The organism is Halomonas sp. AOP30-A1-24 (assembly GCF_052378165.1).
Taxonomy (GTDB): Bacteria; Pseudomonadota; Gammaproteobacteria; order Pseudomonadales; family Halomonadaceae; genus Vreelandella; species Vreelandella citrativorans.
The window spans coordinates 57,672-115,342 of record NZ_JBQSXL010000012.1 but is presented as its reverse complement, the minus strand read 5'-3'; the positions used below and the strand labels follow the sequence as shown (position 1 = coordinate 115,342).

45 protein-coding genes and 1 pseudogene (2 of these 46 cut by a window edge) are annotated in these 57,671 nt (G+C 51.8%); 45 read left to right on the top strand and 1 reads right to left on the bottom strand.

The annotated features are described in order from the left end of the window. Positions 1-970, top strand: partial view of a phosphoenolpyruvate--protein phosphotransferase gene (gene ptsP, locus ACT3TJ_RS08990; protein WP_193057429.1) — the end only. Its footprint begins 1,292 nt before the window's first position; 970 of the gene's 2,262 nt are visible here — the last part of the coding sequence; its start codon lies off the left edge, out of view; its stop codon occupies positions 968-970. A gap of 10 nt (positions 971-980) precedes the next feature. Here the strand turns inward: ptsP and ACT3TJ_RS08985 are convergent, their stop codons facing one another. Continuing rightward, positions 981-1,742 carry an NRDE family protein gene (locus ACT3TJ_RS08985; protein WP_193057426.1) on the bottom strand — a complete coding sequence of 254 codons (762 nt, stop codon included), beginning with the start codon at positions 1,740-1,742 and terminating at the stop codon, positions 981-983. Between the two features lie 181 nt (positions 1,743-1,923). Between ACT3TJ_RS08985 and ACT3TJ_RS08980 the strand changes: the two genes are divergently transcribed. The 44 genes and pseudogenes from ACT3TJ_RS08980 to ACT3TJ_RS08765 form a co-directional block, all read left to right on the top strand. Continuing rightward, on the top strand, positions 1,924-3,054 hold the full coding sequence (locus ACT3TJ_RS08980; protein WP_444665651.1) for a response regulator: 1,131 nt from the start codon (positions 1,924-1,926) through the stop codon (positions 3,052-3,054). Further along, a complete protein-coding gene (locus ACT3TJ_RS08975; protein WP_193057428.1) occupies positions 3,051-3,848 on the top strand; it encodes a sulfite exporter TauE/SafE family protein in 798 nt (265 codons plus the stop codon). Before ACT3TJ_RS08980 ends, ACT3TJ_RS08975 begins: the two co-directional genes overlap by 4 nt. Positions 3,849-4,081: 233 nt before the next feature. Beyond that, a complete protein-coding gene (gene lgt, locus ACT3TJ_RS08970; RefSeq protein ID WP_172116185.1) occupies positions 4,082-4,870 on the top strand; it encodes a prolipoprotein diacylglyceryl transferase in 789 nt (262 codons plus the stop codon). Between the two features lie 1,766 nt (positions 4,871-6,636). Next, complete coding sequence (locus tag ACT3TJ_RS08965) at positions 6,637-7,464, top strand: thymidylate synthase (RefSeq protein ID WP_444665653.1); 828 nt, start codon at positions 6,637-6,639, stop codon at positions 7,462-7,464. Then, on the top strand, positions 7,461-8,000 hold the full coding sequence (locus ACT3TJ_RS08960) for a dihydrofolate reductase (protein WP_444665649.1): 540 nt from the start codon (positions 7,461-7,463) through the stop codon (positions 7,998-8,000). Before ACT3TJ_RS08965 ends, ACT3TJ_RS08960 begins: the two co-directional genes overlap by 4 nt. A 20-nt stretch (positions 8,001-8,020) precedes the next feature. After that, positions 8,021-8,797: a ProQ/FINO family protein gene (locus ACT3TJ_RS08955; protein WP_444665647.1), complete on the top strand. Its 777-nt coding sequence runs from the start codon at positions 8,021-8,023 to the stop codon at positions 8,795-8,797. A gap of 264 nt (positions 8,798-9,061) precedes the next feature. Continuing rightward, positions 9,062-10,153: a porin gene (locus ACT3TJ_RS08950; RefSeq protein ID WP_444665645.1), complete on the top strand. Its 1,092-nt coding sequence runs from the start codon at positions 9,062-9,064 to the stop codon at positions 10,151-10,153. Positions 10,154-10,531: 378 nt separating this feature from the next. Then, complete coding sequence (locus tag ACT3TJ_RS08945; protein WP_193057432.1) at positions 10,532-11,848, top strand: polysaccharide biosynthesis C-terminal domain-containing protein; 1,317 nt, start codon at positions 10,532-10,534, stop codon at positions 11,846-11,848. 21 nt (positions 11,849-11,869) lie between these two features. Further along, positions 11,870-12,544, top strand: a complete 675-nt coding sequence (locus ACT3TJ_RS08940; RefSeq protein ID WP_193057433.1) for a WecB/TagA/CpsF family glycosyltransferase — start codon at positions 11,870-11,872, stop codon at positions 12,542-12,544. Between the two features lie 3 nt (positions 12,545-12,547). After that, positions 12,548-13,189: a glycosyltransferase family 32 protein gene (locus ACT3TJ_RS08935; protein ID WP_193053739.1), complete on the top strand. Its 642-nt coding sequence runs from the start codon at positions 12,548-12,550 to the stop codon at positions 13,187-13,189. A gap of 62 nt (positions 13,190-13,251) precedes the next feature. After that, on the top strand, positions 13,252-14,535 hold the full coding sequence (locus ACT3TJ_RS08930) for an O-antigen ligase family protein (protein WP_444665643.1): 1,284 nt from the start codon (positions 13,252-13,254) through the stop codon (positions 14,533-14,535). After that, positions 14,536-15,942 carry an undecaprenyl-phosphate glucose phosphotransferase gene (locus ACT3TJ_RS08925; RefSeq protein WP_193056202.1) on the top strand — a complete coding sequence of 469 codons (1,407 nt, stop codon included), beginning with the start codon at positions 14,536-14,538 and terminating at the stop codon, positions 15,940-15,942. A gap of 12 nt (positions 15,943-15,954) precedes the next feature. After that, a complete protein-coding gene (gene galE, locus ACT3TJ_RS08920) occupies positions 15,955-16,962 on the top strand; it encodes a UDP-glucose 4-epimerase GalE (protein WP_226911976.1) in 1,008 nt (335 codons plus the stop codon). Positions 16,963-17,154: 192 nt separating this feature from the next. Further along, positions 17,155-18,420 (top strand): O-antigen ligase family protein, encoded by a 1,266-nt coding sequence (locus tag ACT3TJ_RS08915; RefSeq protein ID WP_226911977.1) that lies wholly within the window; start codon positions 17,155-17,157, stop codon positions 18,418-18,420. Between the two features lie 168 nt (positions 18,421-18,588). After that, on the top strand, positions 18,589-19,656 hold the full coding sequence (rfbB, locus tag ACT3TJ_RS08910; protein WP_193056204.1) for a dTDP-glucose 4,6-dehydratase: 1,068 nt from the start codon (positions 18,589-18,591) through the stop codon (positions 19,654-19,656). A gap of 38 nt (positions 19,657-19,694) precedes the next feature. Then, a complete protein-coding gene (gene rfbD / locus ACT3TJ_RS08905) occupies positions 19,695-20,588 on the top strand; it encodes a dTDP-4-dehydrorhamnose reductase (RefSeq protein ID WP_193056205.1) in 894 nt (297 codons plus the stop codon). Between the two features lie 31 nt (positions 20,589-20,619). Continuing rightward, on the top strand, positions 20,620-21,504 hold the full coding sequence (gene rfbA / locus ACT3TJ_RS08900; RefSeq protein ID WP_193056206.1) for a glucose-1-phosphate thymidylyltransferase RfbA: 885 nt from the start codon (positions 20,620-20,622) through the stop codon (positions 21,502-21,504). Beyond that, on the top strand, positions 21,504-22,052 hold the full coding sequence (rfbC, locus tag ACT3TJ_RS08895) for a dTDP-4-dehydrorhamnose 3,5-epimerase (protein WP_193056207.1): 549 nt from the start codon (positions 21,504-21,506) through the stop codon (positions 22,050-22,052). The genes rfbA and rfbC overlap by 1 nt, the downstream gene beginning before the upstream one ends. Positions 22,053-22,359: 307 nt before the next feature. Further along, a complete protein-coding gene (locus ACT3TJ_RS08890) occupies positions 22,360-22,770 on the top strand; it encodes a DVU3141 family protein (protein ID WP_193056208.1) in 411 nt (136 codons plus the stop codon). After that, a complete protein-coding gene (locus ACT3TJ_RS08885; protein ID WP_193056209.1) occupies positions 22,770-24,527 on the top strand; it encodes a polysaccharide biosynthesis/export family protein in 1,758 nt (585 codons plus the stop codon). The genes ACT3TJ_RS08890 and ACT3TJ_RS08885 overlap by 1 nt, the downstream gene beginning before the upstream one ends. Positions 24,528-24,659: 132 nt before the next feature. After that, positions 24,660-25,469: an ABC transporter permease gene (locus ACT3TJ_RS08880; protein WP_444665641.1), complete on the top strand. Its 810-nt coding sequence runs from the start codon at positions 24,660-24,662 to the stop codon at positions 25,467-25,469. A 3-nt stretch (positions 25,470-25,472) separates the two neighbouring features. After that, a complete protein-coding gene (locus tag ACT3TJ_RS08875) occupies positions 25,473-26,573 on the top strand; it encodes a chain-length determining protein (RefSeq protein WP_193056211.1) in 1,101 nt (366 codons plus the stop codon). Between the two features lie 792 nt (positions 26,574-27,365). Beyond that, a complete protein-coding gene (locus ACT3TJ_RS08870; protein WP_193056212.1) occupies positions 27,366-28,094 on the top strand; it encodes a phosphoribosyltransferase in 729 nt (242 codons plus the stop codon). A 505-nt stretch (positions 28,095-28,599) separates the two neighbouring features. Then, complete coding sequence (locus ACT3TJ_RS08865) at positions 28,600-29,988, top strand: MBL fold metallo-hydrolase RNA specificity domain-containing protein (RefSeq protein ID WP_444665639.1); 1,389 nt, start codon at positions 28,600-28,602, stop codon at positions 29,986-29,988. Between the two features lie 185 nt (positions 29,989-30,173). Then, the gene (locus tag ACT3TJ_RS08860; protein WP_444665637.1) at positions 30,174-31,076 is read left to right on the top strand and encodes an ABC transporter ATP-binding protein; all 903 of its coding nucleotides are present in this window, start codon (positions 30,174-30,176) and stop codon (positions 31,074-31,076) included. Between the two features lie 53 nt (positions 31,077-31,129). Continuing rightward, positions 31,130-31,258, top strand: coding sequence for a hypothetical protein (locus ACT3TJ_RS08855; protein WP_444665635.1), 129 nt, complete (start codon positions 31,130-31,132; stop codon positions 31,256-31,258). Between the two features lie 377 nt (positions 31,259-31,635). After that, the gene (locus ACT3TJ_RS08850) at positions 31,636-32,094 is read left to right on the top strand and encodes a hypothetical protein (RefSeq protein WP_444665634.1); all 459 of its coding nucleotides are present in this window, start codon (positions 31,636-31,638) and stop codon (positions 32,092-32,094) included. 19 nt (positions 32,095-32,113) lie between these two features. Continuing rightward, positions 32,114-33,232, top strand: coding sequence for a non-hydrolyzing UDP-N-acetylglucosamine 2-epimerase (gene wecB, locus ACT3TJ_RS08845; protein WP_444665632.1), 1,119 nt, complete (start codon positions 32,114-32,116; stop codon positions 33,230-33,232). A gap of 70 nt (positions 33,233-33,302) precedes the next feature. Beyond that, positions 33,303-34,583, top strand: a complete 1,281-nt coding sequence (gene wecC, locus ACT3TJ_RS08840) for a UDP-N-acetyl-D-mannosamine dehydrogenase (protein WP_444665630.1) — start codon at positions 33,303-33,305, stop codon at positions 34,581-34,583. Between the two features lie 68 nt (positions 34,584-34,651). Then, positions 34,652-39,940 (top strand): glycosyltransferase, encoded by a 5,289-nt coding sequence (locus ACT3TJ_RS08835; RefSeq protein WP_444665628.1) that lies wholly within the window; start codon positions 34,652-34,654, stop codon positions 39,938-39,940. After that, positions 39,937-41,445, top strand: a complete 1,509-nt coding sequence (locus tag ACT3TJ_RS08830; protein ID WP_444665626.1) for a heparinase II/III domain-containing protein — start codon at positions 39,937-39,939, stop codon at positions 41,443-41,445. The genes ACT3TJ_RS08835 and ACT3TJ_RS08830 overlap by 4 nt, the downstream gene beginning before the upstream one ends. Next, positions 41,445-43,367: a hypothetical protein gene (locus ACT3TJ_RS08825; RefSeq protein ID WP_444665624.1), complete on the top strand. Its 1,923-nt coding sequence runs from the start codon at positions 41,445-41,447 to the stop codon at positions 43,365-43,367. Before ACT3TJ_RS08830 ends, ACT3TJ_RS08825 begins: the two co-directional genes overlap by 1 nt. An 18-nt stretch (positions 43,368-43,385) precedes the next feature. Continuing rightward, positions 43,386-44,648 (top strand): hypothetical protein, encoded by a 1,263-nt coding sequence (locus ACT3TJ_RS08820; RefSeq protein ID WP_444665622.1) that lies wholly within the window; start codon positions 43,386-43,388, stop codon positions 44,646-44,648. 42 nt (positions 44,649-44,690) lie between these two features. Then, complete coding sequence (locus ACT3TJ_RS08815; RefSeq protein ID WP_444665621.1) at positions 44,691-45,635, top strand: aldolase catalytic domain-containing protein; 945 nt, start codon at positions 44,691-44,693, stop codon at positions 45,633-45,635. A gap of 66 nt (positions 45,636-45,701) precedes the next feature. Then, positions 45,702-46,430 carry an inositol monophosphatase family protein gene (locus ACT3TJ_RS08810; RefSeq protein ID WP_444665619.1) on the top strand — a complete coding sequence of 243 codons (729 nt, stop codon included), beginning with the start codon at positions 45,702-45,704 and terminating at the stop codon, positions 46,428-46,430. Then, positions 46,357-47,895: an N-acetylneuraminate synthase family protein gene (locus ACT3TJ_RS08805; protein ID WP_442347471.1), complete on the top strand. Its 1,539-nt coding sequence runs from the start codon at positions 46,357-46,359 to the stop codon at positions 47,893-47,895. The genes ACT3TJ_RS08810 and ACT3TJ_RS08805 overlap by 74 nt, the downstream gene beginning before the upstream one ends. 2 nt (positions 47,896-47,897) lie before the next feature. Further along, on the top strand, positions 47,898-48,611 hold the full coding sequence (locus tag ACT3TJ_RS08800; protein WP_444665616.1) for an acylneuraminate cytidylyltransferase family protein: 714 nt from the start codon (positions 47,898-47,900) through the stop codon (positions 48,609-48,611). A gap of 360 nt (positions 48,612-48,971) precedes the next feature. Beyond that, positions 48,972-51,245, top strand: coding sequence for a heparinase II/III family protein (locus tag ACT3TJ_RS08795; protein ID WP_444665614.1), 2,274 nt, complete (start codon positions 48,972-48,974; stop codon positions 51,243-51,245). Further along, complete coding sequence (locus ACT3TJ_RS08790) at positions 51,238-51,588, top strand: hypothetical protein (protein WP_444665612.1); 351 nt, start codon at positions 51,238-51,240, stop codon at positions 51,586-51,588. Before ACT3TJ_RS08795 ends, ACT3TJ_RS08790 begins: the two co-directional genes overlap by 8 nt. Positions 51,589-51,741: 153 nt before the next feature. Next, a pseudogene (locus ACT3TJ_RS08785) lies at positions 51,742-51,912 on the top strand (IS630-like element ISHsp2 family transposase); the annotation flags it as partial. Positions 51,913-51,925: 13 nt separating this feature from the next. Further along, positions 51,926-52,465, top strand: a complete 540-nt coding sequence (locus tag ACT3TJ_RS08780) for a class I SAM-dependent methyltransferase (protein ID WP_444665610.1) — start codon at positions 51,926-51,928, stop codon at positions 52,463-52,465. A gap of 169 nt (positions 52,466-52,634) precedes the next feature. After that, complete coding sequence (gene glmS, locus ACT3TJ_RS08775) at positions 52,635-54,482, top strand: glutamine--fructose-6-phosphate transaminase (isomerizing) (protein WP_444665609.1); 1,848 nt, start codon at positions 52,635-52,637, stop codon at positions 54,480-54,482. A 212-nt stretch (positions 54,483-54,694) separates the two neighbouring features. Further along, positions 54,695-56,032: a phosphoglucosamine mutase gene (gene glmM / locus ACT3TJ_RS08770; protein WP_444665607.1), complete on the top strand. Its 1,338-nt coding sequence runs from the start codon at positions 54,695-54,697 to the stop codon at positions 56,030-56,032. A 38-nt stretch (positions 56,033-56,070) separates the two neighbouring features. Then, positions 56,071-57,671, top strand: partial view of a glycosyltransferase gene (locus ACT3TJ_RS08765; RefSeq protein WP_444665605.1) — the 5' portion only. 52 nt of this gene lie beyond the right edge of the window; only the first 1,601 of its 1,653 coding nucleotides appear in the window; the start codon lies at positions 56,071-56,073; its stop codon lies beyond the right edge, outside the window.

The window sequence follows — 57,671 nt, the reverse complement described above, 5'->3', positions numbered from 1 at the left end:
GCCCAGTACGACCCCGGATGGCCATGAAATGCCGCTGATGGTCAATACGGGGCTGGCGGTAGATGCCACCACACTGCTCAAAAGCCGTATTGCGGGTGTTGGGCTTTATCGTACGGAAGTGCCGTTTATGATTACGGAGCGCTTCCCTGGCGAACAAGAGCAGATGCGCATGTATCGCGAGCAGCTGGAAGGGTTTGCGCCCTTGCCCGTGGTGATGCGTACGCTGGATATTGGGGGCGATAAAGACCTGCCTTACTTCCCCATTGAAGAGGCCAATCCTTTTCTAGGCTGGCGCGGGATGCGGGTAACGCTGGATCATCCAGAAGTGCTCATGGTGCAGCTGCGTGCCATGCTGAAGGCTTCTCATGGGTTAAACAACCTCTCTGTGCTTTTCCCGATGATTACCAATGTCGAGGAAGTGGATGAGGCGCTGCGACTATTGGACCGCGCGATTATTGAACTGGGGGAAGAGGACATCATCATAAAGCGTCCCAAAGTGGGCGTGATGATTGAGGTGCCAGCGACTATTTATCAAATGGATGCGCTGGCAAAGCGGGTCGACTTTTTCTCTGTGGGCAGTAACGATCTCACCCAGTATTTGCTGGCGGTTGACCGTAACAATGCACGGGTTTCCAGTCTTTATGATGCAATGCATCCGGCACTTTTAGGCGCCCTGCAGGAACTTTCCCAGGATGCCAAGCGGCTTAATAAACCCATTTCGTTATGCGGCGAATTAGCCGGTGACCCCGCGGGTGCGCTGTTATTAATGGCCATGGGGTTTAACACGCTTTCAATGAACGCCCCCAGTTTACCCAAAGTGCGTGCGGCCATTCGGCGCGTGACACTTCATGATGCCAAAGCACTGCTGGCTGAGATCATGGGCCTGGACACGCCTTTCCAGGTACACGAGCATCTCAATAAGCGCATGGACGAGTGGCAGCTTTCGCACCTGTTACCTCCACGCGATTAACGCTGCTGCCTCACGATATGGCCAGGGTCGTTTCGCCTTTGAAACGACCCATGGGCCCAAAGCGTTGCTCGGTGATGTTTATATGGCCTTGGTGATCAAGCGTTAACCAGCTTGTGGCGCGAGTGCCGTAAGTCTCGCCCAGAATAAACGCGGCAGAAAGCCTTCGCTCTAGCGCAAGCTCAACCCCTGTCTTGGGTAGCTGGGCGTCCGGCGCTCGTTGAGTGTTATGCAGCGCTTGGCCCAACGGAGAGCGCCAGTTATCCGGCGAGCTTTGCGCTAGTGCTTCTCGCACGCTTTGCACTTTTGGCCAAGGAGTGTTCAATTCCGCATTGGAAAGGCCATGCACGCCGGGCGGCACATCGCTGAGCGTAATGCCGTGCTGGCCATGATGGAGATACCAAAGCCGGTCTGTGGTGGCGACTAACAAATTAAACCCTGCGTAGCGGTGAGCTTTATGGTGAGCAAGGTCGGTTAGCCACTGCTCAATATTGCTGCACTGGAGCGCATTGGCGACAAGTTCGCCCCGGCTGGGTGCATCGAGAGGTGTCGTCACCGCAAGGTCGCGTACATTGGTAAGCGCCGCGACTCTACCGCCTCGTGTGGCAGCAAGCCATGAGCCGCCTGCTTCAAGGTCACGCCCGCCTAAAAGGGAGGGGGCGTCATCCCAATAGCCTAAAGGCGCCGTTGGCCGGACATGAAGTTCATCACGATTACCTGCCAAGCGTAAGGGCAGCGCTGTGCCAGGTTGCCAGGCGAATGCCATCAAGCACATAGAGAGTCCTCAGCATTGGTCATTATCGACAAGCTCAGCATGACAGCTTAAGGGCATAGTCGTACACTTGTGCGATTAACGTAACACTCATCACCTCATCGGGGTGAATTGTCTCTAGCCAATCAGGAAGGCGCGAACGCATGCAACGCAATCGCGAAGAGCATTTCTGGAACATCATCGTTTGGCCTACTCTCTGGCCAATGTTACTTATTCAGGCCGCGCTAGTCGTGCTGTGCATGCTGGTTGGGCTCGCCGTTTGGTGGATGTCGCCTACGCGCCATGGAGTATCACCTTGTGGGTGGCGCTTGCACTGCTATTGGGCAGCTCCATGAATGTATCCGCCTTTCTGATGCTGGTTAAAGTACGTACAAAACAGAAAGAAGCCTATTTTATGCAGGAGCTGGACGAGCTTGAACGGCATAGTGAGTCGCTTCGGTATAGTGTCTTGCAAATGTTGCCTGACAAAAAGCACACCGTACCTGAACTCAACAGGGCGCCTGTTCGACCGCTGAGACGCCTGGCCCAAATGAATGAAATGTTTTCAGGGCTTGGGCGCTATATTGAAAGCGCTCAGCGATCACGCCACCCCACCGAGCAAGTAAAAGAAGACCAGGCACTGTTGGATGATATTCATCATCAACAACAGCAGCTAAAGCGGCTTGTTGCCGGACGTGACCGGGCGCGAGAAGAGTCACGTTTAAAATCAGGTTATTTAACACTGCTTCAGCGTGAAACTGATGACTTGGATGAGCAGTTAGGACGCATCCTGGAGAGTGACGAGTGTTCGCAGTGTCGCCGTCAGGTCGTGGATATCCGCGAGCACTTGGCTGATGTGCGCACGTTGCTGACCAATCTGGTTTATCAACGTGTTAATGAGAACGACGTGACACCTGCCAATACAGTACCAAACCACGTTTTACGCGTTCTTGTGGTTGATGATGGTCCGGTTAACCTGATGCTGGCGCGGCAAATGCTGGAAGTTCACGAGTTAGAGGTCGAGGGCGTAAGCAGTGGCGAGCAAGCGCTTGAGCGCCAACAATCTACCTCGTTTGATTTAGTCTTTATGGATATTTTTATGCCTACTCTTGATGGCTTGGAAACCACCCGGCGCTGGCGGGCTTATGAACAGGCAAGCGGAAAGCGCCCTAGCATCCTGATTGCGCTAACGGCCAATGCGGACAACGCAGGCATTGCCGAATGCAAAAAAGCAGGCATGAATGACTTGCTCACCAAGCCTTATCAACCTGAAAAATTACTGGGAATGATTTCCAAATGGCTGCCCGATAGCCCACACAAGGCACCTGGCCAATGAGTGTGATGACTATCTTGTTGGGTTACTTAGCCTTGGGCGCGGCGGCAGGTACGATGGCGGGGCTTTTTGGTGTCGGTGGCGGGCTTATTATCGTTCCGGTACTGGTTTTTGCATTTGGCCTGCAAAACATACCGCCTGAGATCACCATGCATCTTGCCGTAGGCACGTCGTTGGCCACTATTGTCATCACCGGGGCCTCCTCTGCGTTGGGGCATTTTCGTCAAGGAAGTGTTTATCGCCCCTGGTTTTTAGCGCTACTCCCGGGTTTGATGGTGGGCGCCATTGGCGGCGTGTTTATTGCGGGGAGTCTCTCGGGCGGCGTATTGGGCACGCTCTTTGGCATCTTTGTTCTGCTGTTAGCAACCAAGATGGTTTTTGGTCTATCGCCCAAGCCTGGCTCTATTGCCCCAGGCAAATTTGCGATGGTCGTGGCCGGCGGTATAGTAGGCGCCATATCCGCTTTATTTGGCATCGGCGGCGGCGCAATGACGGTACCATGGTTGTCTCGGTGTGGAGCTACCATGACACAAGCCGTAGGTACCTCTGCTGCATGCGGGCTGCCTATCGCATTAGTGGGTGCCATTACCTTTATGGTAATGGGGTGGGGGCATCCGCTGTTGCCTAACTGGGCTACCGGGTTTGTGATGTGGCCTGCTTTTTTCGGCATTGTCGTCACCAGCGTACCGTTTGCGCGTGTTGGCGTTCGCCTGGCCCATGTGTTACCTGCGCATGTATTAAGGTTGTGTTTTGCGCTGCTGTTGGCTGTGGTCGGTCTACGCTTCGTTTTGGCTTAATTAGGGTTTGTACGAAAAGTCGCTGAGCGAAGGCCAGGCAAGGCAAAAATCAGCGAAAAAACGGACCGAGCTCGCGTACGAGTTTACATGTGTAAATGAGTATTTTGATCGGACTCGCGCACGAGCTGATTTTTAACGCCGCATGGCCGAGCGCAAGCAGTTTTCGTGCAAAGCCTAGTGTAGTAATGGTCTAAGTGACTTTCTTCCTCTTCCTCCGTAATTAGAGTATTTCAATGATGAATTACCCAGCAATTGACCCTGTGGTGTTCTCCCTTGGGCCGCTTCAAGTGCATTGGTACGGCCTTATGTATGTCGTGGGGTTTATCGCCGCGTGGTGGTTGGGCTGTCGGCGAGCTTCTCGGATAGGGCTTACTAAAGACGATATTGGTGACCTGATCTTCTACTGTGCAATAGGTGTGGTCGCTGGTGGACGGCTGGGGTATGCACTTTTTTACGGCTTAGGACAGTGGTCGGCTGACCCTCTATGGATCTTCCGTGTGTGGGACGGCGGCATGAGCTTTCATGGCGGATTGCTCGGTGTGCTGTTGGCAGCCTGGTGGTTTGCACGCCGCAAGCAGCTTGCCTTTTTTACCCTGACGGATTTTATTGCCCCACTGGTACCCATTGGCTTGGGCGCTGGTCGAGTAGGCAACTTTATTAACCATGAGCTTCCCGGACGAGTAACATCGTTGCCGTGGGGAATGCCGTTCCCCGGGATGGGGCCAGAGCCACGCCATCCCTCAGCGCTTTACGAAGCCCTGCTTGAGGGGTTGGTGCTGTTTGTGATTTTGTGGTGGGTATCTGCCAAGCCCCGCGCGCGAGGGTTCATTTCAGGGCTGTTTTTACTCGGCTACGGCGCATTCCGCTTCCTGGTGGAATTTGTCCGCATGCCCGACGCGCATATTGGCTATCTTGCATTCGGATGGGTCACCATGGGAATGTTGCTGACGGTGCCCATGATCGCACTAGGATTAGTCCTTATGGCATGGTCACGCTCGCAACCGGTGGATGCCAAGGTTTAAACGTTAGTAGTGAAGTAAGTGCCAAAGCAACGACGCGTTACACCCGAAGAATCAAAAGGTTAGATGGATTTGTAGCGCGTGGTAAGCGCAGCGCACCCGCGAGAGCGCCGCGCAGCGGTGCAGGGGTAAGGGTGCAAGGGTAAAGGAGGTGCCAAGGCGAATGAGGTGCCCATGGGCGTCGTTCCGCCGCCTCCCGCGGGTGCCTTGCCGTTCGTTCCTCACGGCGCGTTACCACGCGCTACATCTGAATAATCAAAGCGTTAGGTGAAATTGTAGCGCGTGGTAAGCGCAGCGCACCCGCGGAAGCACCGCGCAGCGGTGCCAAGTGCAGAAAGGTGCCAAGATGCAAAGAGGTACCCATGGGCGTCGTTCCGCCGCCTCCCGCGGGTGCCTTGCCGTTCGTTCCTCACGGCGCGTTACCACGCGCTACATTTGAATAATCAAAACGTTAGATGAATTTGTAGCGCGTGGTAAGCGCAGCGCACCCGCGGGAGCACCGCGCAGCGGTGCCAAGTGCAGAGAGGTGCCAAGATGCAGAGAGGTACCCATGGGCGTCGTTCCGCCGCCTCCCGCGGGTGCCTTGCCGTTTGTTCCTCACGACGCGTTACCACGCGCTACAGTCGCATAATCAAAGCGTTAGATGAATTTGTAGCGCGTGGTAAGCGCAGCGCACCCGCGAGAGCACCGCGCAGCGGTGCCAAGGCGAACGAGGTGCCCAGCGGGCGTCGTTCCGCCGCCTCCCGCGGGTGCCCTCACGGCGCGTTACCACGCGCTACATTTAAATAATCAAAGCGTTAGATGAATTTGTAGCGTGTGGTAAGCGCAGCGCACCCGCGAGAGCACCGCGTAGCGGTGCCAAGTGCAGTAAAGGTGCCAAGATGCAGAGAGGTGCCAAAGCGAACGAGGTGTCCAACGGGCGTCGTTCCGCCGCCTCCCGCGGGTGCCTTGCCGTTCGTTCCTCACGGCGCGTTACCACGCGCTACAGTTGCATAATCAAAGCGTTAGAGGAATTTGTAGCGCGTGGTAAGCGCAGCGCACCCGCGGAAGCACCGCGCAGCGGTGCCAAGTGCAGAAAGGTGCCAAGATGCAGTGAGGTACCAACGGGCGTCGTCCCGCCGCCTCCCGCGGGTGCCTTGCCGTTCGTTCCTCACGACGCGTTACCACGCGTTACATCTAAATAATCAAAGCATTAGATGAATTTGTAGCGCGTGGTAAGCGCAGCGCACCCGCGAGAGCACCGCGCAGCGGTGCCAAGTGCAGAAAGGTGCCAAGATGCAGTGAGGTACCAATGGGCGTCGTTCCGCCGCCTCCCGCGGGTGCCTTGCCGTTCGTCCCTCACGGCGCGTTACCACGCGCTACATTTGAATAATCAAAACGTTAGCTAATTTGTAGCGCGTGGTAAGCGCAGCGCACCCGCGAGAGCACCGCGTAGCGGTGCCAAGTGCAGAAAGGTGCCAAGATGCAGTGAGGTACCAATGGGCGTCGTTCCGCCGCCTCCCGCGGGTGCCTTGCCGTTCGTCCCTCACGGCGCGTTACCACGCGCTACATCTAAATAATCAAAGCGTTAGGTGAATTTGTGGCGCGTGGTAAGCGCAGCGATGCAGGGATGAAGAGATGCCAGAGGGCGTTATTCCACAAGGCTTGCGAATGCTTCATCAGCCATTAACCCCTCGCGCTAGACCCTCGCAGCCAAGCGGCCTAGAATACGCCTCTATATAGCCTGCAATTTTGGAAACTCTGTGACTGTTACCACGCCTACATCAAATATGACGATGAATGCCAGCGCTCAACCTGCGCTTGAACAGCCGTATTTGGATCTAATGCGCACTGTGTTGGAACATGGCGTTGACCGCAACGACCGTACCGGGGTGGGCACACGCTCGGTGTTTGGCCATCAAATGCGGTTTGATTTATCACGCGGCTTTCCACTGATAACGACGAAAAAACTGCATTTGCGCTCTATTATCCATGAGCTCTTGTGGTTTCTGAAAGGCGATACCAATATTGCCTATTTACAGCAAAACGGTGTACGCATTTGGGACGAGTGGGCTGATGAACACGGCAATCTTGGCCCTGTTTATGGCTATCAATGGCGCAGCTGGCCCGACCCTAAAGGAGGCAGCGTCGACCAAATTGCCAACGTATTGAAGCAAATTCGTACCACACCACAGTCGCGCCGGTTGATAGTCTCCGCCTGGAATCCTGCTCAGGTTGATGAAATGAAACTGCCGCCTTGCCACTGTCTGTTTCAGTTCTATGTAGCAAATGGGCGCCTTTCCTGCCAACTTTACCAGCGCAGTGCCGATATTTTTCTTGGCGTACCGTTCAATATTGCAAGCTACGCGCTACTGTTGGCGATGGTGGCACAGGTAACGGGGCTTGAGCCGGGAGAGTTTATTCATACGCTGGGGGATGCACATCTCTATAGCAACCATTTTGAGCAAGCGGAAGAGCAGCTCACGCGTGAGCCGAAAGTACCGCCACGGTTGGTGCTGAATCCTGAGGTGAGTGACCTATTTGCATTTACCTTTGATGATATCCACATCGAAGCGTATGACGCCCATCCCCATATAAAAGCCAAGGTAGCGGTATGAGCCTTACCAGCAATGAATTTGAACCTTTAGTCCCTGTTGCCATGATTGTAGCAATGTCCAAAAACCGTGTTATTGGTGTGGATGGTAAGCTGCCTTGGCATCTTCCGGAAGATCTTAAATTCTTCAAACGTATGACTCAGGCGAAACCGTTGGTGATGGGACGCAAAACGTATGCCTCCATTGGCAAGCCGCTGCCGAATCGCCTTAATATAGTCGTAACGCATAATAAAGAGTTCGCACCCGATGGTGTTCGAGTCTGCCACGACTTGCCCGCTGCTTTGGCTCTGGCAGACCAGCAGGCAACGATTGATGCGGCTGAAGAAATTATGGTGATGGGGGGAGGAGAGATTTACCGCCAAGCGCTACCATTCGCACAGCGGCTTTACATCACAGAAGTGGATGTTGAAGTGGAAGGTGATGCTGCGTTCCCCGAATTGGCAGCAGATGAGTGGCGGGAAGTACAGCGTGTGGCTGGAATGCCTTCTGATGGCAAGCCGGCGTACGATTTTGTAGTTTATGAGCGCACTGCTGACTAAAAAAGGTCAAAGGAGAAGGTATGGCCGCCAGCGTAATGCAGTTATTAGACAGCCTGGAGTCGCGCCTTGAGCAGGCTCAAAGGGAGTTGCAAGCCCTGCGGTGGGAGAACGCGCAGTTAAAAGAGCAGCTCGCAGCGCAAGCAGTTACGCTGCAACAAACGCTCGCCGATCCCAGTGCGTTGAGTCAAAAAGCAAACACGGATGGCGTGCATGAAGTCACAGGACAAGTGGCGCTGGCTCAGCCTGCGGTTGAACCAAATCCCGAGGCCGATGAGGCTGAAGCCCTGGCTACTCATGAAACGCAGCCACCGTCGCCTCATGCCCTTCTAAAAGAGTGGTATCAGCGTTATCCGAATACCTTTTTCAAAGGCCACACGAAGCCCTTAAAAGTCGGTATTCATCAAGACCTAGCAGCGCGTGAGCCCTGGTCAGGAAAGCTGATTCGCCGCGCCTTGGCTAATTACGTGAATTTACCGCGTTATTTGAAATCGGTACGGGAAGGGGGGGAGCGTATTGACCTGGATGGCCAGTTGGCCGGAAAGGTAGATAAAGAGGCAGCTTTGCACGCCGCGGAGAAACGTAAGGCGAAACAAAAAGGAGTAGAGACAACAGAGCGTGTACAGCGCACGCCACAAAGAAAGCCTTTAGAAAAAAAGAGTGCCCACCTGTCAACACCGGCGATAACGACGCACACCCTCCAGGCCAAGGGTGAAGAGGCGGATAAGGTTAGGCAAGAGAAGCCGTTAAGCATGGAAGATAAATTAAAAGACCTGCAACAAAGGTTCAAAGCGCGCTGAGACCTGATTACGCTGGTGGGGTTCCTTGAAATTGCTTATTTCATAAAAAAACACTGTTTTTTTTATTGCGTTAAGTGAAATCCCGGTATAGAGTTTGACGTGCGAGCATTGGACTATAACAAGGTTTGTTCGAGGACGTGCCACATACCACTGGGAAAAACCAGAGGATGAGAAAACGAGCACGGCCCGCAAGCCAACTGCTGAAGGCCTATATAAGCCCGGCAGCTACGATCGAAACAGTAAGCTAGTTAAGGAACCTATATCATGAAAAAGACACTTTTAGCGACTGCTATCATCGGTGCCCTGAGCGCCACGGCTGCCGCTCAAGCAGCTACCGTATATGACCAGGACGGCACCAAGCTGGACATCTATGGCCGTATCGGTCTGGGCGTTGAAGGCGGCGGTGTTAAGTACAACAGCAGCGGTGAGCGCATTAACCGCAGCGGTGACTTCGTAAACGTTGGTTCACGTCTTGGTCTGCGCATGAGCCAAGCGATCACTAGCGACATGACTGCATTTGGTCGTCTTGAGTGGCGCTTCAAAGCCAACAGCAAAGAAGACGCTGGCACCGGCTTTGACGAGCTTCGCCAGAGCTACCTGGGTATTCAGAGCCAGCAGTACGGTACCTTCCAAGCGGGTAACTTTGACAGCTTCTACCTGCAGTTCGTTTCCAGCCCGTTCGATGTTTACATCAACAATGGCCTTCACTTCGCTGGTCACGCTAAACAGTCACGTGGCGACTCCATTGGTTACTACACGCCTGACTTAGAAGGTTTCACTGCCTTCCTGCAGCTGAAAAACTACAGCGAGCGTGGTTTGGTTGAAGGTGTATCGCCAGCCGAAGGTGGTACTTCTGAGCAAGGCAATGTTATAGCACCGCAAGGTGGTGTTCGTTATGAGCAAGGCCCTGTTACTGTAGGTCTGGGTTTTGTTGAAGACGTACGCCGTGGCGGTGGTAACGGTAAAATGATGTACGGCCTGATCGGTCAGTACCAGTTCACCGACCAGTTCTCTGCACGCTTAGGCTATGAGAACCGTCAGAATAATAGCGACCAAGGCTACAAAGATAGCATGGGCGTGAATGACGAAAATGGTTATAACACGGTTGGTCTGGGTGCTACCTTCGCTACCGGTCCTTGGGCATTCACGGGTGATTTCTACAACATCAATCGTGACGGCCAGGACAGCAGCAAAGCATGGTCTCTGGGTGGTTACTACAAAGTTTCCAGCGCTATGGATGTATTCCTGGAAGTTAACGATAACGATGCCAAAGCTGGCAACGACAGCACACGTCAGCAGTTTGATAACCTGACTGACGATGCATACTGGCTGACAGGCGTTCGTTACTTCTTCTAAGCCCGGTTTTTAATAACCTTGCTTTTTAAGGGTAACCTGCCTAGCAGACCTAATAGAACCGGCCTCTTTGGAGGCCGGTTTTTTTATACTTTTTAAAAGAGCTCTTATTGGAATATCTCATCTAGTTAAGAAAAGTTTGCACCGTAAGCTTTAGTCCGTTGGAGAGTGAAGAGGTTATCAATAAAGCGGAAATGCAAGTGTCGAACCTTGCTAGCTCGTGGATACGTACTAAAAAAGATACTTGTTCTTAATCTTTGTTAGCATAAGAAAGGTAGATTATGATATTTGTCTCAAACTCGTGAACATAATGCTCGAAAAAAATATGCTATATAAAATATAGTGTTTAATTGCCTGTCGATAACTTTATAAAGAGTACCTATGAGTTTGGTTAAAAATCAGTTGTTAACGACATTTGCTGCGAGGGGGGTAGCTGCGGGCGGCACTTTTTTACTCTCCTATGTACTCGCTACACAAGTAAGCGTTCAGGATTTCGGTTCTTTCATGATATGTTTTTCTATTATGATTGGCTTGCAGGTGTTTGCCAGTATAGGTACTGATAGAGCAACACTGAAATTTATGGGCGTTGCACTTTCAAATAATAGCAGAAACGAAGTGCGTTGGATTTATAAGCAAGCTTTTATTATAAACCTAATAGTTAGTGCTTTATTGGCTATCTTGTTATGGTTCTTAGCACCTATCTTATCCACGTGGTTTTTTTCTAGCCATGATTTGGGTGTGGCAAGTTTAAGAATAACTGCGTTTGTTTCACCTTTGTATACCATTATTTATCTATGTAACTTTATTCTAAAGGGGTGGGGGAGAGCCAATGTTTCATGCTTGTTTGAAATAGGCTGCATCTCAATTGTGCTTAGCCTCATGATTGCCATTTTTACAATGCGATTAGGGGTTGTGCTAAACGTTGTTCATTTAATGTCGATGTTGTCAGTCGTGCTGGCAATATATCTATCAATTGCGGTTGGATTAGTAATAGGCGTTTATAAGAGAAGTGGTCTTCTTTCTACAAATGAAATAACGTTTAATAAAAAATTTTATGGTAGTTTGCCTGATTTTTTATTGGTAGGTGTTATATTTTTTTATACTCAATGGGGGGTAAGCATTGTTCTAGGCCTTTTTGAAACCGAGCGTCAAGTAGCGATATTTAGCCTTGGCTTAAGAGTAGCAATGGTCGTTGGGTTTATTCTAACGGTGTACGACAGTATTTTGGGGCCTCGGTTTTCACGCTTGCATCATGAAAATGACCTACAAGCCCTAAAGTTGCTGGGGCAAAAAAGTGCTCTGCAGATGTTTTGCTTTTCACTTGTACCTTCAATTGTTTTTTTGGTGTGGCCCGAATGGATACTATCCTTTTTTGGTCCTGAATATACTTCAGGTGAAGGTGTATTACGTATTATGGTTGTCGCTCAGTTAGTCAATGTAATGACAGGCTCGGTTGTTTTGTTTCTATTAATGACCGACAATCAGAAAGCAGCAAGAAACATTCTCGTCTATTCAGCGCTGACGGCGGGCGCCGCTTCTGTTATTTTAATTCCAAGGCTAGGTGCGGAGGGTGCCGCATACTCACTTCTCTTATGTTTGGTAATACAAAACTTTTTAGCTGTGTATATTGTTCATAAAAGATTTGGTTTTATTATTATCGATTGGCGTGATGTTTTGAACTTCCGTAGGAAGTGTTAATTATTAACCAGGGATGCGGTGATGATCAAAATAGAAAAGAAATTCCTTTTTAAGCCAGGAGAAAATTACAGCTTTATAAATCCATACTCGCTTGGCGTGGTATGCCAGTCGTTGACAACATCAGAATGTCAGAAGATAAAGTTTCTGGCTGATGGTATTGCAATTGTTATCTATGCTCGATTGTTCAAAAAAAGAGTTATTAAGCGCACTAGTTTTGATGACACATCCTTAGCTCCCATTGTTTTTCAGTATGCTTGTCATAATAATTTATCTATCGCTCTGATCGGAGGAACACAAGAAAATATTCGACAGGCAAAAAGTTTGCTGGAGAATAAATATCCTGGCCTAAGAATACTGTTTTCTGAGTCGGGCTATTTTGCTAATCAGGACGCCTATCAAAGCTGCCTTGATAAGGTCGTATCTGCTGATATCTTGATTGTAGGCATGGGAGCAGGAAAACAAGAACACGTGTTGCTGGATGCTCGTGCAAAGGGATGGCAGGGGACTGGCTTTACCTGTGGTGGTTATCTGGACCAGATCGTGCAAGCACGTGGCGATGAATACTATCCAAGGGTTCTAAATATACTTCATCTTCGTTGGCTTTACCGTCTATTAAAAGAGCCGCGCCGCCTGTCAAAGCGTTACTTTAAAGACTATCCTTATTTTTTAATCAAATTTGGTAATAAAATAGAGTAATTTATGATACCCAAGAAAATTCATTATTGCTGGTTTGGTGGGCGTGAAATGTCCTCATTGTATAAACAATGTGTTGAGACATGGCGCCAAGCTATGCCTGATTTTGAAATCATGGAGTGGAATGAAAGCTCTATCGATAGTACTCACCCCTTTATCGCTTCTTGCTTGAAAAAAAAACAGTGGGCGTTCCTTTCAGACTATATGCGGATGGTAGCGCTGCGTGACCATGGCGGGGTATACCTCGACGTAGATATTGAAGCCGTTAAAAGTGTAGCGCCTCTATTAAAGCATGACTGTTTCCTAGGTTATGAAGATGAGGGTCGGCTCAATACTGCTGTATTGGGAGGTATAGCGGGCCACCATTTTTTCCGTAATGCTATTGAGCTTATTGAAAGCCGGCATCGCAGGAACAAACCTTTCCTTATAGCACCAGAAGTGGCCAATATGTGTGTGGAGAAAGATGCGTCAGGTATTGAGCTGTTACCCTGGCCTTGCTTTTATCCTTATAATCCCTATGCCAAGGCACATGATAGAAAGCAGCTTATGTATAGCTATATAGAAAACAATACTTATTTAATACACCATTGGGGAAAAGGCTGGAAGATGAGCTTTGCAGAAAGACTTAAAAGAAAAATATTTAAGTAGTTGAGCGACTGTGCAAAAGGGTCTGTTTTCAGAAAACTAACTACTCAGGGAATGAGAGTTGAATGAAAAAAATCAATGTAACATTAATGTTTCTGGGAGGCTGGTTTTTTTTAAGCGGCGGAAATATTGATGACAGAATTTTATCATTTTGGCACCAGTATAGTTTGATGCTTATTATATTGGCATACTTTGGCGCTCTAATTTTCGTCAGAGGCATCGTTTTAAGCCCTTGGGTTTTTCTTTTTCCTGCCCTATTTGTCTATATGTTGGTGACTGGTTTTTTTGTTGGCGACGTGGGAACGGAAGTAATCAAGGTCATTGCTTATAGTTTTGTTGTTGTGATGGCTGCTTTTGCTGCTAATAAATTAACATTGCTGGCGTTTCTTGAAACGCTGGTTGTGTCACTTTTTTTATTACTAATAGTCAACATCGCTGTGTCCGCATTTTTACCCCATATTGGGTTAGAGGCTGGAAAGTTTGAAGGTGATTGGAAGGGCATTTACGATCAGAAAAATGCGCTGGGAAGAGTAGGCGCATTGTTGATGGTATCCTCTATGCTACTAATGTTTTATAGCAGGGATCGAGCTATGCAACTGTATTCTCTTTTTGCCTTGGTATCTGCTGTCATTGTCACCTTAAATACTGGGTCACGCACTGGCCTTGCTACAGGAGTGTTAGTTGCTTTAATTACGTTTGCGTTCGGCTTGATATATTATGTGCTTAAAAGCAACTATTTATATAAAAAGGCATTTATAACGATCCTGGCTGCAGAGTTCCTAATAGCTTCTTTACTTGTCGCTATGAATATAGAAGTGATTGATTTGTTTTCAGGGCATGATGGGGTTAGCATTTATGGTAATTTTTTGTCTCTAACGGGACGTCTTACTATTTGGGACTTTGCGCTCACGCATATAAATGGCGTGCATTTTTGGTTTGGTTATGGATTGGATGGCTTTTGGACAAAGGAAAATTTTTACTTGTTTGGCCCGATTCAGGGGATGGGCAATTTTTTTCCAGAAGATGCTCATAACGGCTATATTGATATCGTTGTTCAGGGTGGCTTTTTGGGGGTGGTTTTATATGGGATTATATTTTATTTAGTTATGAAGAAATTCGTAAAGAATGATAGTTTTGGATTTAAAGAAGTGATCGTTTGCTTCGCGTTTTTAATGCTTTTTTTGATCTCAAATATAACTGAATCCTACACAACAAAATCCACTAACATAATTGGTTTTCTAGTTGTGTATATATCAGCCTTTATTTTTTTCAACGATAGCGATGGCAAGAAAATTCACGTTTTCCCTTTTGGGTATGTTAAAAAATATCTTAAATGGAATGGTGAATAAATGGGTGGCGCAACTAATCGGCAAAAAACAGGTATAGCCTTCTCAGGGCGCTTCCCATCACAAGTTATATTTCCAGTGCTTGATATACTGATTATTTTTCTCTGTGGGGTAGGCGTCTATCTTGCGAGATTTGGCACTATCGCTTTGCATGAACGATATGCTCTCGCATTAACATGCATATCGTTAATAGTCTTAATGGTTAATAGCTCAACAGGTAGCTACAAGCGTTGGCGCGTATTTTCCACCATAGATTTACTTAGTAAGCTACTTTTCGTATGGCTAGGAGTAGGTATTTTTGTCACGTCGATTATCTATTTTGCCGATGCATCAGAACGTTACTCTCGGTTATGGGTGGGGTTCACGCTACTGAGCTCCTTTATTCTGGCCGCATGCGCCAGAGTGCTTGTACAACAGGGCTTGCGCAGGCTTCCTCTTCGTGGAGGAAGTCGGCGACCCATATTTTTAGTGGGGCCGGGCCAAAATGTACTTAAAGTCGCTAAGGGAATGCGGGCAGCCGCTTGGGAAGGACACTCTATCGTGGGTGTAGAGCGTTTTCATACAACGTTAACCCCTAGTGACGATCAGCTGAAAAACATATCGGCCAGGATAGGCCGCTCTGGCGCCGCTGAAATATGGATTTGTGCTCCGTTGGAGATGGGCGAAACAGTACATGCTCTGTTTTATGCGCTAAGGAACCATACCGAAGATATTCGACTAATTCCTGACTTTAAAGATATGCGTTTGCTGAATCATCGTACTAGCGAAATGGCTGGGCACTTGGTGATTGACCTGAGTGTATCGCCCATAAACGGCATGGCACGTTTTTCTAAACGTGCTGAGGACATTGTGTTGGGCACACTCATTACGCTTCTGATTTTGCCGGTATGCGCCGTCATCGCCGTGATCATTAAAATGACATCGCCAGGGCCTGTCTTGTTTAAGCAGTACAGAACTGGCTCAAGCGGTAAAGTTTTTAAAGTATATAAATTTCGCTCAATGAAGGTTCATAAAGAGAAGCAGGGGGCCGTGACCCAAGCGACCAAGGGAGACAGCCGCCTTACGCCGATAGGTGCTTTTCTACGCAAAACCTCATTGGATGAATTACCGCAATTTTATAACGTATTACAAGGAAGAATGTCGATAGTTGGGCCACGACCACATGCACTCGCCCATAATGAGTATTACAAAGAGCTTGTCGAATCCTATATGCGGCGCCATAAGGTAAAACCCGGTATTACGGGCTGGGCGCAGGTCAATGGATTAAGAGGGGAAACCGATACATTGGAAAAAATGCAAAGACGCGTCGAGCACGACTTATGGTATATCGATAACTGGTCCATCTGGCTGGATTTAAAAATTATCTGTATGACGATTTTTAAGGGATTCAAGCATAAAAATGCGTATTAATGAGATGTTGTGATGATGTTGTTAACGGGCGGTACAGGTTATATCGGCTCTCATATCGCAGTAGAACTGCTTCATGCTGGCATTGATGTGATTATTGTCGATAACCTTTGTAACAGTAAACACAGTGTTATCGAGCGTATAGAGACGATTACACGGCGCTCGGTTTCATTTTACGAGGGCGATATCCGCGATACTGCTTTTTTGGCTTCTGTCTTTGCTGAAAATTCGATTGATGCGGTGATTCATTGTGCAGGCTTAAAGGCAGTGGGAGAAAGTGTCCGCACGCCTTTGGCTTATTATGAAGTCAACGTTTATGGCACGATATGTTTGTGCCAGGCCATGCAACAAGCCAACGTCAAGAAGCTGATTTTTAGCTCATCAGCAACCGTATATGGAACCGAGTCAGAGGTTCCTTACCTGGAGAGTATGCCAAGAGGTGTCGCGGCAAGCCCATACGGCGTTTCCAAGGGAATGGTTGAAACAGTGCTTGAAGATTTGCACACAAGCGACCCAGATTGGTCTGTCGTTCTGCTGCGCTATTTTAATCCTATTGGAGCACACCCTACAGGGCTTATTGGTGAGTCTCCCCAAGGGGCGCCTAATAATTTGATGCCCTATATCAGCCAAGTAGCAGCGGGAGCGCTTCCACACGTCATGATTTTTGGCAATGACTACCCAACCCCGGACGGCACCTGCATGCGTGACTATCTGCACGTTGTCGACCTCGCCAAGGGGCATCGTGCTGCATTATGCGTATTGGAGGCGCCAGGAGTGAATTACTACAATTTGGGTACTGGGTGTGGAACCTCGGTACTCAATATGGTGCAGAGCTTTATAGAGGTAACGGGGGTCAATATTCCTTATCAATTTGCGCCACGACGCCAAGGCGATCTTGCTGCTTTTTGGGCCAATGCTGCTAAAGCCGAGAAGGAGTTATCCTGGCACGCCGAAAAATCACTCGATGAGATGTTGTTAGATACATGGCGCTGGCAGCAATACGCGATGGTTAACCATGCCTGAACCTAAATGAGCAGATTCTCTCCCGTGAAAGTCCGTGGGCATATTGTAAGACTGCTAGCCTAAAAGTGGCACAGGGTGCTTGGGAAGCACGCATGCTTTTCTTGGACAGGTTTTAACTGTGGTAGCATTCACGCTCTTTCTGCTGCCGTTTATAGCAGCGCTTATCGAAGGGTACTTGTCTTGAAGCCTGCAATGAATATGCACGACCCCGATACGCCTCGCTCGTTTTCTGTGATGCTAACGGATGCCGCTGTTTTCCTACTGGTCAGTATTGCACTCATTATTCCCAGCGGTTACTCACTAGGTGCCGCTGTTTTAATGCTAGCGGGTCTTTACTTATTGTTGCGTTGGCGCCTCCCAACGCTTGCTCGAGAAGACTGGCTGATTGTGGCGGTGTTATGCGCTTATGCACTAGTAGGTATGGCCGAAGCGTTATGGGATGGACAAGGCAGTAGCGGAATCGATAAGCCTGTACGCTTTATATTGGCTGTGCCTGCACTATGGTGGGTGCTACGCTACCCGCCCCATTTAAGTGTTGTGTGGGCCGGTATTGCGTTGGGAGGAATAAGCGCAGGAAGCTGGGCAAGTTGGCAAAAACTGGCCGAAGGTATTGATAGAGCGCAAGGATTCACGCACGTTATTCAGTTCGGTAATTTAAGTATGCTGTTAGGCGTGCTCTGCCTGGCGGGGCTGGGGTGGGCGCATGTCCAGCGCCAGCACCGTATGCTATGGATAACGCTGCTCTTTGCTGGTTTTTTAGGCGGTGTGCTTGGGTCGCTTTTTTCTGGTAGCCGTGGCGGCTGGGTAGGTTTTCCCATTGTTTTACTTATACTCTATCGCGCTTACGGAAGTTTCTTTGCTACCAGCATGAAGCTTGCCATCGTTGGCGCTGTTATAGCAGCGGGCCTGGTTGTTTACTTGATTCCTCAAACAGGTGTTCAGGATAGGGTGCACTACACCTTTTACGATCTCAATAATTATATAAGTGGTGAGAACCGTACTAATTCGTTAGGTGCTCGCTTTGAAATGTGGCGGGGCGCCAGTCATTTAATAATGGAAAAACCACTCACAGGGTGGGGCACGCAAGGCTACGTACAGGCAATGCAGGCACTGGGCGAACAAGGGGTTATTGACCAGCAGGTCACCCAGTATGGGCACGCGCATAATGAGTTTATAGACGCGTTTGCAAAGCGAGGCGTACTTGGTTTGGCCGTGCTGTTAGCGCTTTATCTAGTACCCATGCGCTTATTCGCCAAACAAATAAATGCAAAAAATTTAGCGACGCGTGCGGTTGCAACGGCGGGCGTGCTGCTACCGGTTACCTTTATGGACTTTGGATTATCGCAAGCATTTTTAACGCACAACAGCGGCGTAATGATGTACGCGTTCTTGCTGGCTGTGCTCTGGGGGATCTACGCTAATCAAACGAAAATGGCCCGTCAGGCACCAGTATCGTAACCGGGGTTCTTGCCACTATTACAAAGTGTGCTGGGTACAAGCCTGCGCCTAGCCTCCCAGTTTTATCTATGTGTCGTTGCTAAAGAGCCTACATGCCAAAATATTTGGCTTAAAGCGCAGACTCATGCATAACGGTGAATCATTAAATTGGCCTTTTGTGAAGAAACTATGTCTACGAAAACTTTTTTAATAACAGGCGGCGCGGGCTTTATTGGCTCGGCGGTTGTGCGAGCACTTATCAAAAAGACCGAACACACGGTCGTCAATATCGATGCGTTAACCTATGCCGGTAATTTAGAGTCGCTTGCTGATGTTGAAGGCAGCGAGCGCTACGCTTTTGAGCAGGCCGATATTGGTGATGCATCGCGTATGGCGGCTATTGTTGAGCGCTACCAGCCGGATGTGGTGATGCACTTGGCGGCAGAGTCGCACGTAGACCGCTCTATAGATGGCCCTGCGGCGTTTATTCAAACCAACATTGTGGGCACTTACACGCTGTTGGAAGCGGCTCGCCATTACTGGAAAGGCTTGCAAACAAGCGCGCCAGAAAAAGCCTCGGCGTTTCGCTTTCATCATATCTCGACCGATGAAGTGTATGGCGATTTGGAAGGCCCGGAAGACCTCTTCAGCGAAGAAACCCCGTATGCACCCAGCTCACCCTATTCCGCCAGCAAGGCAAGCTCGGACCACTTGGTGCGTGCTTGGCACCGTACCTACGGCCTGCCGGTACTGGTAACCAACTGCTCCAATAACTACGGGCCGTACCACTTCCCTGAAAAACTGATCCCGTTGATGATTTTAAACGCCCTGGCGGGCAAGCCGTTGCCGGTATATGGCAATGGCCAGCAGGTGCGTGATTGGCTGTACGTAGAAGACCACGCCCGTGCGTTGGTAAAGGTCGCGACCGAGGGCGTGGTAGGCGAAACCTACAACATCGGTGGCCATAACGAAAAGGCGAATCTTGAGGTGGTCGAAACCTTGTGTGATTTACTGCAGGAACTGGTGCCCGCTGAGCGTAGCTACCGCGATTTAATCACCTTCGTACAAGACCGCCCAGGCCACGACCTGCGCTACGCGATTGATGCCAGCAAAATCGAACGCGAACTTGGCTGGCGCCCGGAAGAAACCTTTGAAACCGGGCTGCGGAAAACCGTGCAGTGGTACCTTGATAACCGCGCATGGTGGCAGCGCGTGCAGGACGGCAGCTATCAAGGCGAGCGGTTGGGGAGTTTGTAACCCCGCTCACGGATCACTGTGACCTATAGGGTTTGGGTATGAATATTTTCGTTACCGGCGGCAATGGCCAAGTCGGGTTTGAACTCCAGCGCCAGTTGGCAACGTTGGGTAATGTGTTGGCACCCGGCAGAGCGGCGCTGGACCTTTCCGATGCCAATGCAGTTGCGGCGTACTTGGCAACGCATCAGCCCGATGTAGTGATCAATGCGGCGGCTTATACGGCGGTGGATAACGCTGAATCTGACCAGGCAATGGCTGGGCGCCTGAATGCGGCGCTGCCCGCTCAGTTGGCTGAATACTGCCAGCAGCAATCCAAATGGCTGATCCATTACTCTTCTGATTACGTATACACCGGCCAAGGCAGTGCGCCCTGGCAAGAGAGTGACACCACCGGGCCGTGCAACGTCTATGGCGCGACCAAGCTTGCCGGTGATGAAGCGGTGATGAATAGTAGCTGCCAGCACCTGATCTTTCGTACCAGTTGGGTCTACAGTGCCTTTGGCAAAAGCTTTTTAGCCACCATGCTGCGCTTGGGAGCAGAGCGTTCGGCGTTAAGCATTATTAATGACCAGGTGGGCGCGCCGACGCCAGCGCGTTTGATCGCGCTGATAACGCAGCAGGCGCTAACGAGATTGCTAAGCGAAGGTGCCACCTTGGCCAGCGGGGTGTATCATTTGGCACCACGTGGCGAGACCAGTTGGCATGGCTTTGCCTGTGAGATTTTTAAGGCGGCAAAGCAGTGCGATTTACCGTTGGTCATTACGCCGGACGGCGTTTCGGCTATTCCAACCACGGATTACCCGACGCCCGCTGCGCGCCCGCTGAACTCGCGGCTATCCGTTGATAAACTTGAAAAAGCGCTATCAGTACAGCTGCCGGATTGGCAAAGCCAATTGGCACTGACAGTGGAAGAAATAGCCCGCTCGCGTTAACCGCGCAGCCATAAGCAAGGAGCAAAAAGCGATGCAACGTAAAGGTATTATTTTGGCAGGAGGCAGCGGTACGCGCTTGCATCCCATTACACGCGGTGTTTCAAAGCAGCTACTGCCTATTTATGACAAGCCAATGATTTACTATCCCATTTCGGTGCTTATGTTGGCCGGGATCCGGGAAATTCTGATTATCTCTACACCTGAGGATCTTTCTCAGTACGAAAACCTGCTGGGCGATGGCAGCGCGTTCGGCGTACGTTTTGAGTACGCGGTGCAGCCAAGCCCGGATGGCCTGGCGCAAGCGTTTTTGATCGGTGAAGATTTTATTGGTGATGCGCCGGTCTGTTTGGTGCTGGGCGATAATATCTTTCATGGACAGCACTTTTCGGACCAGTTGAAACGAGCTTCTGAGCAGCAAAGCGGCGCCACGGTGTTTGGCTATTTAGTGAAAGACCCCGAGCGCTTTGGCGTGGTCGAGTTTAACGATGATGGCAAGGCGGTTTCCATTGAGGAAAAGCCTGCTACGCCGAAGTCTCCCTATGCCGTTACCGGCCTCTACTTCTACGACAACGATGTGGTGGACATTGCCCGCCAGGTGAAGCCTTCAGAGCGTGGCGAACTGGAAATTACCAGCATCAATAACGCGTATCTTGAGCGTGGTGATCTGCGTGTTGAACGCCTGGGGCGCGGCTTTGCATGGTTGGATACCGGCACCCACGATAGCCTGCTGGAAGCTAGCCAGTACGTGCAAACCATCGAGCATCGCCAAGGCCTGAAAGTAGCTTGCCTGGAAGAGATCGCTTGGCAGCAAGGCTGGTTGAGTGATGCTCAACTGCGAGAGAGCGCGAATGCACTGTCTAAAACCGGCTATGGTCAATACCTGTTGACGCGGCTGGATGCCAAAGGGGGCCTGTAATGCAGATTGAAGAGACCTCGCTACCCGGCGTGGTAGCGTTAACGCCCAAGGTGTTTGGTGACGAACGCGGCTTCTTTATGGAAAGCTTTAATCAGAAGGCGTTTGAAGAGGCCACAGGCTGCACACGTGAATTTGTGCAGGATAACCACTCGCGCTCCCGTCAGGGTGTACTGCGTGGCATCCATTACCAGTTAGAGCAGCCACAGGGCAAGTTGGTACGCGTGGTGCAAGGCTCTGTGTGGGATGTAGCGGTCGATTTGCGTAAACACTCGGCTCACTTCGGCCAATGGGTGGGGGTTGAACTTTCGGCTGAAAACAGCCGACAGCTGTGGGTGCCAGAAGGCTTTGGTCATGCGTTTGTAGTGCTTTCCGAAACGGCTGATTTTTTGTACAAGACCACGGACTATTACCACCCGGCGTCAGAGCGCTGTATCCGCTTTGATGATCCGGAATTGGCGATCCAGTGGCCAGCCTTGCCGGTGGAGTTTGCACTGTCAGAGAAAGATCAGGCAGGCAGCGCGTTTAAAACGGCCGAGGTATATGGGTAGTTGCATTAAAGTGGCTGGGCATCGCATAACGTCGCCCTGGTAGTCAGTGCGGCGTTTATATGTCGTGTGTTGTGCTTGGCATTACAGGGCGTTATTTGCTGAAATGTTGATGAACCCTGGTATTGGCGGGCCAGCATAAATGCCCAGCTAGCAAATACTCTCAAGTGTAGAGACAAACCCACTAATCCCTTACAATGCTGGTGCGTTTGGGTAGTACAAGCTATCAAATTTTATCCGCACAGCGTTGGGCAAGGGAATGCGCCCGTTACAATCCCCGGGCGGTAGCGTGCCTTTTCTGGAAATTATTATGCCAAAGACCTCATTTTTAGTAGTTCGACCGGCTCGCATGCTGCTAGCCGTGTTAAGTATGGCCGTAATAAGTGGGTGCGCTACGAGCTACCCCTCTGGCAGCGCCTCCCAGCAGCAGCGCTATGTCCTTAATGATGACTCCGCAAAGCCCATTCTTGATGAACGTGTGAACGGTTTTCTGGACCAAACACCGGCTGGTGGCGTTATCAGCGTGGCTAACAGCCCGTGGGGCGACAATGTTGAAATTGTCGCCGACGAATCCTACCTGGCAGCCAGTGGGCGTGAATGCCGTCGCTTACAAGTGATTGGCATGAGTGGCGAAGCTCGCCGCGCACTGGTATGCAAAGCATCGTCAGAAGAGTGGGTAAACCAGCGAGTCATAACGCAAACGGCAGAAGGGCGCCTTTAATGAATCTCTTTGAAGCATGCAAGCGCGCTTGCCTATCGAAAGCGCTGACTACCGTTTCACTCGCCTGTTTGGTTGTGTTCAGTGCGTCTGCCTCCGCCCAGATTCTCAGTCTGCCGGACGACACCCTTTCAGGCCAACGCAGCAGCAATCAGGCATCATCGTCTCAAGGGCAGCAAGGGGTAGAGCAGCAAGGCCAGGTAGATGATATGCCCCGCGCCGATTGGCGCAGTGGCACTTATGGCCCCATTGCCACACCGCCCCGCGACCCGGATGCACTGCCCCCCTTTGGATATAACCTCTTCACTGGTGGCTTTCGCGGCGCCATGGGCGATGGCCTGAACGCTGATTACCGCATTAAGCCAGGCGACCAGGTCACCGTGCGCGCCTGGGGTGCGTTCGAGTTGGACCGTGTGCTGCCGGTTGACGCCCAAGGCAACATCTTCATCCCCGGTTCCGGCCCCTTAAATGTAGAAGGTCAGAGTAGCCAGCAGGTCGATAACAGCGTTCGCCAAGCGATTACCTCGGTATACCCTGACAACGTTGAGGTTTACACCAACCTGCAAGGCGTCCAGCCCGTTGCTGTTTATGTAACAGGTTATGTGCAAAACCCCGGACGTTATGCCGGTACGCCCGATGACTCGCTGCTCTACTTTCTTGACCAGGCAGGCGGGATCGAACAAGACCTCGGCAGCTATCGCCAAGTGCGCGTAATGCGCAACGATCGCCTGGTTGCAACGGTGGACCTCTACGACTTTTTGCTTAACGGCACCATTGCACGCCCGCAATTCCAGGACGGTGACACTATCGTTGTAGAAGAGCGCGGCCCGGCGATTGCGGTTACTGGAGACGTGCACCGCGAGATGCGCTATGAGCTGACCAGTAACACGCTTAGCGGTGCCGAGCTTTTAAACCTGGCGCGATTGCGAAGCGGCGTATCCAACGTACTGCTGCGTGGTCATCGTACCGATGGTCCTATCGCCCACTATTTCCCCGTCGCCCTGTTTGCTGGCCAAACCATTCGCAGTGGCGATGAAGTCACCTTCACCGCCGACCAGCGCAGTGAAACTATCGTGGTTGAAATAGAAGGCAGCTACTTCGGGCCTTCGCTCTACGCCTTGCCGCGCAATGCTCGCCTAAGTGAACTGCTTGATGCCATTGCCGTGCCACAAGGGCTGACCGCCGTTGAAAGCGTTTCCCTGCGCCGTGAAAGCGTCAAGGAGCAGCAGGAACAGGCGCTGGAAGACAGCCTACGCCGCCTGGAAACCACCTACCTGGGCGCCACCTCACGCACCGACGAAGAAGCCCAAATTCGCCTGCGTGAAGCCGAACTGATTGAACGCTTTATTGAACGCGCAAGCGACCTGGAACCCAGTGGCCGCCTGGTAGTCGCGCAAGGCGGCAAGATTTCAGATATCCGCCTGCAAGACGGCGATGTCATTACCATTCCTGAAATCAGCGATTCGGTTCTGATCAGCGGTGAAATCGTGGTGCCCCAGGCCGTGGTGTATCGCCCCGGTCTAAGCGTGATCGACTACGTCAACGGCGCCGGTGGCTTTACCGAGCGTGCCGATGAGAGCCAGATTCTACTAGTGCGCCAAAACGGTGCTGTGGAACACGCGCGTAATTCACCGCTACGCCCGGGTGATGAAATCCTCGTAATGCCCAAGGCGCCGGTACACAACTTGCAGCTGGCTTCTACGCTAACGCAGATCCTCTTCCAGATCGCCGTGACCACTCGCGTAGCGCTGGACCTGTAATGAGCGGTTGGTGAGTCGCTAAGGGGCCTCGTAGCGTGCGGTAACGAGCGCAGCGAGGCACCCGCGAAAGGCAGCGCCCGCACATGCAGAAATTCATGACAAGCAACATGCACTTAAAGGCGGCAACCCGTCATGGCTGATACACAAGCAACACGCCGAAGCGCCCGCACGCCCTGGCAAGTGACCCGCAGCGTGTGGTACGCCATGTTCATGCGTGAAGCTATTTCACGCACCATGGCCGACCGCATGGGCTGGTTCTGGATGCTCTTTGAACCGGTTGCCATGGTAGGGATCATGGTGGCCATTCGCAGCTTTATCCGTGGTGATAGCCTAGTCGTTAACGCACCATTTATCCCTTGGCTGATTACCGGCTTAATGGGTTTTTTTTTAGTGCGTGAAGGCATGATACGAGGCATGGGTGCCATTAATGCAAATAAGGCGCTGTTTGCCTACCGTCAAGTGCAGCCTGTGGACCCGGTACTTTCGCGTAATTTTCTTGAAGGGATGCTACGCACCTTTATCTTCCTGATTTTTATGGTAGGCGGGCTAATGCTCGACCAGGAAATGTACCCGGATAATGCTGTTCGCGCGATGGCCGCCTGGTTCTCGCTCTGGTGTTTAGGCTTGGGGCTGGGGTTAGTTACTTCTGTTTCCGCAACGTTAGTGCCTGAGGTAGGGCGCGTCATCAGCATGATTTCTTTGCCGCTGCTGATTATTTCCGGCGTCATTCTACCGTTGAATAGCTTGCCGCACTGGCTGCTTGAATACCTGATGCTAAATCCTATACCTCACGGGTTAGAGACACTGCGATTGGGCTTTTTTGAGCACTACCATGTGGTGCCTGGCACCAGCATGCTCTATTTCTGGCTATTTACGTTTTCGCTTATTGCGCTAGGGCTTCTTATGCACCTGCGCTTTATTGACCGTTTAAAGGCAAGCTAATTCATGCAATCGTCTCTTCGTCGCTTTGGCACGCAATACCCCCAGTGGGCTATCGCCCTCATCGCAATCGTTTTGGTCTCCTTCTACTGGTTTATTTGGGCACAAGCCCGCTATGTATCCAATGCAACCGTGGTGCTTGAAAGCCCCCAAGTAGCAACGCCTGAAATAAGCTTTGCCTCGTTAATGGGCGGAGGCGGTGGTGGCAATACGCACGACCTACTGCTACTGCGCGAATATCTGCTTTCAACCGATATGTTGCGTCAGATGGACACAGCGCTAGGCTTTCGTGAACACTACAGCGAACACGGGGATATTTTTGCCCGGTTGCGCGACCCCGATGCGCCCATTGAAGAGCTACATAAGTATTACCTGCGCCGTGTCAATGTTGAACTTGATGAATACGCAGGCGTGCTCAATATCAGCTCACAAGCATTTACCCCCGAATTTGCGCACGATATGACCGAACTGCTTCTAAAAGCGGGTGAGGACCACATGAACGCCATGGGGCATCGCTTGGCAGACGAGCAGGTATTATTCCTGGAACAGCAACTGGTTCGCTTGGAAGAGCGTTTTCGAGCAACCCGCGCGGAGCTACTGGACTTTCAAAACGAGTATGGCCTCGTTTCACCCACAGCCACCGTTGAAGGCCTGAACCAGGTAGTCGCCACGCTGGAAGGTGACCTTGCCCGCCTACAAGCCCAGCGCGATGCCCTGGCCAGTTTCCAAAGCTCGCAATCTGCTGAACTACGCCAGGTAGAGCGCAATATTACGGCACTAAGAGACCAGATCAGCGAACAGAGCGAACGCCTCGCCCAAGCCGCAGGTGGCGCACTCAACCGCGTTTCCGCCGAGTACGAAACACTCGAACTCCAGGCCCAGTTTGCCCAGGAAACCTACTCAAGCGCGCTAGCCGCCCTGGAAAACACCCGCTTGGAAGCCGCCCGCCAGCTCAAACAGGTAAGCGTACTGCAAAGCCCGCTATACCCCGAGTACCCAACCGAACCCAGGCGGCTATACAACAGCACCGTATTCGCCATCATCACCATTTTCCTCGCCTTCATCCTCAGCATGATCATCATGATCGTAAAAGATCACCGAGACTGATAACGGTGAACGGTGAACGGTGAACGGTGCAAGGGTGAAAACCAACCCTGTAGCGCGCGGTAACGCCTTGCGAGGAACGAGCAAAAGGCACCCGCGAAAGGCGGCGGAACGACGCCCCGGATGTGCCCCAATGCCCAACCCCGGCACCGCTTCGCGGTGCTCCCGCGGGTGCGCTTCGCTTACCACGCGCTACACGTTATCTAACGCTTTGATTATTCAAACGTAGCGCGCGGTAACGCTTTGCGAGGAACGAGCAAAAAGGCACCCGCGAATGGCGGCGGAACGACGCCCCGGATGCGCCCCAATGCCCAACCCCGGCACCGCTTCGCGCTGCTCTCGCGCCGGGCCGCCGCTGCGGGTGCGCTGCGCTTACCACGCGCTACAAGTTATCTAACGCCTTGATTATTCAAATGTAGCGCGCGGTAACGCTTTGCGAGGCACGAGCAAAAGGCACCCGCGAAAGGCGGCGGAACGACGCCCCGGATGCGCCTCAAGGCCCAACCCCGGCACCGCTTCGCGGCGCTCCCGCGGGTGCGCTGCGCTTACCACGCGCTACGAAATATCTATCCGGTTGTGTAGCGCGCGGTAACGCTTTGCGAGGAACGAGCAAAAGGCACCCGCGAAAGGCGGCGGAACGACGCCCCGGATGCGCCACGAATGCCCAACCCGGGCATTACCGAAAATACACGCATCGTGGCACGGGCCAAAATATACACGCTGACTTGGACCGACTAACGCAAATCTCCAAGTAGTACATTGTGTACATAAGGCAACGAACTGTGGGTAAAGACAATGGATAGGGTATACGCCTTCCCGGAAGGGGCTAAGCACTTTCATTGTTTTAACGATGATAATGATATAAAGCAGCATCCGGACTACATAACTGCGAAAGCTGGTAACCCTGATGCTGCGTTACAGCTTGTAGAGGAGTTGGCTCTTGAGTTTCTAGCGTCGCTCAATGGTGAGTTTCCTGAGGATGCTATTTTTGTTTCTCCTTATGCCAAGGAAGCCGCTGGTGATAATGCGATACCACTAATGCTTTCACTTTTATGTGCTGAAGTGTGTGGGGGTACCAGTGAGACAGACATTGTCCAGCTGCAAAGAGTGTTTCATACCGGCGCAGACCCTATGGAAAGGCTAATCTCAAGGCCCTCATTTGAAGGAACTGTGGAGCAGGGTGGAAAATATGTGCTTGTCGATGACGTGACCAGCATGGGGAGCACATTGGCAGAGTTGGCTAATTACCTGTTAATGAACGGCGGAAACGCAATTGGGTCTATACTGCTGGTAAATGCTGGTCGATCAACAAATTTTCGCGCAGTAAAAAAGCATATCCAATTATTGGAGGAGCGCTTTGGTGATGACATCAAAAATATCTTCGGAATACAAACCTCAGCCCTCACCGCCAACGAAGCAAGTTATCTCGTCGGCTTTAGAACCGCTGACGAGATCCGAAATCGATGCGTTAAGGCAGAAAAAGAAACAACTAAGCGGTTATTATCAAAAAATTATTCAAGCTAGGGTCGCTAGTGGGCGCTAAGCGCGCTAGTAGATGTTAGGCACACCTTCGAGTAGCGCGCGGTAACGTTTGCGAGGCACGAGCAAAATGCACCCGCGAAAGGCGGCGGAACGACGCCCCGAATGTGCACCCATGCCCAATCCGGCACCGCTTCGCGCTGCTCCTGCGGGTGCGCTGCGCTTACCACGCGCTACGAAATATCTACCCGGTTGTGTAGCGCGCGGTAACGCTTTGCGAGGCACGAGCAAAAAGGCACCCGCGAATGGCGGCGGAGACGCCCCGGATGCGCCTCCATGCCCAACCCCGGCACCGCTTCGCGCTGCTCCCGCGGGTGCGCTTCGCTTACCACGCGCTACGAAATATCTACCCGGTTGTGTAGCGCGTGGTAACGCTTTGCGAGGCACGAGCAAAAGGCACCCGCGAAAGGCGGCGGAACGACGCCCGGATGCGCCACCAATCACTACCTGGCTTCGGTGAAGCCTCTAAGAACACCTAAAAAGGCGCCTCATGCTCGATATTATTCATCACGGTGGCGCAACCGGCGTTACCGGCAGTTGCCACCAGCTCATACTGAATAGCGAACACTCACTACTCATCGACTGCGGCCTCTTTCAAGGCGAAGACGCGGAAGAAGACAGCTTCGAACAGCTACAAATCGAATTCGACATCAGCACCGTTCAGGCATTAATCATCACCCACGTACATATTGACCACGTAGGGCGGCTACCGTACCTACTGGCCGCCGGGTTTAAAGGCCCCATCATCTGCTCAGAGCCTTCTGCCAAACTACTCCCGCTGGTGATTGAAGATGCGCTTAAAATCGGCTTCACCCGCAACGCCCAACTGATCAACCGCTTTCAGGAACAGTTAAAACAGCAGATTGTAAGCGTGCCCTATGGCAAGTGGCACCGCGTTGCTCACAATACTATCGGCACCGCACGCATAAAACTTAAGCGGGCAGGGCATATTCTCGGTTCCTGCTACGTGGAAGTAGCCTATCAAGCCGTTGAAGCTAATGAAAAAGAGCGCATCGTTTTCTCCGGCGACCTGGGCGCACCTCACGCGCCGCTGCTGCCCGCGCCTACATCACCCCACGGCTGCGACCAGTTAGTGCTGGAAAGCACCTACGGCAACCGCACCCACCCGGACCGCCGTCAGCGCCGCGCCGTTTTAAGAAAAGCGATAGAACAAGCGCTATCTAACGGCGGCACGGTCATGGTGCCCGCCTTCAGCATTGGCCGCACGCAAGAACTGCTTTACGAACTGGAAGGCATTATTCATGAAGCCAAAAACAGCCAGTGGAGCAAGCTCGAAATTATCGTCGATTCACCGCTGGCCGCCCGCTTTACCAAGGTATACCGCGAGCTAAAACCCTACTGGGATGATGAAGCCCAAAAGCGGCTAAAAGGGGGCCGCCATCCACTCAACTTTGCCAGCCTCTACACCGTAGAAAGCCACACCGAACACGAGCAAACGGTTGAATATTTAGCAAAAACCGGCAGGCCCGCCGTGGTGATAGCCGCCAGCGGCATGTGTGCCGGTGGGCGCATTATGAACTACCTAAAAGCCATGCTAGGCGATGCCCGCCACCAAGTGCTGTTTGTAGGCTACCAGGGCGCAGGCACTCCTGGCCGCACCATACAGCAATACGGCCAAGGCGGCTGGGTAGAAATCGACGGCCAGCGTATCGACATTAACGCAGGCGTTACCTCCATCAGCGGCTACTCCGCCCACGCCGACCAAAACGACCTGCTAAACTTTGTAAAGCGCATGCGCCGCTGGCCCCACACCATCCGTTTGGTACACGGTGACCAAAACGCCCGCGCAGTGTTGAAAAGCAAGCTAGAAGCAATGTACGAACGAAAGGGCAGGGAAGTGAGAGTTACCAGTTCTTAGTAGCGCGTGGTAACGAATCTCGCGAGGAACGAGCGAATGAGGCACCCGCGGAAGGCGTCGGCACGACGCCCTGATTTCGCCATCGTGCTCATCTTCAGCACTACTTCAGATGCTCTTAGGATGTCTTCTCCCCCCAACACAATCATTGCACTCTGTTTTGAATTACCATCGGTTACCAACACCAAATGATTGAAATCAAAAACCTCTACAAGCGCTACCACAACCACCACGGCAGCGATTGGGTATTAAAAGATATAAACTTGACGATCCCTACCGGGGTAAGCGTAGGGCTAATTGGCGCCAACGGCGCGGGCAAGTCAACGCTATTGCGCCTAATCGCCGGTATGGACACGCCCGAACGCGGTGAAGTTATTCGCCGCAGCCGCGTTTCCTGGCCGGTTGGGCTTTCAGGCGGTATGCAAAGCAATATGACAGGCCGCCAAAACGCCAAGTTTGTGGCCCGCGTGCAGGGCAGCAGCCCAAAAGAAGTACAGCGCGTCATTCAGTTTGTCGAAGACTTTGCCGAGATTGGCCCCGCGTTCGATGAACCGATCCGCACCTACTCATCCGGCATGAAATCCCGCATCTCGTTTGGGTTATCATTTGCGTTCGATTTTGATGTGTATATTTCCGATGAAGCCACCGCCGTTGGCGACCGCGCCTTTAAAGACAAAGCCAAAAAGCTCTTTCAATCGAAAGTGGGTCAGGCCTCACTCATTATGGTGTCCCACTCGGAAGGCATCCTGAAAGACCTGTGCCAGGCAGGCCTATACCTTAAAAACGGCAGCGCCTACTGGTACGAAGATATCAACGAAGCGATTGCCGTGTACCACGCCGATGCTGATGCCAAGAAAAAGGCGGGCGAAAGCGTATTACCTAACGATGTGATTGGCGCAAGGCATCACCTGGCGGAGTGCCATCAAATTTTAAAAGGCGCGCAAGAAACGCTAAAAGAGCTGCAAGAAGAGAGCGCACCCGCCGAACAAATCAAGGCCGCAAGGCAAGAAGTTAATACGGCAGGGGCTGTAGCCAAAGAGGCACGGATACATCTGGACACGCTTATCGAAACGCAGAGCCAAACTAAATAAGCGGTTTACATAAGTAGTCATTGAGTAGTTGCTGGTCAGATACAGAGAGAAATATGGCAGGTTTCGATCAGTCAGCCCTGTCAGATGTGTCCAGTAGTGTTAGCCACTATTTCCAGCCCTTGTTTACCAGGCTGCAAAAATCGCTTAACGAGGAACTGAACGGCAAAACGATTGCCGTATAGGGCTAGCCTTCAAGCCGAATAGAGGATACGCGCGAAGCCCACAGCCGCGTATTAATAGGCGCGCTGTGGAAAGCCGATGCCAAGGTAAGCGCATTGTGACCCTATGGCAATGAAAGCAGCGTCGCGATTTTATGGCGATCGTGAAAATTGAAGGTTGTGTGATCGAATGGAAGGCACACTTCTTGGTGTAGGTACATTAGTAATATGTACCAGTGGAAACAGTTGAGAACCATAGCCTTAAAGTGGGTTTCCGCTTACCTAAAAGACGGTGAGGTTGTCGATGGGTGTAACCTGTATCACCCGGAAGACGCAAAAGCAGTTAATTTGCGCTATATCTCGGTAGGTCGTATTTAAATGGATGATGTTGGAGGGGTGCAGTGACAGCACATGAAGCAGTGCAAGTTATTGAGCGGTCAGCGCTATTTAATGCCGAGTGGTATACAGAGCGTTACCCAGATGTAAAAGCCGCCAATATGAACCCGGCCGAACACTTTTATAAGTACGGGTGGAAAATGATGCGCGATCCGTCCAATCAGTTTTCTACAGCTTCCTATTTAGCTGAATATGGAGATATCAAAAAGGATGGAATGAATCCTCTCCTGCATTATCTCCGTTTTGGTGAAAAAGAAGGCCGTGCTATTTTCTCTAGTAAAGAGGTAGCGGGCAACCATGGTCTAGCAGTACTTAATAATAAAAATGTGCCAAGCACTGGCGGTACGTTGACTGATTCAAACAGTCATAAAATTGAAAAGCAGCTAGAAAACACACAGGCGCTACTTGAACACTATTTTAATCGGTGTCAAGAGCTTGAGTATCAATCAATGGATAAACAGTAAGCATTCGAAAGGAATCGAAATGAAAGTTCTCACGGTATTTGGCACACGCCCTGAAGCGATTAAAATGGCCCCCCTAGCGATTCAGTTAGCAGGCGATAAACGCTTTGAGGCAAAAGTATGTGTCACGGCACAGCATCGTGAAATGCTGGATCAAGTGTTGGATCTATTTGAGCTAACGCCAGAATATGACCTGAATATCATGAAGCCAGGCCAAGACTTGAACGATGTAACCTGCGGCATTCTGCAAGGCCTGAAACCCGTACTGGAAGAGTTCAAACCTGACATTGTGCTGGTACATGGCGATACAGCCACCACGTTTGCCACCACGCTTGCCTGCTATTATCAACAAATCCCGGTAGGACACGTTGAAGCTGGGCTGCGTACCGGCAATTTGTACTCGCCTTGGCCTGAAGAGGGTAACCGCAAATTGACAGGTGCGCTGGCTGCGGTTCACTTCGCCCCCACCAATACCTCCATGCAAAACCTGCTGGCCGAAGGTATTGACCCAGCAACGATCCATGTAACTGGCAATACGGTGATCGATGCGCTTCTGGATGTCGTTGAAAAACTGAAAAGTAACGAGGCCTTAACCACTGAGCTTGCTGCTCTCTTCCCCATGTTGGATAGCAGTAAGCGGTTAGTATTGGTGACAGGCCACCGCCGCGAGAGCTTTGGTGGCGGGTTCGAGCGCATTTGCCAGGCGCTTGCCGAAACGGCAAAAGCCCATTCAGATGTACAAATTCTTTATCCAATGCACCTGAATCCCAACGTGCGCGAGCCGGTTAATCGCCTACTGACGGATGTTAATAACGTCCACCTGATCGAACCTCAAGACTACCTGCCTTTCGTTTACCTAATGAACCGCGCCTCTATTATTTTGACGGACTCCGGTGGTATTCAAGAAGAAGCCCCCTCGTTAGGTAAGCCAGTGTTGGTAATGCGTGATACTACTGAACGGCCAGAAGCGCTTGAAGCAGGAACGGTAAAATTGGTCGGCACGGATGTAACCCGGATAACAGAAGCGCTGAATACGCTACTCACTGATGAGCAGGCCTACAACGCCATGAGTTACGCCCATAACCCCTATGGCGACGGCAAAGCCTGCCAACGCATCCGCGATGCCCTCGCAAACGCTTAATTATCGTGTAGACAGCTCGGCGCAAAGCGGTTTCCGGTATTAGTTTCCTATTTAAGAGTAAACATACATCATGCAATTCGACACTATCTCCATGATTGGCTTGGGCTACATCGGCCTACCCACTGCCGCTGTTTTTGCCTCACGCAAACAAAGCGTTATAGGTGTAGATGTAAACCAGCACGCTGTAGATACCATTAACAGTGGTGAAATTCACATTGTTGAGCCTGAACTGGACATCATCGTTCATGCCGCAGTCACAGAAGGCTATTTACGCGCGACCACCACCCCCGAACCTGCTGATGCGTTCATGGTGGCGGTACCCACGCCATTCCACACCGATGAGAATGGACAGAACCATAAAGCCGACCTTAGCTACATTGAAGCGGCGGCAAAGTCCCTAGCCGCTGTTTTAGTACCCGGCAATCTGGTAGTGCTTGAATCCACCAGCCCCATTGGCGCCACTGAGCAAATGGCCGAGTGGCTGGCTGAGGCACGGCCCGACCTCACTTTTCCGCAGACCCATGGCGAAGCTTCCGACATTCGCATTGCGCACTGCCCCGAGCGTGTACTGCCTGGCCACGTGATTCGTGAACTGGTTGAAAACGACCGCGTGATTGGCGGCATGACACCCAAGTGCGCTGACGTAGCCTGCAAGCTTTACAAATTAGTCGTAGAGGGCGAGTGCGTAACCACTACCGCCCGCACCGCTGAAATGGCGAAACTCACCGAAAACAGCTTCCGTGATGTGAACATTGCGTTTGCCAACGAGCTTTCGACTATCTGCCACGAGTTAGATATCAATGTATGGGAATTGATTGCGCTAGCTAACCGCCACCCCCGGGTTAACATTCTTACCCCAGGGGCAGGTGTAGGTGGCCACTGCATAGCGGTAGACCCCTGGTTTATTGTGGACTCATGCCCGGAGCAAGCCAAAATCATACGTGCTGCTCGTGAAGTGAATGACGCCAAGCCGCAATGGGTACTAAGCCGTGTGAAAGAAGGGCTTGAGTACTACCATCAGCAACACCCGGATGCCAAACGTAGTGATCTTACCGTTGCCTGCTTGGGCGTTTCCTTTAAGCCAGATATCGATGACTTGCGCGAAAGCCCAGCGTTGAATATTACCCAACAGGTTGCCCAGTTAGGTTGCCGCCTGCAGGTGGTGGAGCCGAACATAGACGTATTACCCCAAGGCCTGCAGCACGCCAACGTAGAGTTAAAGACACTGGAAGAAGCGCTAACCCAAGCGGATGTAGTGTGTGTACTGGTTAAGCATAAGTCGTTCATTGAGCAAGCGGATAGCGTGCGCGCTAAAGAGACCGTTATTGATGCGGTTGGCCTGCTTGGTTGAATAGTAAGTACGCGCTCACTCAGCGCCTCTTATACCTTGCCATTTACCTTCTACTTTTCCGGATTTTCATGGACGCATTGCTGAAACACGCCACTCAACTTGCAAATCAAAAAGCCCAAACGATTGATGTGCCCATTCAAAGGCGAATAGCCTATGTGGTCAGCCATGGGCAAAGCTATGCAAGCAATGGTTATGCAATTAGAACGCAAGGAATTGCGCATGCCCTCAACCAGCATGGCTTTGAAACATTATGTTTTGTCAAGCCAGGCAGGCCATGGGAGCTGGGTGCCGATCACAAGAGCACTCGGCCGGAAGTAAGCGTTAACGGGGTTCGTTATATTCATCGCCGCTGGCTGGCAGGTGAAAAGCCGAAAAACGAAATAGAACATCTAGAAAAAAGCGTTGAATATTTCATTGAGCTTTTCAAGGTCTACCGCCCTAGTGGGGTGCTGGCGGCCTCTAACGCTATCGTGGGGTTGCCTGCCTGGGTCGCCGCTAAACGGCTAGGCCTGCCTTTTTATAATGAAGTTCGCGGGTTCTGGGAGCTTTCCCGAGATGCCCGTGAGCCAGGCTATAAAAATACGCAAGACTTCAAGGTTGAATCCGAGCGCGATACCTTTGTAGCTAAGCAAGCGCAAGCGGTATTTACCCTTAACCAGCCTATGAAAGAAGAGCTGGTAAAACGCGGTGTGAAAGAGGAAAGCATTGCCCTTGTGCCCAACGGGGTAAGCAAGTTACCCGAAATAAAACCAGTCGACTCGATGTTAAAGAAAAAACTGGGCATCGAACACGGCGACAAGGTAGTGGGCTACGTGGGAAGTTTTAATGCCTACGAAGGCCTCGATGTACTGTTAAAAGCCTGCGCTGAGCTTGTACATCAGGGCGAAAAAATCAAATTATTATTGGTAGGTGACGACCAACCAGTAACAGACGTGGTTAGTAACCAATCAACGCTTTCAACTGCTGCAGAGGATGCCTCTTGGTTAATTCAAGTGGGGCGTATACCACATGAGCGCGTGACGGACTATTACGCGCTGATTGATACCATTGTGATACCTCGTCAGCGTTTGCCTGTGTGCGAACTGGTGTCGCCGATGAAGGCTGCCGAAGCATTGGCTCATGGCAAGCGACTGGTGGTTTCGAACGTGGCACCGTTGGCCAAGCATGCTGACAAGTACGAAGGTGTAGTGAGCTTTACCGCCGGGAATGCCGCAAGCTTGGCTCAAGCCCTTCAGGGGTCACTGAAGCTGCCCGCTCCCAAGCCGAGCGCCGAGCTACTGTTCTCCGCGCATACCGAGCCGATGGTAAAGGCGCTGAGGGGGGAGGGGAGTGCTGCGGGTCAGAAGGCGGTGGTTGAAGCGCAAGCCAAGCCGCAAGCGGCACCGGTGGCGCCACCTAAGCCGGTCAAGCTGCGCGATGTCAGCCAGGTGGACTATGCCACCGCCAGCCAGTGGTTCTACCGCCAGGGCAATCTCACCGATACCCTGCGCGCTCTGGAGAGCCTGCAGGCCCGCGGCGTGAAGTTCGACAAGCCCAAGCGTGACTTCCAGGCCTTCGTGGCCGGTATGGCACGGCTGAAAGGCGGCTGGCCGCTGCCGCCTCGCCAGCCCAATGCCGGCCTGATGAGCCGCCGCCAGCACGTCCTCTACTGCCTGCACCAGTCGGTGCCCCACGCCACCAACGGCTACTCCACCCGCTCCCACGGGGTGGCGGTGGGCCTGCAGCAGGCGGGTTTCAAGGTGCGTGCCACCACGCGGCCCGGTTTCCCCTGGGATGCCGGCGCCAAGGGGTTGAACAAGGGCTATCACGAAGCCGAGGTGGAAGGCGTCACCTACGCCGCCTGCGCGGGCTGGAACCTCAACAAGACCCCGTTGGACTATTACCTGGCCGAAGCCGCCGACCACTACCTGCGCGAAGCCCAGACCAGCGGGGCGGAGATCATCGCCGCCGCCTCCAACCACATCACCGCGCTGCCGGCGCTGATGGCGGCACGCCGCTTGGGCCTGCCGTTCGTTTATGAAGTGCGCGGCCTTTGGGAAGTCACCCAGGCCTCTACCCAGCCGGAGTGGGCCGGCTCTGAACGCTACCAGCTGATGCGGGAGCTGGAGCAGCAGGCGGCGCTCGAAGCGGATCTGGTGATTACCCTCACCGAAGAGCTGGCCGACGAGCTGGCCAGCTGGGGCGTGCCCCGCGAGCGCATCGAGGTGGTGCCCAACGCGGTCAACGCCGAGCGCTTCCAGCCCATGGCCGCGGATGTCGCCATCGCCAAGGAGCTCAAGCTCAAGCCCGGCGTGCCGGTGATCGGCTATGCGGGCAGCGCCGTGGCCTACGAGGGCCTGGAGCTGCTGATGGAAGCCATGGCCACCCTCAAGAAAAACGGCCAGGCCTTTACCTTCGTGCTGGTGGGCGACGGCAAGGTGATCGACACCGTCAAGGCCAAGGCCAAGGAACTGGGTATCGAAGGGGAGTGCCGCTTTACCGGCCGGGTGCCATTCGAGCAGGTGCCGCGCTATCTCTCCTGCATGGATATCCTGCCCATCCCGCGGCTCTCGTCGGCGGTCACCGAGATGGTCTCCGCCCTCAAGCCCCTGGAAGCCATGGCCATGGGCAAGGCCCTGGTGCTCTCGGATGTTTCCCCGCACACCACCATGGCCGGGCCGAACGGCGAGCGGGCCCGCTTGTTTACCAAGGACAGCGCCCAGGCCCTGAGTGAGGCCCTGCAGGCGCTGATCGACAGCCCCGAAGAGCGTGCACGCCTGGGCCAGGCCGCCCGCGCCTGGATCGAGCAGGAGCGCACATGGAACCACGTCACGCGCCGCTACGCCGATGCCCTGCAGCGGGTGCGCCGGAGCAGGGCCGCAGAGGTGGCCAAGGCTGCTCTTGCGTCTGGCAAGAACAACGCCAAGCGCCTGGAGCAGATCACCCTGGGCCTGATCGCCGATCAGTTCACCACCGACACCCTGGCCAGCGCCGTCAAGGTGGTGTCGCTCTCGCCGGAGAACTGGCGCGAAGAGCTGGCCAAACAGCCCATCGATGCCATGTTCGTGGAGTCGGCTTGGAAGGGCAACGACTGGCAGTGGCACCGCAAGGTGGGCTACTACAGCGACGAGGAGTTCGCGCCGTTAAGCGAGCTGCTGACCCACTGCCGCGAGCAGGGCATCCCCTCGCTGTTCTGGAACAAGGAAGACCCGGTTCACTTCGACCGCTTCCGCAAGACGGCTGCGCTGTGCGATCACGTCTTCACCACCGACAGCCGGCGGATCATTCCCTACCTGGCCACCCCGGGCGCCCTCAGCCAGACCGCCAGCAGCGGCCCCTTCTACGCCTCGCCGAAGATCCACAATCTGCTCCCCTCCACCCGCGAGTGGCAGGCCACCGCGGCTTACGGGGGCACCTACTACGGCAAGCGCTACCCCGAGCGCACCGAGTACATGGACAAGATCATGAGCGCCGCCGCACCGCTGGGCCTCACTATCTACGACCGCCAGCACGACGACCCGGAATCGCCCTACAAGTACCCGGGTGGCCTGGGGGGCTATGTGGCGGGCAGCCTCAGCAACGAGGAGATGATCCAGGCCTACAAGGCCCACCCGGTGCAGATCAACGTCAACTCGGTGCTGGATTCACCCACCATGTTCTCGCGCCGCGTGGTGGAAACCGCCGCCTGTGGCTCGCCGCTGATCTCTGGCCCGGCCCTCGGCATGAACCGCTATATGGAAGGCGCCGGGCATATCGTGCGCACCGAGAGCGACGCGGCCCAGGCCCTGGAAAACCTGCTGTATCACCCCGCCTACCGTTGGCGGGTCGCCTTGAAAGGCGCACGTGCCATCATGCGCGCCCATACCACCCAGCACCGCCTGGTGCAGATGCTGCGCACCGCTGGCGTGGTGATGCTGGCCCCCGAGCTGCCGGCCATCACGCTATTGACCGAAGAGCTAACCAATGCGGCGGCAGGGCGACTGCTGGCCCAGACCCTGCGCCCCCAGCGCATTCTGGCCACTCAGTGGCAGCCGGGCACGAAGGCCAAGCTGGAAGCCGCCGGCATTCAATGCGACAGCCCCCAGGCCCACAGCGCCGAGGCGGGCAGCCTCTGGCTGCTGGCAGACCCTCGCGCCCTGGCGGATTTGGAGCCGGAAGGCCTGGAAGACCTCGCCTGGCCGACGGCCTATGCCCCCCAGGCGCGCATCGGCTTTAACCGCAGCCCTGAACTGGCAGAGGGCGAGTGGCCCGGCGTGGCGCTGGCGAACCACTCCATCGACGCCGGGCTGCAGCTGCTGCGCCCCACCACAGGCATGCCGGCCAGCGACCTCGCCGGCTGGGCCGCCGAGCAGCCAGCCCTGGCGCTGCGCAAGCCGCCGCAAGTTCACGAGCAGGCGCCCAACGTCGCGCCCAAGAAGACCGTGGTGATCGCCGGCCACGACCTCAAGTTCATCAAGCCGTTCTATCCCTACTTCACAAAGGCGGGCATCCGCCTGCTGCTAGACTTCTGGACTGGCCACAACCAGCACAACGAGGCCGCCAGTAAGCGTTTGGTGCGCCAGGCCGATACGGTGTTCTGCGAATGGACCCTGGGTAACGCCATCTGGTACGGCAAGCACAAGCGGAAAGGGCAAAAGCTGGTAGGCAGGCTGCACCTGCAGGAGATCGATCACGCCCTGTTCCCGGAGATTCCCTTCGAGGCCTTCGATAAGGTGATGTTCGTAGGCCCGCACATTCTGCGCCAAGGCATCGCCAAGAACCCGATGCTCAAGAAAAACGGCGTGGTGGTCTATAACGGCGTGGATGTAGAAGGCCTGCAGTCGGTACCGCGCAAGCCCACCAACGGCAAGGTGCTGGGCTTTGTGGGCATCGTGCCGCAGCGTAAGCGCTTCGATCTGGCCCTGGACATCCTGCGTGAGCTGCGCAAGGAAGACGACGGCTACACCCTGCGAGTAAAGGGCAAACGACCGGAAGACTACCCTTGGATGGCCAACCGCCCGGAAGAAATGGTCTGGTACGAAACCCAGTACCGTCGCCTGGAAGAGGACCCGCTGCTAAAAGGGGCGGTGATCTTCGACCCCCACGGCAACGACATGCCCGAGTGGTACGCCGGTATCGACTTTGCGCTTTCCACCAGCGATTTTGAAAGCTTCCATTTCACCATTGCCGATGGTGCTGCATCAGGCTGCACGCCGATCATTCTTCCCTGGGAAGGGGCGGATGAGATCTATCCGAAGGAGTGGGTGTATGCGGATGCAAAGGCGGCGGCTGGGGGCATAAAAGCGGGTTCGGAGGCTTCAGGTAAAGTTAAGGAGTTTGCCCAGTCTGTCTTCGACATACAAAAGATTGCCAATAGATTACTAGGTGGTTTTTCATGAGCATTGTTGTTAAGCATTCCTCTTCCTTAAAGCCGTATAAGTTAAGTTTTCCCATCAACTGGCTGGCGAATCCTTACGATAACAGGAACTGGCTACATCATTTCAACAGCCTAAGATGGCTTAGTTCTGAAAAAGACTTGGAGAAAGTCGAAAAAACGCTACGTGATTTCTACAAGTTTCACTGTGTTAAGAAAAATAAGAATCTTTATTACAGTGGCCGCAGGGGAGATCACACGGCTGCGATTAGATTAGGTGTTTTGTTAGCTTTCAAGGATAGGTTTTCCAGTATAGACAGCTCTAGCGGTGTAGGGATATGCGAAAGGCTTGTCAAAGAGGAAATTCGTAATCTACACAGCGAAAAGCTGTACCGCCCAGGTCATAATCATGGTTTGATGGTTGATTTGGCTCTTATGAGATTGGTGCTGGATCATCCAGAATACAAAAAAAGAGTTGATCTTGAGTTGGTGTTAAATCGAAGCGCAAAAACACTGGATGCGATGTGGCACGCTTCTGGACTCACTAAAGAGCACTCGGTTTCATACCAAGAATACAATCTGCCTCTGACAGTTGAGTATTTTGAGCTCCTAGATAAGCTTAATGTAGAGCCATTGGCAAGCGTCAGTTTGGAAAATATTGTCGAAGAATCCAGAAGATTTCTCGGCTATGCACTTAAGGTAACTGGTGAGTACTTTCCTCTGGGTGATTCCTTCAGGTTACCTAACGAAAATATCCTGAATAAAGTTTTTGGTCAGGGCGAAGTAAGAAGTGCACGCGAGCTTCTTATGCCTTATTCGGAAGAAGAAGGAGTGTATGGTAATAGAAACTTCTTCATCTTTAGAAAGACAGTTAATGGTAGGAAAGTCCATTTCGCGGCAACCTGTTGTTGGGATTCTCACAATCATAAGCAAAATGATGAGCTTTCATTTTGCTTGGAGGTTGATGGCGTCACAATTTTTGATGATCCTGGCTATACTGAATTTTTACCATGGGAAGAAATTCTGAACTTAAAAAGCGAAGGAAACCATTCGACAATTAAAGTTAAAGATAGAGAGTGGAGCAGTACTGTTGGCTCAAACCACTTTTCTGAAATAGCAATGTATGATCATGATAACTCCGGATTTGTTATCGAAATGCATGCCAGCAGAGTGGCCGGTTATAAATTCTCCCGTCGGATTGAGTTAAAAAATAATTTTTTGCATATCGACGATAAAATTTATTCCGAAAGTGAAATCTCAGTTCAAGTTGAGAGTGAGTTCATCTTTAATAATCAGATTGATGTCAGGAGGGATAGTGACTCCTGTTATATAGCCTTTTGCAAAGGGGAGCCTGTTGCAAAGCTTAAGTGCCTGCCTGAAATTGAGTCGCTAGGCAGTGAATTAAATAATGGGAAGCCGTATGTGTTGCAAGACAGAAAATACACTGGAAAAACATGTTCGGTTGTATTCTCTGTTGGGCAATTTACTAGTCCTTTGTTAGAACTTAAGTTTTGCACGGAGTTTTTATAATGAAAGAATTTGTTTTTCTGGTCCCCAAGAATGTACGAGAGCACGAAAAATTAGATGCCTCGATTTTAGATTGTCTGGACGGATACTTGTTGACCCCTAGTTTTCGGTATGTAAAAGAAGCAAGCAAGCAATCATCGATAGTTGGGTTTTGCGTATCTAGCGAAGATTTCGAATCTGAAGACGTGTTCTTTGACGGCGAAGCTGTTTACGATGGAGAGTTACTGTTAGGCAGCCCTGAGAAAAAAATAAGAAATAATTTGAATGTTTTCAAAGATGAGGCTAGAGGTTCGTATGCAGTTGTTAGCCTAGCTAATCATGGAATTCAAGCATTTCATGATCAACTTGGGAATTATCCACTTTATTATTTAGATGATGATAGGTTTTCTGGGGTAACTAACAACCTGGTGCTCTTGGAGAGTTTTTTAAAGAAAGTCTTTGACCATGAGTTATGCAGACATTCTGATAATCTAATAAATGAAGTTGTTCTAACAACCCCAATGGATATTGGCTCGTATGGAAATACTTATTTTGTTCCATTCGATCATGAGATTGAAATTGATTGGGCGGGTAAAATAAGCCTAAAAGAAAGAAAAGGAGCTGACTATTTCTTCAATAGTAGTGTTCCTAGAGAAGAGCTTGTTAGCCTGTGTGTAAAAGATATCAGAGAGAACGTAAAGGCAGTGGCACTATCTAACATCCCCATGAAAATTTCTGATGTTACTGGGGGGATGGATAGTCGGATGGTCCTAGCGGCGATCATAGGCTCTGGGTACAAAGACCACTTCTTCTTTAACACAAACGGGAAATACCCGAATCCGGATGCCAATGTCTCAAACTACTTGATGAAAAAATATGGATTAAAAAAAGTAAAGATAAAAGACGGGGAGGTGACAAAGGGTAGTAGAAATTTTACTGATCGTTTCCACGATTTTGCGTACATGACTGCTGGGATAAAAAACAATCTTGACCGGGAGCCAATAGTTTCAATAAAAAATAATAAAATAATAAAAATGGGTGGTGGAAACTCTGAGTTCTATAAAGGTCTCTATTCTAAGCATCTGGGCAATGAAGAAAGTTTAAGCTCTGTTGTCGACTTTATGTCTTTTATGCCAAGCTGCATTAGCAAGGAGGTAGTTGAAAGCAAGAAATCCATGCTGCACTCTATTTTTGGACGCTGGCAAGACCAAGGTCAGTCTCTAAAAGATGTTGCAGATAGGTTTTATGTGGAGTACCGCGGTCGCTATCATAATGGCACATGCGAACACTGGAGCCGTGCCGCTGTCACAAAGTGTCATCCCCTTTATTCAGCCAATACAATTAGATTGGCTTTTTCACAGCCAGCTGAAGATAGAGTAAGTGGAAAAATAGCGTTTGAACTAATGAATGCGCTATATCCTCCTATAGTCTTTGAGCCTTTTGAAAAAAGAGTTTGGGCAGAAGAAGCAATTAAGGGAGTCCGAGCTGAAAGCGAACTTAAAAAGGTTAATCCAGTAACTCTAAAATCAAGAAACCTTTGTGCTCATGAGCCGGTTGTCCATTACTTTAGAGTGTATAATCCCAACAGTTTTTCCGAAAATATAAATAATTATGATTCAGAAAGTGCTTTTGATCGGCAAGCAATCTCTGAGTCACGCTGGTGCAAGCATCAGAAAAAGTTAGGTAGGAAGTGGCACTGGTTTACCTTAGATCAAGTTCAAAAAAAATTGAAAGAATTGGTTGAAATTTATGATTTCCAGCAATCTCCTTTTTTAAAAGAAGAGGTGGAAAAGATAGCAAGAAAAGATTTATATTCTTTTGTGTCAATAAACGAGGTTCTGGAAGTTCATCAGCTATGTTTGCATTTTATATTTTTGTGCCATCAAGAAAAAGCGAGAAGTATTAAGTTGGGTGAATCTGTTTTGGAATTTGAGAAAATTAAATAATATTGATGGGTGTTTTAAATGATTAATCTTTGTGACTATGGCAATAGCCAAGATTGTGAACAAGTAAGTTCTTTTTTTCTAGAACTCTTTGAAGAGTTTGTGGGCGACTCTTCCTCTGGCGGCTGGGTTATTCAAAATCTTTTTAACAGTCAAAGCTTGGAGCCCGGAGAATCTAAGTATAAGCCGGTTTTCAGTTTTCTAGAAAACTGGAAAAATTATGTTTTTTTCGAAGGCGAAGTTGATTTTTGGCTGGCACAATCAAATGCTTTTGTATGGTTCATTTATTTTCCAGAGGCAGAAGTTGCTATTCATCGAGGGTTGATGGTAGATGAGTTAATTCGTTCTGTTGAGATGTTAAAGAACAAGAAGGTTAAAAAAAACCAAAAGTCTAAGATGTACTTCATAAATGGTTTTCCGCGCCCATACCACTATTTTTATGACAGAACCTTACCGTTTAGATATCTTGATGAGGGCTGCGTTTCTCCTTCTTTTATATCTCTCAAAGAATCTGCTTTTTTGCCTGCTAAGGCCTTTTGTGACTCGGCCGACGAGGTTGTAATAAGTTTAGAGGAGATCAATGATTTTTTGCTGAAAAATAATGCTATAGCTTTTTCATTGGGGGGTGGTTTTGGTGTGGATAGGAAAGACCACATATACCACTTCTCTGATATTATTTCAGAGAGAGTTAGTGATCATTTGGAAGTGGAGGCTGTATATGATTTTGATGAAAATAGTGCTAAGTTTGTGTGGATAGGGTTGTGCCAAGAAAGTAGAAAGTGGAAGGAGCAGGTTGCGGCGATTAGTCTCGTTGTTCAAGAAATAAAGGAAAAAGATGGTGAGGTGGTATTTGTATTTGATGGATTGACTTGTCCACATTATTTGTCGAGCCATGATTTTATTTTAGAAAAGTGCTCAAAAGAAGTTGCAGTTTTGGAAGAGGTTGTTGAAAAATCAGGCTTGAAAAATGATCAAGTAATTTCTCTGGTTGGCCGTAAGGCAGTAGAGAAAATTCTGTGGGCTCATCGGTGTTCCTTTTTTATTAGTGATGCACTGACTGACTCTCTGTGGCCCGCTACCTTTGGAAAGCTGCCTGGAGTGGCCTACTCCATTCCGCGAGCAAAGATAAATGGACATTGCCATCCCAATACTAAATTCATACCCCCCTCCAAAGTGAGAGAGATTGGTAAGGGTGACGGCAATTGGGCGAGAGCTGGATTTTCTATTAATGCCGTTTATTTTAAAGACTTTGTGGTTGGTGAGTTTTCTAAGATTTATGGGTGAGATGATGTTATTTGCTTGATGTTGTGATCTTTTGAGGGTGTTATGAAGTTTTTAGACTGTACTTTACGCGACGGCGGCTACTACAACGCTTGGGATTTCTCTCCCGAGCTGATCCACCAATACCTCGATGCCATGCAGGCCGCTGGGGTGGATGTGGTAGAGCTGGGCTTTCGCACCCTGAAGAATCAGGGCTTCCAGGGGCCTTGTGCCTTCACCACTGACGAATTTATCCGCAGCTTAACCATTCCTGCGGGTTTGACCGTAGGCGTAATGGTCAACGGAAATGAGCTGGTGGGTGAAGTGCCCCAGCAGGAAGCGCTGGCGCGGCTGTTCCCCAATGTCGCAGCGGATTCACCGGTGGACTTGGTGCGGATCGCTTGCCACGTGCATGAGTTCGAGAAGGCGCTGCCGGCGGTCACCTGGCTGAAGGAGCGTGGCTATCAGGTCGGCTTCAACCTGATGCAGGTGGCGGATCGCACCGAAGAGGAAGTGAAGGCGCTCGCCCGCTTGGCCAAGGCCTACCCGATGGATGCGCTCTATTTCGCAGACAGCATGGGCAGCATGAGTCCGGAGCAGGCGGCGCAGATCATCCAGTGGTTCCGCAGTGAGTGGAAAGGCCCGATGGGCATCCATACCCACGACAACCTGGGCCTGGCGCTCTCCAACACCCTGCGGGCGCTGGACGAGGGCGTGACCTGGGTGGATTCCACTGTCACCGGTATGGGCCGCGGGCCGGGCAATGCCCGCACCGAGGAGCTGGCCATCGAGATCACCGAGCGCCGTGGCAAGCCGGTCAACATGGTGCCGCTGATGGTACTGCTGCGTGAGCACTTCAAGCCCATGCAGGCCCACTATGGCTGGGGCACCAACCCCTACTACTACCTGGCGGGCAAGTACGGTATCCATCCCACCTATATCCAGGAAATGCTCAGCGATTCCCGCTACAGCAGAACTGAGTTTGATAGTGGATATGTTGCTCATGCATAAGGCTTCTGTTCAGATGTTTATAACTTTTAATTTTCAGTCGATTGCTTTCAAAGGTTAAATATCCTTATGCCGAAAATAAAAGAAAGCGATGAAGTCCGTGAGTTAATGAGCGGCTTGATCGATTTAATATATCGAAATATGCCTACTATCCAAGAAGGCCGATTTGATATAGAGATCAAACCTGATGGCAGTCCAGTTACTCAATCTGATGTATATGTTGAGAACTTGGTTAAGCAATATATTGAAGAAAAAATTCCAGAGGTAACATTTGTTGGTGAAGAAAATTTTAGCGAGTTAACCTCAACCGTACCCGAAGGTTATTACGCGATTCTCGATCCTATTGATGGCACAGAAAATTTTTGCTCTGGCCTGAAAGAATGGGGCGTATCTTTTACGCTTTGGTATGGTAATCAGCACTTAGGCAGTTTGCTGTTTCTCCCTGAACTAGGCGAACACCTTATGACGGGGGATACGTTAACGGCCATTCGCTCCAGGATTCGTGGCTTTTCGTCTTCTATGTGTGATGAAATCCTCGAAGGTATGCGCTCTACTCAAGAAAGCCGCCTTATGGGATGTGCTGTTTATAACCTCTATAACGTGATCAGAGGAAGTTTCGCACGCTTCACCAACCCCCGGGGTGCCTATAGCTGGGATTTACTTCCTGGCCTGATGTTGGCACGTGAACATAATTGTGACATTGAAGTAGAAGGAAAGCCGTACCATGGAGAATTTCTCGAACCTGGTAGAAAATATCGCGTCGACATTCGCCACCGATACGATCTTCATACTCGGTAAAGGTGCCTCTGTTGATCGCATTCACCCCAGCCTACTGGCAAACTCATTAGTTATTGGCCTGAATGATGCTGAGCGCATCGCCCCCTGCGATATTTCTATCTTTCATGATGAATGGGTAATCGATGGCTTGAAAGCCAGCGGTTGGCGTTCGCGTTTGTACATTACTTCAACAGACATTGAACCGCCGAAAGGTGAGGTATTCAAGGCACGTTTTGTGCCTGCCGCCCAGGAAGGCGTTGATGTAATGCTCAGCCGCTTGGTAATGGAAAAGCCAGAGCAAGACTTTGTTATTGAAGAGGTATTGTTTCTATCTGCCATCAGGTTAGCGCGAGTTATCGCTAAAGGGCGTAACCGTAAGCAAACCGTTTATATGCTGGGTTTTGATTTTGCCGTTGATCAAGGCTATGCCCATGCCATTGATTATGACTATTCCCCTGCAGATGCCAGTGGGCGTGCAGCTCGTATTAGCCCTCAAGAACACTACTTTGTTAATGCGCTTTACATGCTGCGTGATAGTGAAGTTGATGTTCAGCATGTTGGGGACAGAGCTTTCTCAACGCTGACACCAGAAGAACTGAATACACGCTTTCTTCCTGGGCTGGATAAGCGACTGGTTCCGAACGAGGATCGTGTTTTAATCACTGCCGAGTTAACGACCAATCATTTCGGTGATCGTCATCGCCTAGAGCGTATGGTACGTGCTGCTCATGCAGCGGGCGCTGATTTAATAAAAGTTCAGAAGCGTGATGTCGAAACCTTTTATTCAAAGGAACAGCTAGATGCTAAATACGTCTCACCTTTTGGGAATACCTTCCGAGATTACCGGTTAGCATTAGAGCTGGACAGGGATGACTTCGAGTTTCTAGATGACTTGTGTTCTAAGCTAGGCATTCGTTGGTTTGCTTCAGTGCTAGACGAGCCCTCATTCCGCTTTATACAACAGTTCGACCCAGAGCTGATTAAACTACCTTCAACGATTTCTGAGCACACTGATTACCTGGCAACGGTAGCGCGAGAATATAAGCGTGGCATTGTGCTTTCTACCGGTATGACCGACCTACACTATGAAAAATGGGTGCTGGAGACGTTTACGAGCTGCGATAAGTTATACCTAATGCAGTGTAACTCTGCCTACCCAACCCCAACACATGATTGTAATGTTGGTGTTATCCGCCATTATCGTGATCTTTCTAAACAGCATCCATACGTAGTGCCTGGCTATTCAAGCCACGATTTTGGTTCAATGGCTTCTGCCATGGCGGTGGCAGCCGGTGCTCGTATAGTGGAAAAGCATGTAAAGCTTGGCAATACCGAATGGGCGCACTTTGATGCGGTGGCGTTGGATCTAACAACTTCAGAATTTGTTGATTACGTGGCTGCTGTGCGGGAAGCTGAAGTCCTTGTTGGCTCAGAAGAAAAAGAAATTAACGATAGCGAGCATCATAAGTATTTTCGTAGAGGTTAAATATGTCAGAATCGATTGTGGCGTTGATACCTGCGCGTGCAGGCAGTGAACGGGTTAAGAATAAAAATACACGGCCCTTTGCTGAATTCAAAAACGGATTGCTAGAGCTGAAGCTGCGTCAGCTTGTTAAGGTGAAAGAAATTAGCAAGATCATCGTTTCTACTAACGATCCGATAGTAAGCGCTTATGCAACCTATTTTGGTCAAAGTGTTGATGGTCGTGTAAAAGTAATTGAGCGTCCTGATGAGCTTGGCCGTTCCTCTACCCCAATGAGTGCTTTCATCCATTACGCAGCTAGCTTGGAAGATAGTGGGACTATGTTGATGACCCATGTCACTCATCCTTTCATTACTTCGTCAGTCTTTTCTGAGCTGATATCTGCTTGGCATGCTGCCAAAGAAAAAGGCCATGATAGTCTTGTTACTGTCACTAAATTACATAAATTTATTTGGGACGAAAATGGGCCCTATAATTACGACAATAGTGTGGAGAAGTGGCCGAGAAGCCAAGACATAAAACCGCTTTTTGAAATAAATCATGCGGCTTACTTTATGCCATTTTCTAGGATGCGTGAAGTGGGCGATCGAATTGGTAATAACCCCGACTTATACGAGATTCCTGAAAGTATTGCTATGGATATTGACTGGGAAGACCAGTTTAAGCTTCTAGAAGATATTGCAGCTGCAAGGTTAAGTCGCGGCATTGACTTGCTATGATGCCAAGCCTCGCGTGATTGACCACTCGCTTGGTAAATAGCTCTGAACGTTTGGTCTGCCAGTTTTTCTTCACTGCAATCACTGATTGGTGACGCAGCCACGACGCCAAGGACGAGATCCTGGCCCGTGAGCTGGCCTCTGGCAACATCCAGCAGCCGGCGCTGTTTTCCTGGGGGACAGCAAGTATGACCATCAAGCCGCGAGCGCCGCCGGGCTGGGCTTTGTGTTTCTAAGTGGCTGGACTGAGGTTGAGCGCTGGGAAGCGTGGGTGAAACAAAAGAAAATCAAGAGTGTGGCGTCGATTTCCGATCTGGCCTGATGCCTGCTACTTTTTATCGTTACTGGACAGCTTGAGTGGTTATGAACTTAAAGAAAATGGGGGCTGCAGAGCTAGAGCGCTGCGTCCAGAAGAAACTGCAGCAGCTCTCGAATCATTCGGGCAACAAAGCGCTGGGTGAGAAGATAGTCACTAAGCAGCAGCTTGAGCTGTCTCCCTTCAAGGCCGTCCCGTTTTCTGAGTGGGGTGACTGGGAGCAGGACCCACTCAACAACCGCAGCTGGCAGTGGCGGCTGAACTGGCTGTCGTTTCTTTCCTACCTGATGGCCTACCATCGCGCCTCTGGCGATGAGGCGGTTCTGGACTCGGCCCGCGAGGGGATTCAGTCGTGGCTGGATGCCTACCTGGAAACCGATACCAGCTATCCGTTTGAGTTTATCTGGCACGATCACGCCACTGCGCTGCGTGCGGAGCAGCTGGTGCTGCTTGCCTACTACTGCCGTGAGCACGCCCCCGATTGGGTGAGCAAGCATGCTGGGTTCCTGACCTATTTGGAGCAGGCGTTGGTGGTGCATGGCCAGTGGCTGGCCAAGGACAGCTTCTACTCCGAGCACACTAACCATGGGCTTGAACAGGCTCGGGTGCTGCTGCTGCTTGGCACTGTGTTTGAGGGTGAGCAGGCCAGGGAGTGGCAGCAGACCGCCATTCAGCGCATCAGCAGCGAGCTGTCGTTTGCCTTTACCGATGAGGGTGTCCACGTCGAGAACAGCCCTGCCTACCATATCTTCGTTTTCAAGGTATTCCTGGGCATCATCAAGGACTACCCGGAGGAGGTGCTGGGGGATCTGGCCGAGCAGTTCAACCAGTTTTCGGCCAAGGCGCTTGCCTTCATCACCCATATCCTGCGCCCGGACGGCAAGCTGCCGCCCATTGGCGATACCGAGCAGCTGCCCACCTCGGATGCCTACCGGGACATGTTCGGCCACCGCCTGGAGTACCAGCACTTCCTCTATGCCCTGACCCAGGGCAAGCAGGGTATTAGGCCCCCGGTGCTCAACCGCGTTTATCCCAAGTCCGGCTACGCGATTTTCCGCGACCAGTGGCCCGCCAAGGAGCACTACGAGAAGGCCTTTCATCTGATCGCCAAGGTGGGCTGCTCCAGCCGCTACCACCACCAGCAGGATGAGGGGCATATCAGCCTTTATGCCGGCGGTGAGGACTGGCTGATTGATTCGGGTCTTTACAACTACATCAACCAGGACCCGGTGCGGAAGTACATGCGGGGCCGTCCCGGCCACAACGTGCCGATCATCTCCCATGCCAGCTATGCCAAGGAGTTCGAACACCGGCTAAGCGCCTGGCAGGTGACCGATCACTCGGAAGCCGCGCCCGCCCCACAGCTCACCATGAGGCTGGACGTGCTACCTCCGGTGGTTCACGAGCGTAAGGTAGCCTTCGATGCCGCGGCCAAGGTGCTGAAGGTAGAGGATACGGTCTCTGCCGAAGACAGCCAGCTGCGTAACGTCACTTTGCAATGGCACTTCCCCAAGGACAAGACGCTGACCATCGAGGACAGCCAGGTGGTAGTCACCAGCCCCACGGGAAACCGGCTCACCATCGAGTTCGAGGGCGAGATCCCGGATAACCTCTCGGTGGCGAAAGGGCGCAAGGAAGATCGCGTCTTCAGCTGTATCTCCTACAAGGCCAACCAGGTGGAGCCCAGCCAGGTGCTGCGGGTGATGTTCAAGGAGCGCCGTGGGCTGAACGTCACCACACGCTTCCGCTTCGCCATGGCGGAAGACAAGGTGGCACCGGCACCCGAGCAGTCCGATATCCCCGAGCATTCCCTGAAGACGCTGCTGGCGGCCAGCCGGCAAGCCGACCCCGTCACCCAGTCGGTCATGATCGGAAACGCATCGGCCTATCTGGCGCTGGCCAGTTCACACCGGGAGCAGGGACTTGGCCATGTCAGCCTGCTGGTCAATGATTCGGCAGCCTGCGAGCAGGCCCAGGCGCAGCTGAGGGAGCACTACCTGACCACCTGGCTGAGCTGCCGCCCGCTGGCGTTGGCGTCAACACCGCCAGTCACCGCCGACAAGGCCGCGCTCAAAGGCCTGGAAGGCATCGGCCGTCTGGTGATCACGCCCACCGGCTTCACGGAAAAGCGCCTGACCACGGTACTGCTGTCTATGCTGCCGCCGCTGCTTAAACGCATGACCAAAACGGGCGAGGTGTGGATCAGCGCGGATCTGCCGGAGTCACTGCAAGCCCTTTGCACTACCTGGGCAGAACAGCGTGGCCTGGCGGTCAGCGTTGTCACCGGCCTGGATGTCGCCATGGAGGTAAGCCATGACTGAACAACAAGACCTGCCCTCTGATGAGCCACAAGAGGACGAGGTGCCCGAAGAGGCGCAGGATCAAGCCGCCGCTGAGGCAGAAGACGAGGGCGACGACGAGCCAGAAACTGATGACACGCCGGAGCTTCGCCTGCAGGCACTCACCGCCGAGTATGCTCGCGAACGGGCAGAGTTCGCCGAGCAGATCAGCCAGCTGCAGGAAGAGAACGACCGCCTAACGCGGCGAGTTCAGGCCCTGGAGCAGGCCGCCGAGGCGGAGCAAGCCACAGCGGCGGCATTGCCGGCAGATGACAGCCACCCTGAGCGCGCCCTGGGGCTGGATTTCTCTTTACCGTGTAATTGATTAAACTAAACACCAGGTTGTTTAGGGTGAATAATTATTAATTGGAAGATTTTATGCCTGAAGAAATAGTCAAAAATCAGAATTTTTCTAAGTGATTGTGCATAAATTATAGTGTATAAAGAACAAAGACCCAACAGAGTAAAACACAGAACCATGTCTCGGCGCTTACGTTTCGTTTCTTTAACACCTGACCAGCAACGTCTCTTAAATGAAGCCTACCAGTACGGCGAAAAGAGAGCGTTACGTCGTCGGGCTCACGCCATTCTGCTCAACCACAAAGGCCATACGATTAACCAGGTTCGCGATATTATCGGGGTTAAGCGCGCATTCCCACATCATGACTGCCCGACCCCGAGTTATCGTCGAATTCGGCAGCGGTGCCTCGACTTTGGTGATTGCCGATGCCCTGCGCCAGAACGGTGTCGGCAAGCTGATCTCCATTGAGCATAGTGAGCACTACGGCCAGCAGACTCTGGGCACGCTGCAGGCCGAATTTTTAGAAAGCTGGGTTGATTTGCGCATTGGAGGCTTGGAAGCTTGGGCAGGTGAACATCTTAACCCTGAGGATGCCAAGAAGCCCTCGCACTGGTACCCAGCCTCGTTGCTAGAAGGCGTCGAGAATGTCGATCTGCTGTGGGTGGACGGTCCGCCTGGAGCGACCTGCCTGTTCAGTCGCTATCCTGCCTTGCCAGCACTGGCTGACAAGCTCTCACCGAGCGCGGAAGTGTGGATGGACGACACCATCCGCCAAGAAGAAAAAGATATATGCGAGCGCTGGGCGAAAGATTATGGTTTTGATCTGGAATACTACGCGCTTGAGAAAGGTTTGGGCCGCTTGACTCGCTCTAGCCACAAGGTCGCAAGTAGCGATAAGTAGCCGTAATGCGGGCTACTCTGGCATGCGCTTGCTTGAATTTCTCTCAGCAAGCGCCGTAAGAAAGTATGAAATTAACCATTATGGGTCTTGTAATATTTTTAGATGATGGTTCTGCGCCTAAGCGTCTGGTCCATCGTCGTTTTATGCTGTCTTTATGAAAGGAACAGGTATGTGTGGAATCGTTGGCGCTGTGAGCGCAATGGAATGTACTCCTTTTTTGCTTTTGGGCCTGAAGGTTCTTGAGTATCGCGGCTACGACTCTGCAGGCTTGGCAGTGTTGAATACTTCTGGTGAGTTGGCACGTGCCCGTGCAAAAGGTCGAGTAGCGGAATTGGAGGCCCGCGTGGTAGAGAAAGAGGCGGTAGGCAATATCGGCATCGCCCACACTCGTTGGGCCACCCACGGTGTACCCGCTGAACGCAATGCTCACCCGCATATCTCCGCAGGCTTGGCCGTAGTGCATAACGGCATTATCGAAAACTACGAAGCTCTGCATGAACAGTTGCAGGGCTTGGGGTATGAATTTACCTCTGATACTGATACTGAAACTATCGCCCACCTTATTCAAGCCTGTTTTAAAGGCCAGATTGGCGAACCGGCGGAAAATCTGTTTTCTGCCGTGCAGTGCGCCGTGGCGCATTTGAAAGGGGCGTTTGCTCTGGCTGTAATTAGCGAAGAGGAGCCGGATTGCATGGTGGTGGCGCGTGAAGGCTCGCCGCTGATGCTGGGTATTGCTGAAGATGGCCACTACGCCGCATCGGATGCATCGGCACTGCTTTCCGTTACTAAACAGATGATGTATCTGGAAAATGGCGATGTAGCGCGGTTAACGCGTGATTCCATTACCCTGGTGGACCGCATCGGCCAGCCCGCCCAGCGTGACGTGGTTACCTCAACCTTGAACGCCGATGCCGTGGAGCTGGGCGATTGTAACCACTACATGCAGAAGGAAATCTTCGAGCAGCCCCAGGCGCTGGGTAACACACTGGAAATGATCAGCGGGGCAGGGCAATTGCAGCCGGGTATATTTGGTGCTGAGGCCCAGGCGGTGTTTGAACAGGTGGATTCAGTGCTGATCCTTGCATGCGGTACGTCAAGCTATGCGGGGATGACCGCCAAGTACTGGATTGAGCAGGTGGTGGGCATCCCCTGTAATGTGGAAATCGCCAGCGAATATCGCTACCGGCAGAGTGTTGCTAACCCTAGGCAACTTATCGTGGTTATTTCCCAATCCGGTGAAACAGCGGATACGCTGGCGGCCCTGCACCATGCCAAATCATTGGGGCATACCCATACGCTGGCCATTTGCAACGTGCCGGAATCCGCCATCGTTCGCGAAACCGCGCTGCGTTTTATTACCCGTGCTGGGCCTGAAATTGGTGTGGCGTCTACCAAGGCGTTTACCACACAGTTAAGCGCGCTGTTCTTGCTGACGCTTCTGCTGGCCAAAGCCAACCAGCGTTTGAGTGAAGAAGACGAAAAAACCTATCTGGATGAACTGCGCCATCTACCTATCGCGGTCGATAAAGTGCTGGCGTTGGAGCCTAGAATTGAAGCCTGGGCTAAGCAGTTTGCTGATAAGCAGCACGCGCTGTTTTTAGGCCGTGGGCGGCATTACCCTATTGCGCTAGAAGGCGCGTTGAAGCTGAAAGAAATCTCCTACATTCATGCGGAAGCCTACCCGGCGGGCGAGCTGAAGCACGGCCCGTTGGCGCTGGTTGATGCTGAAATGCCGGTGGTAGTGGTCGCGCCTAACGATGAAATGCTGGAGAAGTTGAAGGCCAACATGCAGGAAGTCAGTGCGCGTGGCGGCCAGCTGTATGTCTTTGCCGATGGTGATAGTGCTGTGAAACCATCCGAAGGCGTTAACGTGCTGATGATGCCGGAACATTATGGGCTGCTTTCGCCGGTGCTGCATGTGGTAGCGCTTCAGTTGCTCTCGTACCACGTGGCATTGGTGAAAGGGACGGATGTAGATAAGCCGCGTAATTTGGCCAAGAGTGTGACGGTGGAGTAGTTAGCGCTTGTCTGGCGTACCTGAGTTGGATGGCGCGGCCGGGGCGGCTGGTCGCCGCCATCCGCGGGTGCCTCATTTGCTCGTGCCTCGCAAGATTCGTTACCGCGCGCTACGGATTGTGCATTCATTCATTGTAAATGCATGCAGGCCACGCTTTATTCTCTTCCGATTCACGATTCACGATTCACGATTCATCATTTAGGTAATCCAAAATGCGACAATATTTCGGCACGGATGGCGTACGCGGTCGCGTTGGTGAATTTCCTATGACTCCTGACTTTGCCATGAAGCTGGGTTGGGCTGCCGGTCAGGTATTAGGTGCGGAAGGCGTTAAAGAAGTGTTGATTGGTAAGGATACACGCGCCAGTGGCTATATGCTGGAGTCGGCACTGGAAGCAGGCTTTTCAGCGGCGGGGGTTAACGTTGCCTTGGTTGGCCCGCTGCCCACACCGGGCGTTGCCTATTTAACCTCTACCTTTCGGGCGGATGCCGGGGTGGTCATCAGCGCTTCGCACAATCCGTTTTACGATAACGGCATCAAGATATTTGCTCAGGGCGGCAGCAAGCTAACCGATGCCCAAGAGCAGGAAATTGAACGCTGGTTACAGGTGGCTATTGAAGGCGGCATGACGTGTGTGGAATCCGACAAGCTGGGTAAAGCCCGCCGTATTGATGATGCCGCTGGCCGCTATACCGAGTATTGCAAGGCCACCTTGCCGGGCGCGCTAAGCCTGAGCGGTTTGAAAATTGTGGTGGATAGCGCCAATGGCGCCGCCTACAAGGTAGCACCCGCCGTATACCGTGAACTGGGTGCAGAGCTAATCAGCATTCACGATAAGCCCAACGGCGTAAATATCAATGCCAGCTGTGGCGCTACCTCTATGCAAAGCCTGCGTGCAGCGGTATTGGAGAACGAGGCGGACATGGGTATCGCGCTGGATGGCGATGCCGACCGCTTGATGATGGTAGACCATACCGGCGCCGTAGTAGATGGTGATGAGTTGCTTTACCTGCTGGCCAAAGATGCCAAAGCCGCAGGATACAGCGGCGGTGTAGTGGGCACCCAGATGAGCAACCTTGGCTTGGAACAGGCGCTTGCCGTTATGGGGGTTCCCTTCACTCGGGCCAAGGTGGGGGACCGCTACGTAATAGCGCAGCTAAAAGAAACCGGCTGGCGCTTGGGCGGGGAAGGTTCGGGCCATTTACTGAGCCTGGACCACGCATCCACTGGCGATGCTATCATTGCATCGCTGCGCGTAATGACCTGTTTACTGCAGCAGCAAGCGACCCTGTTTGAGGCCAAGCAGGGTATGCAAAAACTGCCACAAACGCTGATTAACGTACGTTTTACGCCAAGCGGTGACGAAGACCCATTAGCGGCCCCCTTGGTCAAGAAAGCGGTGGCCGAAGTGGAACAACAGCTTGGGAAAACTGGCCGTGTACTGTTACGTAAATCGGGTACAGAGCCATTGATCCGTGTGATGGTAGAGGCAGTGGATGCTGAGCTGGCCCAGAGGTGTGCTCAGCAGATTGCTGATACGTTTTCATAAGTAGCGCAATGCTGTTCTGTTATGCGAGGTAATGACTTTTGACATCATCTTCATCGCTTGGCCTGCTTCATACGCATACGCCAGAAAGGGATTCATCAGATATCGCTGACATTGAGCAAAGCCCTTGGTTCGATGCCGAGTGGTACATGATGCAATACCCGGATGTGGCAGTTTCTGGAATGTCGCCAGCTCAGCACTATTTTCTGTTGGGAGAAGCTTGGGGGCGTAAGGCAGGCCCGCGGTTTGATGCGGCGTATTACCTTAATAACCATCAGGATGTGGCTAAAGCGGATATCAGCCCGTTGCTGCACTTTATCCGCAACGGTGAAAAGGAAGGGCGGTGGCCGGTAGAGTTAAGGGCCCACGAACGTGAGGGGCAGCTTTGGCAACAAACGGCTACCTCTTTGGCACTGAAGGCTCTGCAGGGCTTGCTTACTCATCAAGACGCTTGGGAAGCCAGCTATGCCGCTTGGGCGCTTGGCCGTTGGTATGCTTGGCAAGGGGAGTGGCAGCGCTGCGCAGATGTACTCGCCAGCCGCCACCAGCACCGTGAAGCTAAACCCGCCACCCCCGCCCCTTGGCTGCTGGAAGTAGAGGCGTTGATTCAAAGTGGCCAACTGGTAAATGCCTGGCAGCGCATACAGCAGTTAAAAATAGCTTACCCGGATTATCCGGATACCTCATTGGCACTCTCCAATCTTCTGGCCGTACAAGCCTCTGCGCAAGAAAGACCTGCGGCGGCCCAAGCTGATGCGCTTACAGAGCAGTTCCGTTTGCAGCATATCAACGCGCTGTTCTTGAAAGCCAACCTGCACCCCATCGGTCTTAGAGACCCCAGCCAGCCGTTAACGCTTGATAACGTGATGGTAGAGAGCTCGGCAACGGCGGGCACGACGGTGGTAGATGGTAATGGCTTAGTAAGTATTATCGTGCCGGTATTTAACGCTGAAGAGCATTTGGCAACGGCGCTGCGTAGCTTGGCCAAGCAAACCTATACCAACTTGGAAGTAATTGTGGTGGATGATGCGTCCACAGATCGCTCATTAGCTATTGCCCGAGCGTTCAGTCAAAAAGATGCTCGGTTCAAGGTATTAAGCCAGCCAGTTAACCAGGGTGCTTATGCAGCGCGAAACCGAGGGCTTGCGGCATCAAAAGGCGCTTTTATCACCGTTCACGATAGCGATGACTGGTCGCATCCGCAAAAAACTGAAGCCCAGGTAGCAGGCTTGCTGGCGCAGCCTGAATGGAAAGCATGCTTTAGTGATTGGGTGCGCTGTTCTACGGAGCTAATGTTCAACCGCTGGCGGATTGAGGCGATGGACGGGTGGATTTATCGCAACACGTCATCCTTCATGTTCAAAAGGGAAGTTTTTGAAACACTCGGTTTTTGGGATGTTGTGCGGGTAGATGCTGATGCTGAATACTTTCAACGTTTTACGACTGTGTTCGGAGGCAAGGCGTTTGGTACGCTGCAAAGAGGAGTTCCTTTAGCTTTTGGTCGTAGCCTTCCTACGTCTCTAAGCCAAGCGGGGCCTACGCATTTGGTGACCCAGTTCAAGGGTGTGCGCTTTGATTATCGCGAGGCCGCAGCTCAGTGGCATGCTAGTAGTGAGCAGCCAACTGATTTGTACCTTTCAGC

Coding starts and splice junctions, on each gene's coding strand:
- ACT3TJ_RS08985 (WP_193057426.1), bottom strand. CDS start 1,742: ATGTGCTTGATGGCATTCGCCTGGCAACCTGGCACAGCGCTGCCCTTA.
- ACT3TJ_RS08975 (WP_193057428.1), top strand. CDS start 3,051: ATGAGTGTGATGACTATCTTGTTGGGTTACTTAGCCTTGGGCGCGGCG.
- lgt (WP_172116185.1), top strand. CDS start 4,082: ATGATGAATTACCCAGCAATTGACCCTGTGGTGTTCTCCCTTGGGCCG.
- ACT3TJ_RS08965 (WP_444665653.1), top strand. CDS start 6,637: ATGACGATGAATGCCAGCGCTCAACCTGCGCTTGAACAGCCGTATTTG.
- ACT3TJ_RS08960 (WP_444665649.1), top strand. CDS start 7,461: ATGAGCCTTACCAGCAATGAATTTGAACCTTTAGTCCCTGTTGCCATG.
- ACT3TJ_RS08955 (WP_444665647.1), top strand. CDS start 8,021: ATGGCCGCCAGCGTAATGCAGTTATTAGACAGCCTGGAGTCGCGCCTT.
- ACT3TJ_RS08950 (WP_444665645.1), top strand. CDS start 9,062: ATGAAAAAGACACTTTTAGCGACTGCTATCATCGGTGCCCTGAGCGCC.
- ACT3TJ_RS08945 (WP_193057432.1), top strand. CDS start 10,532: ATGAGTTTGGTTAAAAATCAGTTGTTAACGACATTTGCTGCGAGGGGG.
- ACT3TJ_RS08940 (WP_193057433.1), top strand. CDS start 11,870: ATGATCAAAATAGAAAAGAAATTCCTTTTTAAGCCAGGAGAAAATTAC.
- ACT3TJ_RS08935 (WP_193053739.1), top strand. CDS start 12,548: ATGATACCCAAGAAAATTCATTATTGCTGGTTTGGTGGGCGTGAAATG.
- ACT3TJ_RS08930 (WP_444665643.1), top strand. CDS start 13,252: ATGAAAAAAATCAATGTAACATTAATGTTTCTGGGAGGCTGGTTTTTT.
- ACT3TJ_RS08925 (WP_193056202.1), top strand. CDS start 14,536: ATGGGTGGCGCAACTAATCGGCAAAAAACAGGTATAGCCTTCTCAGGG.
- galE (WP_226911976.1), top strand. CDS start 15,955: ATGATGTTGTTAACGGGCGGTACAGGTTATATCGGCTCTCATATCGCA.
- ACT3TJ_RS08915 (WP_226911977.1), top strand. CDS start 17,155: ATGAATATGCACGACCCCGATACGCCTCGCTCGTTTTCTGTGATGCTA.
- rfbB (WP_193056204.1), top strand. CDS start 18,589: ATGTCTACGAAAACTTTTTTAATAACAGGCGGCGCGGGCTTTATTGGC.
- rfbD (WP_193056205.1), top strand. CDS start 19,695: ATGAATATTTTCGTTACCGGCGGCAATGGCCAAGTCGGGTTTGAACTC.
- rfbA (WP_193056206.1), top strand. CDS start 20,620: ATGCAACGTAAAGGTATTATTTTGGCAGGAGGCAGCGGTACGCGCTTG.
- rfbC (WP_193056207.1), top strand. CDS start 21,504: ATGCAGATTGAAGAGACCTCGCTACCCGGCGTGGTAGCGTTAACGCCC.
- ACT3TJ_RS08890 (WP_193056208.1), top strand. CDS start 22,360: ATGCCAAAGACCTCATTTTTAGTAGTTCGACCGGCTCGCATGCTGCTA.
- ACT3TJ_RS08885 (WP_193056209.1), top strand. CDS start 22,770: ATGAATCTCTTTGAAGCATGCAAGCGCGCTTGCCTATCGAAAGCGCTG.
- ACT3TJ_RS08880 (WP_444665641.1), top strand. CDS start 24,660: ATGGCTGATACACAAGCAACACGCCGAAGCGCCCGCACGCCCTGGCAA.
- ACT3TJ_RS08875 (WP_193056211.1), top strand. CDS start 25,473: ATGCAATCGTCTCTTCGTCGCTTTGGCACGCAATACCCCCAGTGGGCT.
- ACT3TJ_RS08870 (WP_193056212.1), top strand. CDS start 27,366: ATGGATAGGGTATACGCCTTCCCGGAAGGGGCTAAGCACTTTCATTGT.
- ACT3TJ_RS08865 (WP_444665639.1), top strand. CDS start 28,600: ATGCTCGATATTATTCATCACGGTGGCGCAACCGGCGTTACCGGCAGT.
- ACT3TJ_RS08860 (WP_444665637.1), top strand. CDS start 30,174: ATGATTGAAATCAAAAACCTCTACAAGCGCTACCACAACCACCACGGC.
- ACT3TJ_RS08855 (WP_444665635.1), top strand. CDS start 31,130: ATGGCAGGTTTCGATCAGTCAGCCCTGTCAGATGTGTCCAGTAGTGTT.
- wecB (WP_444665632.1), top strand. CDS start 32,114: ATGAAAGTTCTCACGGTATTTGGCACACGCCCTGAAGCGATTAAAATG.
- wecC (WP_444665630.1), top strand. CDS start 33,303: ATGCAATTCGACACTATCTCCATGATTGGCTTGGGCTACATCGGCCTA.
- ACT3TJ_RS08835 (WP_444665628.1), top strand. CDS start 34,652: ATGGACGCATTGCTGAAACACGCCACTCAACTTGCAAATCAAAAAGCC.
- ACT3TJ_RS08830 (WP_444665626.1), top strand. CDS start 39,937: ATGAGCATTGTTGTTAAGCATTCCTCTTCCTTAAAGCCGTATAAGTTA.
- ACT3TJ_RS08825 (WP_444665624.1), top strand. CDS start 41,445: ATGAAAGAATTTGTTTTTCTGGTCCCCAAGAATGTACGAGAGCACGAA.
- ACT3TJ_RS08820 (WP_444665622.1), top strand. CDS start 43,386: ATGATTAATCTTTGTGACTATGGCAATAGCCAAGATTGTGAACAAGTA.
- ACT3TJ_RS08815 (WP_444665621.1), top strand. CDS start 44,691: ATGAAGTTTTTAGACTGTACTTTACGCGACGGCGGCTACTACAACGCT.
- ACT3TJ_RS08810 (WP_444665619.1), top strand. CDS start 45,702: ATGCCGAAAATAAAAGAAAGCGATGAAGTCCGTGAGTTAATGAGCGGC.
- ACT3TJ_RS08805 (WP_442347471.1), top strand. CDS start 46,357: ATGGAGAATTTCTCGAACCTGGTAGAAAATATCGCGTCGACATTCGCC.
- ACT3TJ_RS08800 (WP_444665616.1), top strand. CDS start 47,898: ATGTCAGAATCGATTGTGGCGTTGATACCTGCGCGTGCAGGCAGTGAA.
- ACT3TJ_RS08795 (WP_444665614.1), top strand. CDS start 48,972: ATGAACTTAAAGAAAATGGGGGCTGCAGAGCTAGAGCGCTGCGTCCAG.
- ACT3TJ_RS08790 (WP_444665612.1), top strand. CDS start 51,238: ATGACTGAACAACAAGACCTGCCCTCTGATGAGCCACAAGAGGACGAG.
- ACT3TJ_RS08780 (WP_444665610.1), top strand. CDS start 51,926: ATGACTGCCCGACCCCGAGTTATCGTCGAATTCGGCAGCGGTGCCTCG.
- glmS (WP_444665609.1), top strand. CDS start 52,635: ATGTGTGGAATCGTTGGCGCTGTGAGCGCAATGGAATGTACTCCTTTT.
- glmM (WP_444665607.1), top strand. CDS start 54,695: ATGCGACAATATTTCGGCACGGATGGCGTACGCGGTCGCGTTGGTGAA.